This is a genomic window from Pseudomonas sp. CFBP 8771 (assembly GCF_014841695.1).
Lineage (GTDB): Bacteria > Pseudomonadota > Gammaproteobacteria > Pseudomonadales > Pseudomonadaceae > Aquipseudomonas > Aquipseudomonas baltica.
In genome coordinates, this window is the sequence record NZ_JACYUJ010000010.1 from 57672 (window position 1) to 104641 (window position 46970).

Consider the following 46970-nt stretch of genomic DNA (forward strand, 5'->3'; position numbering starts at 1 on the left):
ATGACGGGATCCGGACCGCTTTCGACTTCGTCCTCGTCGTCGCTGTTGGCTTCGTCGTCGTCGTCATCCTTGCCATCGGCCTTGTCGGCCGATTTCTCGACCGGCGGCGGTACCTCGGCCGGCGGCGCAATGCCTTCGTCCGGGTCGATGTAGCCGCTAAGCACGTCGGACAGACGGCCGCCCTCGGTGGTCACACGATCGTATTCGCTGAGGATGTGCTCGACCGTGCCGGGGAAGTGCGCAATTGCGCCCATCACTTCACGGATGCCCTCTTCGATACGTTTGGCGATTTCGATTTCGCCTTCACGCGTGAGCAGCTCGACCGTACCCATTTCGCGCATGTACATGCGCACCGGGTCGGTCGTGCGACCGATGTCGGTCTCGACCGCGGCCAACGCGGCAGCGGCCTCTTCGGCCGCCGCTTCGTCGGTATCGGCTTCGGCCAACAAAAGGGCATCCGCATCCGGAGCACTCTCGAATACGTTGATCCCCATGTCGTTGATCATGCGGATGATGTCTTCCACCTGCTCCGGATCTGAAATATCCTCGGGCAGGTGATCGTTGACCTCGGCGTAAGTCAGGTAACCCTGCTCACGACCACGGGTGATCAACTCTTTGATACGAGACTGCTGTTGCGCTTTTCCGGACATAACACCCTATCCACTGAAGGTCTTGGCGGGCAAAAAACAAGCCGAGGATTATACCCGAGCTAGGACCTCACGCGCCAGTTGAGGTCGGGGTTTGTGCGTGAACATTGCGGCTGAGTAGCTCGCGCAGTTGATTCTTTTCCTCTGCGCTCAGTTCACTCTGTCTTGATTTTCTGAGCAAATGCTCGAGACAACGCTCGCGTTGGCGAGCGGACAAGCTAGTTATAGTGTCGAAAAACTGTTGTTCAAGGTTATCGGCATCGATCAGCCATTCTTTCTCGGCCAGTGCTCGCAGCAGCTTGCCCTGTTCGGTGCCGTGCCATCGCGCGATCAACTGCAGAGAGCGTAGCTTAGGATTCTTCTGCAGGGCTTCGAGCAATGCCACCAGCAACTGCGCGTGTACCTGTTCTTCATCGGCAAAATGGCTGACGTCCTCGACCTTTTCCGCCAGTTGCGGGTAGTGCAGCAAGGTTCGCAGCGCGCTCAGGGTAGGCGGCTCGACGGTCACCGGCGTGCGCGGCTGCGGGCGCGGCTCGAAATCACGCTTGCCTTTGCCCTTCCAGGGCTTGCCTTCCCATTTCTTCCCGCCTGGCTTGGCCGATGTCCATTGTTGCTGTGGTTCGAAGGCCGGCGGCGCATGAAAGTCACTGAAGTCGGGCGAATAACCCGGCATCGAATCGTAATCGGCCAGCGGATCATGGCTGGGCATCGGTGTGGCAGGGGCGCTTTGCACCAGCTGGCTGACAGCCTCGCCGCTCAAGCCGGTGATCTGGCTCAGGCGGTTGCGCATCAACGTGCGCAGATTGGCGCCGGGCACCTTGTCGATCAGCGGCGCAGCCAGTGTCGCCATGTGCGCCTTGCCTTCGAGCGAGCGCGGATCGGCTTCTTCGGTCAACTGCTGGAAAAAATAGTCGGCCAGCGGCTGTGCGTGCTGGTTGATGCGGGCGCGGAAGGCGTCTGTTCCTTCAGAGCGCACCAGGGTATCCGGGTCTTCGCCTTCGGGCAGAAACAGGAATCGCGCCTTGCGCCCATCCTGCAGGCTCGGCAGTGCAGCTTCCAGTGCGCGCCAGGCGGCATTGCGGCCGGCCTGGTCGCCGTCGAAGCAGAACAGCACGCTGGGCACCACGCGGAACAAGCGCTTGAGATGTTCCTCGCTGGTGGCCGTGCCCAGGGTCGCGACGGCATTGCGCAGGCCTTGCTGGGCCAGGGCAATGACGTCCATGTAGCCTTCCACTACGATGATCTCGTCGAGGTTGCGGTTGTGCTTGCGTGCCTCGTACAGGCCGTACAGCTCCTGGCCCTTGTGGAACACCGGGGTTTCCGGCGAGTTCAGGTACTTGGGCTTGTCGTCACCGAGCACGCGGCCACCGAAGGCGATGACCCGTCCGCGGCTGTCGCGGATGGGGAACATCACGCGGTCGCGAAAACGGTCGTAACGCTTGCCCGAGTCGGCATTCTCCACCAGCAGGCCGGCGTCGATCATGGCTTTCTGTTGCAGGCTGTCGCTGCTCAGGTGCTTGAACAGGTTGTCCCAGCCGGGCGGGGCGAAGCCCAGGCCGAAATCGCGGGCGATCTCGCCGGACAGGCCCCGACCCTTGAGGTAGTCGACTGCCGCGCGACGTTGCGCATGCCCCTTGAGCGCCATGCGGTAGAACTGCGCGGCAGCTTCAAGCAAGGGGTACAACGGTGAGTCGGTGGGCTGGCGAGGCTTGCTGTTGCGCCCGCTGTCTTCGCGCGGCACTTCCATGCCGGCGGCCTTGGCCAGTTCCTCGACGGCCTGGGGGAAGTCCAGGTTGTCGTGGTCCATGATGAAGCCAAGGGCATTGCCGCCCGCGCCGCAGCCAAAACAGTAATAGAACTGCTTGTCGGGGCTGACGCTGAACGAGGGAGTCTTTTCCTTGTGGAACGGGCAGCAGGCGGTGTAGTTCTTGCCGGCTTTCTTCATTTGCAGGCGAGACTGCACGACATCGACGATATCGGTGCGGTTGAGCAGGTCGTCGATGAAGCCTTGGGGAATCAGCCCGGCCATGGCGTTCTCTTTATCAGCAGCCCAGGAGCGGAAGTGTACCCATTGGAAATCGGTCTGGCAGGTGTTGCAGCGCAGATTTCTGTATCGGAAACGTCTGTACGTTCAACGGAGCCCGGGGGCAGCAGTCGAAGCAGGGCGTTGCCAAAGGAATAAGTGTGCTCGTCTGCAGCCTTGCAAGGCTCGTCAGAATGACGCGCACGATCTGGCGATGAAACCAGTTCTGACGGTTGAGGCGGGGTACTGCTGCAACTGCCGGCAGCCCGGCTGTGGGCCGGGCAAGGCAGAAGCTTGCAACGAACGTCTGTGTATTAGTACAGACGAACGGCGCGGCGCTGTTCGCGCTGGACTTTCTTGGCGTGGCGTTTGACAGCGGCTGCTGCCTTGCGCTTACGCTCCGAAGTCGGCTTCTCGTAAAATTCGCGGCTACGAACTTCAGCCAGTACACCGGCTTTTTCGCAGGAGCGCTTGAAACGACGCAGAGCTACGTCGAAGGGTTCGTTCTCTTTAACTTTGACGGCTGGCATCCAGAGCTACCTTCATTCATTACCGGGGTCGACATCTCATGGCAAAATCGCGCATAAGTACGTCGGTTTTTAAGGGTTGCGGATGTTAACCCTTACCCGACAGGAATGCAAAGCCTCTGATCGAAAACCGCTGGTCGGTGCCTTGTTCGACGACTATCATGCGCGCCTTCGAATAGAGCTCCACAAGGCCTGGCCATGCTAGTACTGGGATTGGAAACGTCCTGCGACGAAACCGGTGTCGCATTATACGACAGCGAACGCGGCCTGCTGGCCGACGCGCTGTTCAGCCAGATCGACCTGCATCGCGCCTATGGCGGGGTCGTGCCCGAGCTTGCCTCGCGCGATCACGTCAAGCGCATGCTGCCGTTGATCCGCCAGGTCTTGGCCGAAGCCGACTGCGCGGCAACCGAGATCGACGCCATCGCCTACACGGCCGGCCCCGGCCTGGTCGGGGCGCTGCTGGTAGGTGCCTCGTGTGCGCAGGCGCTGGCGTTCGCCTGGGACATACCGGCCTTGGGCGTTCATCACATGGAAGGCCACCTGTTGGCGCCCATGCTGGAAGAGCAGCCGCCGCAGTTTCCGTTCGTCGCTCTGCTGGTGTCCGGCGGCCATACGCAATTGGTGCAGGTCGACGGCATCGGCCAGTATGCGTTGCTGGGCGAGACCCTGGACGATGCCGCCGGGGAAGCCTTCGACAAGACCGCCAAGCTGATCGGCCTGAATTACCCGGGTGGCCCGGAGATTGCCCGCCTGGCCAGGCAGGGTGTGGCGGGGCGCTTTACCTTCCCCCGACCGATGTGCGACCGCCCTGGCCTGGATTTCAGCTTCAGCGGCTTGAAGACCTTCGCTCTCAACACCTGGCAGCAGTGCCGCAGCGCCGGAGACGACGGCGATCAGACCCGCTGCGACATCTCCTTGGCCTTCGAGCAGGCAGTGGTCGATACCCTGACCTACAAATGCCGTCGCGCCTTGAAGCAGACCGGCCTCAAGCGCCTGGTGATCGCCGGCGGGGTGAGTGCCAACCAGTCGCTGCGCCAGGGCCTGGAAAAAATGCTGGGTGAACTGGGTGGCAATGTCTATTACGCCCGTCCGCAGTTCTGTACGGATAACGGCGCAATGATCGCCTATGCTGGTTGTCAGCGGCTGTTGGCCGGCCAGCAGGAAACCCTGGCGATCAGTGTCCAGGCGCGTTGGCCAATGGAGCAGTTGCCACCGCTCTGAATATGTTGGCCAGCCCGCTCAGAAGTGACGCTCGCGGCCGGCGAACAAATCGCGCAGGTTACCGCGGTGACGCCAGATCACCAGCACCGTCAGCACGCTCATGGGCAGCAGCGCCTCAGGGCGCTGCCAGGCCAGCAACGGCAGGGTCAGGGGCGTGGCGATCAGGGCCGCCAGCGAACTGGTGCGGGTGAGCCGAAAGGTCAGCGCCCAGGCAAGCATTGCCAGCAGCGCAGCGGGTGGGTACAGCCCCAGCAGCAGGCCTGCGGAGGTGGCCACGCCCTTGCCGCCCTTGAAGCGGAAATACAGCGGGAACAGGTGGCCGATCACCGCGCAGAGCCCGATCCAGGCTTGCTGCCCAAGTGTCATCCCGGCCCAGGCGGCGGCCAGCACCGGCAGCAAACCCTTGCACAAGTCGCCCAGCAGAGTGAGGATGGCGAGCTTTTTACCGGCCAGGCGCAGCATGTTGGTTGCCCCGGCGTTGCCCGAACCGCTCATTCGCGGGTCGGGAGTGCCCGTCGCGCGACTGAGCACGATAGCGAAGGACAGCGAGCCGAGCAGGTAGGCGCCAAGCGCCAGCAACCAGAACATGCTTACTATTTCCGGGTCTGGAAACCCTTGATTCTAACGGCGCCTGGCGCCCTTGTCGTGCTGCGGAGTGAAGTGCTTGGACAGAGTGTTTATCGAAGGTCTGGAGGTCGACACGGTGATCGGCGCCTACGATTGGGAGCGTGACATTCGTCAGTGCCTGCGTCTGGACCTGGTGTTCGCCTGGGACAACCGCCCGGCTGCGGCTGGCGACGACCTCACCCTGGCCCTCGACTATGCGACGGTGTCGCAGCGCGTCCAGGCATTTGCCGCGCAGGCTCGCTTCGAACTGGTCGAGACGTTCGCCGAACGTCTGGCCCAGCAGTTGATGAGCGAATTCGGCATTCCCTGGCTGCGGCTCAAGATCACCAAGCCGGGTGCCGTCGCGGCGGCGCAAGGTGTCGGTGTGGAGATCGAGCGCGGATGTCGCTGAATAGAATCTACCTGGGCCTGGGCAGCAACACCGACCGAGAACGCCATCTGTGTGCGGGGCTCGATGCGTTGGCGTCCTTGCTCGTGGACATGCGCTGTTCAGCGGTATTCGAAAGCCAGCCGGTAGGCATCAAGAGCGGCCCGTTCTTCAATCTGGTAGTAACCGGGCTGACCGACTTGCCGTTGACCGTACTGGATCGTCGGTTGAAGTTCATCGAAGCCGACAATGGCCGCTACGCCCCGGAGCGCAAAGGTCTGCCGTTGGATATCGATGTATTGCTGTACGGCGACCTGGTCGGCAACTTCGACGGACTGGTGCTGCCCCGTGCCGAAATTCTGAAAAATGCGTTTGTACTGTGGCCATTGGCATTGATTGCGCCAGAGTTGGTGCATCCGGGCGCAGGGGTGAGTCTTGACCAGCTTTGGCGCGAGTCGAACATCGACCAGGTGTTGGCCCCCGTTCCATTCGAATGGCGCGGGCAGCAATTGACTCCCGTCACGCTTTGAATCATCACCGTCTTCTTCACAAGCACAGCTCCCCACCTGTGGGAGCGAGTCTCTGCCCGCGAAGAGGCCCCCAAGGCCACCCTCAAACCCCCGCCTTATACGCCTTGAGTGCCTCCAACCGCGCCCGCTTCAACGCCTCCCCCAACGCCTGCCCCTTGAACCCCTGGGCAACCAGCGGCTGAACCGCCACCGCCCGCGCCACCTCGGCAGCACCTCGCATGTAATCCGCCTGCGGATATTCCCGCGCCTCGAACCCCAAGCGCCCCCGCGCGTCCATCTCGCACGCCATGATGAAATCCTCGAAGCGCCCGGGGCGACGGTACACATCGAAGCTCTGCAGCAGCTCCAGCAGCGTCGACGGCTTGAGCTCCAGGGCTCGATGGCCGTGCGTGTGATATTCACCCACCAACACCGCCAGCTCCTGACAATCCCTGGGCACCTTGAAGCGTTCGTTGACCGCCTTGATCAGTTTCACGCCCCGCTGCTCGTGGGCGATATGCCGCGGCCACTCGCTGGGGCGCGTGGTGCCCTTGCCCAGGTCGTGCAGCAGGCACGCCCAGCGCACGCTCAGTGGCTGGCCATGGCGCGCCGCCTGTTCAAGCACGCTCAGGGTATGCACGCCGGTGTCGATCTCTGGATGATGGGCCGGCGGCTGCGGCACGCCAAACAACGCGTCGACCTCAGGCAGCAGGTGCTCCAGCGCCCCGCAATCGCGCAGCACTTGAATGAACACCTGGGGATGAGCCTCCATCAATGCTCGGGAAATCTCCTTCCAGCTGCGTTCGGCGGTCAAGGCCTGCAGCTCGCCCGACTCGCTCAACTGACGCATGAGCTGCAGGGTCGGTTCGGCCACGCGAAAACCCAGTCCGGCATAGCGCGCGGCGAAACGTGCGACCCGCAGCACGCGCAAGGGGTCTTCGATGAACGCTGGGGACACGTGCCTGAGCAGGCGCTCGTTCAGGTCCTGCTGACCGCCGTACGGATCGATGATGCGGCCGTCGTCGTCCTCGGCCATGGCATTGATGGTCAGGTCGCGCCGCGACAGGTCCTGCTCCAGGGTCACGTCCGGGCTGGCGTGGAAGACGAACCCGCCATAGCCACGTCCGCTCTTGCGCTCGGTACGTGCCAGGGCATATTCCTCGCCGGTCTGCGGATGCAGGAACACCGGGAAATCACTGCCCACGGGGCGATAGCCGTCAGCGAGCATGCGTTCGGCGTCGGCACCGACCACCACGCGATCGATGTCCACGACCGGTATACCCAGCAAGCGGTCGCGCACCGCTCCACCCACTTCATAGATCTTCATTGCAACACCTCCGATGGCCCGGAAGGATAACACCAAGCCATCGGCGGTTTTGCGCACGCACCTGCCTCAGAGGTGGACGACGTTGAGGTCCATCCGCCCATGGCTGCCGTCCGCATGCTCGCTGCGCGGTGGCACGTGATGGGTCTTGACCAACTGATCGCCCTGCAGCGTATCCAGGTGGATATCGAACCCCCACAGGCGGTGCAGGTGCTTGAGCACCTCGTCGGTGGATTCTCCCAGTGGCTTGCGGTCATGTTGCTGATGACGCAGGGTCAGCGAGCGGTCACCGCGTCGATCGATGCTCCAGATCTGTACATTGGGCTCGCGGTTCCCCAGGTTGTACTGCGCCGCCAGGGTTTCGCGAATGGTGCGATAGCCGTTTTCATCGTGGATGGCTGGCACCAGTAACTCGTCCCGCTGATCGTCGTCCATGATGCTGAACAGCTTCAGGTCGCGAATGACCTTGGGCGACAGGTACTGCAGGATGAAGCTCTCGTCCTTGAAGCTGCTCATGGCGAACTTGATGGTGGACAGCCAGTCACTGCCGGCGATGTCGGGAAACCAGTGGCGATCTTCATCGTCCGGGTGCTCGCACATGCGGCGTATGTCGCGGTACATGGCAAAGCCCAGGGCATAGGGGTTGATGCCATTGTAGTAGGGGCTGTCGAAACCGGGCTGGAACACCACGCTGGTGTGCGACTGCAGAAACTCCATCATGAAGCCGTCGGTCACCAGGCCTTCGTCGTAGAGGTCGTTCATCAGAGTGTAGTGCCAGAACGTTGCCCAGCCTTCGTTCATCACCTGGGTCTGACGTTGCGGGTAGAAGTACTGGGCGATCTTGCGCACGATCCGTACGATCTCGCGCTGCCAGGGCTCGAGCAGCGGCGCATGCTTTTCGATGAAATACAGGATGTTCTCCTGCGGCTCGGCCGGGAAGCGGGCGTTGTCCTCCTCGCGGTTCTTGTCGGCACCCTTGGGAATGGTCCGCCACAGATCGTTGATCTGCCGCTGCAGGTGCTCTTCGCGATCGGCCTGGCGGCGACGCTCTTCTTCCGCGGAAATCGGATAGGGACGCTTGTAGCGGTCGACGCCGTAGTTCATCAGGGCGTGGCAGGAATCGAGCAGATCCTCCACGGCATCGATGCCATGACGTTCCTCGCACTTCATGATGTAGGACTTGGCGAACACCAGGTAATCGATGATCGAACTGGCGTCGGTCCAGGTGCGGAACAGGTAGTTGCCCTTGAAGAAGCTGTTGTGCCCATAGCAGGCATGGGCCACCACCAGCGCCTGCATGCAGATGGTGTTCTCTTCCATCAGGTAGGCGATGCACGGATCGGAGTTGATGACGATCTCGTAGGCCAGGCCCATCTGGCCGCGGGTGTAGGACTTCTCGGTGCTGAGAAAATGCTTGCCGTAGGACCAATGGTGATAGCCCAGGGGCATGCCCACCGAGGCGTACGCATCCATCATCTGCTCGGCAGTGATCACCTCGATCTGGTTGGGGTAGGTGTCCAGCGCATAGCGCTCGGCAATGCGGCTGATTTCCCGGTCGTAGGTCTGGATGAGCTCGAACGTCCATTCCGAGCCCGTGGAGATGGGTTGGCGCTTCTGCTCTCTGGCGGTCATGTCGCTAACCTGCGCTGGAAGAGTTCACGGAAGACCGGATAGATATCACCGGCCGACACCAGCTGCTGCTGGGCGAACGTATCGGCGAACGACTCGCTGATGCGCTCGTATTCGTACCACAGGGCCTGATGTTCGCGCGGCGTGATTTCCACATAGGTGTAGTACTGCACGAACGGCATGATCTGCTGGGTGAGGATTTCCCGGCAAATCGGTGAGTCGTCGTTCCAGTTGTCGCCGTCCGAGGCCTGGGCGGCATAGATGTTCCATTCGTTGGTTGGGTACCGCGCGGCCATGATCTCCTGCATCAGTTTCAGGGCGCTGGAAACGATGGTGCCGCCGGTCTCGCGCGAATAGAAGAACTCTTCCTCGTCGACTTCGCGGGCGCTGGTGTGATGGCGGATGAACACCACTTCGATCTTGTCGTAGTTACGCTTGAGAAACAGATACAGCAAGATGAAGAAGCGCTTGGCTATGTCCTTGGTGGCCTGGGTCATGGAACCGGACACGTCCATCAGGCAGAACATTACCGCCTTGGAACTGGGGTTGGGATGCTTGACCAGCAGGTTGTACTTGAGGTCGAAGGTGTCCAGAAAGGGCACGCGATGGATGCGCGCGCTGAGCTTTTCGATTTCGCCGATCAATGCCTGAATGTCACCGAAATTATCCGGTTCCTCGATCTTCAAACGCTCGAGTTCAAGCTTGGTCGCCTTGAGCTTGGCGCGGCTGCTGCCTGAAAGCGCTATGCGCCGCGCGTGGGCCGAGCGCAGGGTGCGGATGATGTTGATCCGCGAAGGGTTGCCCTCGTTGCTGATACCGGCACGCACCGTCTTGTAGGTGTCGGTACCACTGAGGTTGCGCTTCACCAGGTTGGGCAGTTCCAGGTCCTCGAACATGAATTCGAGAAATTCCTCCTGGGTGATCTGGAACACGAACTCGTCCATGCCCTCGCCGGAGTTGCCCGCCTTGCCAGGTCCCTTGCCGCCGCCTCCGCCCTGGGGGCGGGCGATGTGTTCGCCGGCGGTGAACTCCTTGTTGCCGGGGTGCACCACGGTCTGCTTGCCGCCGCGGCCGTGCTGCAACACCGGCTCGTCGATATCGCGGCCGGGAATGCTGATCTGCTCGCCATGTTCCATGTCTGTGATGGAACGACGGCCGACGGCATCTTCCACGGCCTTCTTGATGTGGTCACGGTAACGCCGCAGGAAACGCTGGCGGTTCACCGTACTCTTGTTCTTGCCATTGAGGCGTCGGTCGATCACATAGCTCATTAGGCCTCCGGGCAGCCGGGCTGCAAGCCACAAGTCGAGAGCAGCGAAAGGCCCGGGCATCGATGCCTGCCTGGGCCCGTCGCAGCCTGAAACCTACCGCGTGATCACTGCGACTTCCTGACCCGCAGATACCACTCGGACAGCAGACGGACCTGCTTGTCGGTATAGCCGCGCTCGACCATGCGAGTGACGAAGTCGTTGTGCTTCTGCTGGTCCTCCTTGCTGGCCTTGGCGTTGAAACTGATGACCGGCAACAAGTCCTCGGTGTTAGAGAACATTTTCTTCTCGATCACCACGCGCAGCTTCTCGTAGCTGAGCCAGGTCGGATTCTTGCCGTTGTTGTTGGCGCGGGCGCGCAGCACGAAGTTGACGATCTCGTTGCGGAAATCCTTCGGGTTGCTGATGCCGGCTGGCTTCTCGATCTTTTCCAGCTCTTCGTTGAGGGCCACGCGGTTGAGAATCTCGCCGGTTTCCGGGTCGCGGTACTCCTGATCCTGAATCCAGAAATCGGCGTACAGCACGTAGCGGTCGAAGATGTTCTGCCCGTACTCGCTGTACGACTCCAGGTACGCGGTCTGGATCTCCTTGCCGATGAACTCGATGTAGCGCGGTGCCAGGTATTCCTTGAGGAAGCGCAGGTACCGCTCGCGCACCTCGGCAGGGAATTGCTCCTGTTCGATCTGCTGCTCCAGTACATAAAGCAGGTGCACCGGGTTGGCGGCGATCTCGTGGGGGTCGAAGTTGAACACCTTGGAGAGAATCTTGAAGGCGAAGCGCGTCGACAGGCCATTCATGCCTTCATCCACGCCCGCAGTGTCGCGGTATTCCTGGATCGACTTGGCCTTGGGATCGGTGTCCTTGAGGTTCTCCCCGTCGTACACGCGCATCTTCGAATAGATGTTGGAGTTGTCCGGCTCCTTGAGCCGCGACAGCACGGTGAACTGCGCCAGCATCTTCAGGGTGTCGGGCGCGCAATGGGCCTTGGACAGCGAGCTGTTGAACAGCAGCTTGTCGTAGATCTTGATCTCGTCGCTGACACGCAGGCAGTACGGCACCTTGACGATGTAGATCCGGTCGATGAACGCCTCGTTGTTCTTGTTGTTGCGAAAGCTGTGCCACTCCGATTCGTTGGAGTGCGCCAGCAGGATGCCCGAATAGGGAATCGCGCCCAGCCCTTCGGTACTGTTGTAGTTACCCTCCTGGGTGGCGGTCAGCAGCGGATGGAGCACCTTGATCGGCGCCTTGAACATCTCGACGAATTCCATCAGGCCCTGGTTGGCCCGGCACAGGGCACCCGAGTAGCTGTAGGCATCGGCGTCGTTCTGTGGGTACTCCTCCAGCTTGCGGATGTCGACCTTGCCCACCAGCGCGGAAATGTCCTGGTTGTTCTCGTCGCCCGGCTCGGTCTTGGCCACGGCGATCTGGTTGAGAATGGAAGGGTAGAGCTTGACCACGCGGAACTGGCTGATGTCGCCGCCGAATTCGGCCAGGCGCTTGGTGGCCCAGGGCGACATGATGGTGCTCAGGTAGCGTTGCGGAATGCCGAAGTCTTCTTCAAGGATCGCGCCGTCCTCGGTGGCATTGAACAGCCCCAGGGGCGACTCGAACACCGGCGAACCCTTGATCGCGTAGAACGGCACCTTCTCGATCAGCTGCTTGAGCTTCTCGGCCAGCGAAGACTTGCCGCCGCCTACCGGGCCCAGCAGGTACAGGATCTGTTTCTTCTCTTCCAGGCCCTGCGCCGCATGGCGGAAGTACGACACGATCTGGTCGATGCATTCCTCCATGCCGTGGAAGTCTTCGAACGCTGGGTAGCGACGAATCACCTTGTTGGAGAAGATGCGCGACAGCCGGGAATTGGTCGACGTGTCGAGCAATTCGGGCTCCCCTATCGCCATCAGGATCCGCTCGGCGGCAGACGCGTAGGTCCTGCGGTCGGTTTTGCACAGCTCGAGGTACTCCTGTAACGAGAGCTCTTCCTGGCGTGTGGATTCGAAGCGTTGTTGGAAGTGGCTAAAGATACTCATGACGTCACCTCGCTCGATACGTGGAGCCGACGTCGGATCACTCAGTTGATGCTGGCGGTCACCCAAACCCCGTGGTGGCCGTATACCCCCCAGAACACCCTTGTAGCCTTGACCGATTGACCCGCGCGCCGGTGTACCGGCTCTCCCCTGTTATGGATGGCCTGAGCTTAAGGATAGTTGGTTATCGAAGATTTCAAGCGCGGATGCGCAATTAACTGCCGCCAGGGTCTGGCGACAATGCTGCGAAGGCCCGTGGGGCGCGGCGTCGGCGACGAAAAAAATTTCGTCGCGCGGGGCTTGCGAAGGATTATTCAGCCTGGCTGGTTTCGCCCGGAAAGGTGCTGCGCCACAGCTCGAAGCCGCCGTCCATGCTGTACACATCGGAAAAGCCCTGGCTGACCAGGTAGGCAGCGGCGCTCTGGCTGGAATTGCCGTGGTAGCAGACCACGACCAGCGGCTTGTCCAGATCGGCCGCCGTGATGAAACCGTGCAGCGAGTGGTTGTCCAGGTGCGTGGAATCGGTGATATGGCCAGCCGCGAAGGTTTGCGGGTCGCGGATATCCACCACCACGGCGCCCTGTTCGCGCAGGCTCTGGACGTCTTGCGGAGGGATGCGTTTGAATTCGGTCATGGACAGGCTCCTGGGCTGGTCGCCCATTCTAGCGTTTGTCGCTCGGGGGAGGGAAATCTGCCGCGGGGGTCGCTGCAGGCAAGTGCACATCGCCCTCATCGGTGCATTTGCAGGACAGGCGCTCGCCGCTGTCGACGTCGAGCAGCGTCATCGCACCGCCCCACACGCATCCGGTATCGAGCGCGAACACGCCCGGCTCCTCGCAACGCCCTTCCAGCGCCGCCCAATGGCCGAAGATGATCTTCAGGTCGCGCGTCTTGCGCTCCTTGTGGGCGAACCAGGGCGCGTAGCCGGGCAGCGCGGTGTCGGCGCCTTCCTTGCCCTTGAGGTCGAGCTTGCCGTCGGCGGTGCAGAAACGCATGCGGGTGAAGTAGTTGGTGATCACACGCAAGCGGGCAACGCCCTGCAACGCCTTGTCCCACTTGTTCGGCTCGTTGCCGTACATGCCGTCCAGAAACGGCTTGAACAGCTGGTCATCACGCAGCGCGGTCTCGACCTCGGCGGCCAGGCGCAGGGCCTTGCGCAGCGACCATTGTGGTGGAATCCCGGCATGCACCAGCACGGCATTGCGCTGTTCGTCGTGGTGCAGCAGCTTCTGCCGGCGCAGCCAGTCGAGCAACTGCGGGCCGTCGGGTGCGTCGAGGATTTCGCGCAAGGTATCGCCGCGCTTGAGCCGCTCGGCGTCGTTGGCCACCGCCAGCAGGTGCAGGTCGTGATTGCCCAGCACACACACCAGCGCGTCACGCATGCCATACAGGTAGCGCAGGGTTTCCAGCGAACTCGGCCCGCGGTTGACCAGGTCGCCCACCAGCCACAGTGTGTCCTTGGCAGGGTCGAAGGCGACCCGTTGCAGCAGGCACTTGAGTGGCTGCAGGCAGCCTTGCAAGTCACCGACTGCGTACACTGCCATCAGTGCAGGGCGCCTGGTACGGCGAGGCGAAACGGGGCGATAACGGCTTCGAACTGCTTGCCGTCTTCGGCCTGCATCTGATAGCTGCCCTGCATGTTGCCCACCGTGGTGGCCATCACCGTGCCGCTGGAATAGGTGTGGCTTTCACCGGCGGCGATCAGCGGTTGCTGGCCAATGACACCGGCGCCCCGGACTTCCTCAACCTTGCCATCGCCATCGGTGATCACCCAGTGGCGAGACAGCAGGCGAGCCGGTATCTGTCCGTTGTTGCTCACGGTAACGGTATAGGCAAAGGCAAAACGCTGCTGCTCGGGCTGTGATTGTTCTGCCAGGAAACGGGTCACGACGCTGACGTCGATCTGATAACGGGGATCGGACATGCAAAGGGCCTTGAAAACGAGAGCTAATGTAGCCGGCGTTGGCCGGTTCAGGGTCAGTCCGGGGCAACGCGGTGGCCTGTGGACCAATCGCTTGGTCCAGGTTAGAGGTCAGAGCGGGTCGCTTCGTTCGGCGAGTTGATCAGCCAGGCGCACGAAAGCCGCGAGGTCGAGCTGTTCGGGCCGCAGGCTGCCGTCGACGCCGGCCGCTTCGATCGCCTCGACGGGCAGCAGCGCCTTGAGCGTATTGCGCAAGGTCTTGCGCCGCTGGTTGAAGGCTTCGCGCACCACTCGCTCGAGCAGGCGGTGATCCTTGGCCGGGTGGGGCAGGATGGTGTGAGGTACCAGGCGCACGATGGCCGAATCGACCTTGGGCGGCGGATTGAACGCGCCCGGCCCGACGTTGAAGAGGTGCTCGACGCGGCAGTGGTACTGGACCATGATCGACAGCCGTCCCCAGTCGCCGCCACCAGGGCCTGCAGCCATGCGCTCGACCACTTCCTTCTGCAGCATGAAATGCATGTCGCAGATCAGGTGGGCGTTGTGCAGCAGGTGGAAGATCAGCGGGGTGGAGATGTTGTACGGCAGGTTGCCGACCACGCGCAGGGTGCCAGCCTCGGCGCCCAGACTGGTGAAGTCGAACTTCAATGCATCGCCCTGGTGCAGGCGGAAATTGCCCTTGCCGGCGAATTGCTGATTGAGGATCGGCACCAGGTCCTTGTCCAGTTCCACCACGTCCAGTTGCGCACCGCTGCCCAGCAGGCCTTCGGTAAGGGCGCCCTGGCCCGGCCCGATTTCCAGCAGGTGTTCACCGGGCTTGGCGTGGATGGAGCGAAGGATACGGTCGATCACGCCGGCATCGTGGAGAAAGTTCTGGCCAAAGCGCTTGCGCGCCCGGTGTTGGTAGTGCTCGGTCATTAAAATGTCTCGGCCATTCGATAGGCGGTGTCGAGGGCGACGCGCAGGCTGCCGGTATCGACCTTGCCGGTTCCGGCCAGGTCCAGGGCGGTGCCGTGGTCCACGGAGGTGCGGATGATCGGCAACCCCAGGGTCACGTTGACCGCGGCGCCAAAGCCTTTGTACTTGAGTACGGGCAGGCCCTGGTCGTGATACATCGCCAGCACCGCATCGCAATGCTGCAGGTATTTGGGAGTGAAGAGCGTATCGGCGGGCAGCGGCCCGCGCAGATCCATGCCTTCGGCGCGCAGACGCTCCAGGGTAGGCTCGATGATGTCGATTTCCTCGCGGCCCAGGTGGCCGCTTTCGCCAGCATGGGGGTTCAGACCGCAGACCAGGATGCGCGGTCGGGTCAGGCCGAACTTGCCCTGCAGGTCGGCGTGCAGAATGCGCGTGACCCGCTCCAGGCGCTCGACGGTGATCGCATCGGCCACCTCGCGCAGGGGCAGGTGAGTGGTCACCAGTGCGACGCGCAGATTGCCGGTTGCAAGCATCATCACCACCTGTTCGGTAGCGGTAAGGTCGGCGAGGAATTCGGTGTGTCCGGAGAACGCGATGCCACCGTCGTTGATGACACCCTTGTGCACCGGCGCGGTGATCATGCCCGCGAAAAGCCCGTCGAGGCAGCCCTGCGCTGCACGCGTCAAGGTCTGCAGCACGAACGCGGCGTTGGCGGTATTCAGCTGGCCGGTGAGTACCGGCGCGCCCAGAGGCGTGTCCCAGACGTACAGGCTGCCCGCTGGCGCAGGCTGGTCGGGGAGGGCGTCGGCATCGACTTCCAGCAGGCTGACGGCCAGCCCCAGCTGCGCGGCCCGCTTGGCGAGCAGGTCACGGCTGGTGATGGCGATCAGGGGGTGAGGCTGGGGTTGCGCGGCCAGCAGCAGGCACAGGTCTGGACCTATGCCCGCCGGCTCACCGGGCGTCAACGCGAAACGCTTGGGGGTCACTGCGCAGCCTGGTCGGCGCCAGGCAGCTTGATTTCGACGTAGGCTTCGTCGCGGATCTGGCGCATCCAGGTCTGCAGCTCTTCGTCATACTTGCGGTTGCGCAACACGGTCATTGCCTGCTGGTCGCGGGCCTGCTCGGTGTTGTCGGTCGCACGGCGCCCCAGCACCTGCAGCACATGCCAGCCGAACTGGGTCTGGAACGGACGCGAAACCGTTTCCACCGGCGTCGACGCCATGGTTTCGCGAAACTCAGGCACCAGCGACTGAGGGTTGACCCAGTTCAGATCGCCGCCGTTGAGCGCCGAGCCTGGATCTTCCGAGAAATTCTTCGCCAGGGTGGCGAAGTCCTCGCCGTTTTCGATGCGTTCGTACAGCTTGCGTGCCAGTTCTTCGGTCTGGGCCGGGCTGCGAATCTCGCTCGGCTTGAGCAGAATGTGACGTACGTGCACTTCGTCCACGGTCTGGGTGGCGCCACCGCGCTTGTCCAGCACCTTGAGGATGATGAAGCCTACGGGCGTGCGCACTGGCTGGGTGACATCGCCGACCGGCATGCTGCTGAGCATGCGGTCGAACGGTGCCGGCAGCTGAGCAGGCTTGCGCCAGCCCATGTCGCCGCCTTCCAGGGCGTTCTCGCTCGACGAGCTGGCAATCGCCAACTTGTTGAAGTCGGCACCCTGCTTGAGCTGGCGATAGATGTCCTCGGCCTTGCTCGCCGCTGCCTGGATAGCCGCCGAGCTGGCGCTTTCCGGGACCTGGATCTGGATGTTGGCCAGGTGCAGTTCTTCGGACAGCTGCATCTTGCCCAGGTCCGAGGCGAGGAAGTTCTTCACTTCCTGCTCGGATACCTGGATGCGCTCGGCCACGCGACGCTGGCGTACGCGGCTGATGATCATCTCGCGCTTCACCTGCTCGCGCGCATCGTCATACGACAGGCCGTCATGCGCCAGTGCGGCACGGAACTGCTCGGTCGACATGTTGTTGCGCTGGGCAATGGTGGCGATGGCGCCGTTGAGTTCTTCGTCGGTAATGCGAATGCCGGAACGTTCGCCGATCTGCAGCTGCAGATTCTCGACGATCAGGCGTTCCAGCACCTGCTGTTGCAGGACGCTCGCCGCAGGTACGCCACCGCCACGCTTGGCGATGGTTTGCTGCACTTCCTTGACGCGCTGGTCGAGCTGGCTTTGCATGACCACGTCGTTGTCGACGATGGCCACGACGCGGTCCAGCTGTTGCACCGCGGCGTGCGCCGTGGTGCCCAGCAGCATGGCGCCCAGCACGACTGGGCGCAGCAGATCACATAGCTTGGTCTTCACGTTCACGATAACCTTGAATGCCCTTGTCGAGGAAACCCTCGACCTTATTGCCTACCACGCCACCGAGGCCCTTCAGCACGATTTGCAGGAAGATGCCGTGGTCGCCTTTTTCGTTCTGCGGGGCGGCCTGGCTGTACTCGTCGTAGTCAACCCAGTAGCGGTTGATCAGACGCATCTTCCAGCAGCAGTTGTCGTATTCGAAACCACCAAAGGCTTCCAGCGTGCGATTGCGGTTGTAGTCGAACTGCCAGCGGCTGATGACGCTCCACTGCGGCACGATCGGCCACATGACCGAGAAGTCATGCTGCTGGATCTTGTAGTAGTCCTTCACGTAGTTCGGATCGCCCGGCTGACCGTAGTCGCCACCGAAGGTCCAGCGACCGGTCGCCGAATCGTAGTGCACGGTGTCGTCGCGGTAGCGGTAGCCCAGGTTGACCACCTTGTTCGGGTTGTCTTCAGGCTGGTAGTGGAACATCGCGCTGCCCGAACGGGTGCTGCGGCTGTCCGGATCCCAGTTGAAGTCCGAGCTGAAGCGCCAGTCGCGGTTGAAGCGATATTCGTATTCCAGGGCGTACGGCGAAACGTTGGCCTGGGCATCGTCGCGCGTCTTGAAATCGACGCCCGGCAGTTGCACTTCACGATCCTTGAAGTACACGGCCTGGCCGACGCTCACACGCTGACGCTCGAAACCGTTCTCCTCGATCCAGCGGCTGGTCACGCCCAGCGACAGCTTGTTCTCGTCGCCCACGCGGTCGGAACCGGTGAAGCGGTTTTCACGGAACAGCGAGCCGTAGCTGAAAGTGGTTTCCGACGTGTCGAACACCGGAATGTCGGTCTGGTCTTCCTCGGGAACATAGAGGTAGAACAGGCGCGGTTCCAGGGTCTGGCGGAAGTTGGTGCCGAACATCTGGGTGTCGCGGTCGAAGTACAGGCCGCTGTCGATGCTGGCGATCGGTACGCCGCGGTTCTGCGAGCTGCTGAAACGCTCGTCGGCCAGCAGGCTGCTCTTGCCTTGGCTGTCCAGATCCAGATCGTACTGGGTGTACATGTACTTGAGCGACGGACGCACGAAGCCCCAGTTCCAGTTCAGCGGCAGCGACACGCCCGGCTCCAGGTTCAGGCGGTTGCCGTTGGCACGCGCCAGGCCCTGAACGTTGTTGTCGATGCGGCGCTCGCCGAAACCGTCTTCGTTGATGAAGGTGCCGGTGCGCAGGTCACGCTCGAAACGCACGATCTCGCTGTTGTAGGTGAAGTCCAGACCGCCCGGATGGTAAGGCAGCGCACCGTTGAAGGTGATCTGCGGCATGCGGTTGTACGGGGTGATGTCGGCCACGGTCGCCAGCTTGTACGCCTGGGCGTTCAAGCGTGCGGTGTAGTTGTCACCGCGATAGGTCAGGGCACCCTGCTGGTTGATCCAGTCGGTGCGCTCGACGCCGATCTGGTCCGACTGCAGGTCCTGGAAGTAGTACGGATCGCTGATGTCGGTGTAGTCGACTTCAGTGGTCAGGCGCGAATCCAGGCCGCCCTTGTGCTGCCAGTTGACCATCCAGCGGGTCTTGTCGTAGTCGGACTGCTGGCTGCGATCGTCGTTTTCGTCGTTCAGGTACGCGCCGCCGAACTGGCCTTCGCTGGTCTTGGTCAGGTAGCGGAATTCGCCTTCCATCATCAAGCCACGCTTGGCCATGTAGCGCGGGTACAACGTGGCGTCGTAGTTCGGCGCCAGGTTGAAGTAGTACGGGGCAACCAGGGTGAAGCCGCTGTCGCTGTCGCTGGCGAAGGACGGCGGCAGGAAGCCGGACTGGCGACGGTCGTCGATCGGGAAGTAGATATACGGCGTGTAAAGCACCGGAATATCCTTCACGCGAAGGGTGACGTTGGTCGCCGTGCCGAAACCGGTGGCCGGGTTCAGCGTGATGTTGTTGCCCTTGAGCTGCCAGGCGTTGCTGTCCGGCTCGCAGGTGGTATAGGTACCGTCCTTGAGGCGGATGATCGCGTTCTCGGCGCGCTTGGCGTACAGCGCATTGCCGCGGATGCGCGACTTGTGCAGCACGTATTCGGCGTTGTCGACCTGGGCTTCACCGGTGTCGAGCTGGATCTGGGCGTGGTCGCCCACGACCAGCGCGCCGTTGTCGCGCAGCTTGACGTTGCCGTTGAGCTCGCCGCGGTTCTCGGCCTGGTGCAGGCTGGCCTCGTCGGCCTCGATCTGCATGCTGCCCTGGCGCATCACGACGTCACCGGCCAGCGAGGCGATCTGCTCCTCGGTCTGGTAGCGCGAAGCCTTGGCGCCGATGAAGGTCGGTGCCTCGCTCTTCGGCGTGTCGTCGTTCATGCCCGGACGCACCGGCTCGATGTACGCACCGGAGCAGTACGGCCCGGTCTCGGCCAGTTGGGCGGCGGTCAGCTTGCTGCGCGGCACCCAGTCGAGATGGCTGTAGTCGGGGCTGCGCGAGCTCAGGCCACGGCCCTTGCTCTGCGTGACCGCAACCGGCCCGACGGTTTTCTCTTCGCGTGAAGAGGCACCGCTGCTGCCGCTCGCCACTGCCGCGCCGTCGTGCACGGGGCGCGGCGGCAACTGCGCGGCGTTGGCCTTGGGGTTGCAGTCCCAGGCACCAGCAGCGGAGACTTGGCAGTCGAATTGCTCTGCAGCAAAAACGAACGGGGTGGCCATGGGTTGCATCACCAGCAAACCGCCAGTGACCAGCAACGGAAATTTTTTACGAAACGCGGGGGATTTCAATGCCATCTTATTAGTCCGGGCTTCCTGCGTGCCATCTTGCCCGCGGGGGGGCCGCACGCCTCTCGATGGTCTGAAAAAGATGCTGGATAATAAAGCATGACCCGCTTGACGGCTAGCGCCGTCGGAGACCCTTGCAATGCCTGATCAAGATGTACGCCTGCAACACCTCAAAACATGGCTCGACGAGCAGCTCGAGAAGCTCTTCCAGGCTCGCCAATGGGGCGCCGTACCCCCGGCCACGTTGACCGCGGCCAGTAGCGATGCAAGTTTTCGCCGATACTTTCGCTGGCAGGGCCAGGGTCGCAGTTTTATCGTCATGGATGCGCCGCCGCCCCAGGAAAACTGCGCGCCGTTCGTGAAAATCGACGAACTGCTGGCGAGCGCCGGCCTCAATGTGCCGCAGATTCATGCCCAGGACCTCGAGCGCGGCTTCCTGTTGTTGAGCGATCTGGGCCACCAGACCTACCTGGACGTGATCGATGCGGACAACGCCGACGCGCTGTTTGCCGATGCCATCGACGCGCTGCTGGCACTGCAGAAACTGCCGGCCAGCGGTGACCTGCCCAGCTACGACGTTGCGCTGTTGCAGCGCGAGCTCGAGCTGTTTCCGCAATGGTATGTCGGCAAGGCTTTGGGCAAGCAGCTCGACGCCGAGCAATCGGCAGCCTGGCAACGGGTGTGCACGCGCCTGATCGACAGCGCCCTGGCGCAGCCCAAGGTGCTGGTGCATCGCGACTACATGCCGCGCAACCTCATGCGCAGCGAGCCTAACCCGGGTGTGCTGGACTTTCAGGATGCGGTCTACGGCCCGGTCACCTACGACATCACCTGCCTGTTCAAGGACGCCTTCCTCAGCTGGCCCGAAGCGCGTGTGCAGGCGTGGCTGCAGCGCTACTGGGAACAGGCGGGCGAGCAGGGCGTGCCGGTGCAGCTGGACTTCGCCGAGTTCTGCCGTGCCAGTGATCTGATGGGCGTGCAGCGTCATCTGAAAGTGATCGGCATTTTTGCCCGTATCTGCCATCGTGATGGCAAACCCCGTTATCTGGCCGACGCGCCGCGTTTCTTCTCTTATATAGAGACGGTGCTGGCGCGGCGCCCCGAGCTGGCTGAGCTGGGTGAACTGTTCAAGAGCCTTGGAGTGTCCTCATGAAAGCCATGATCCTGGCGGCAGGCAAAGGCGAGCGCATGCGCCCGCTGACCCTGACCACGCCCAAGCCGTTGCTGGCCGCCGGCGGCAAGCGGTTGATCGAGTATCACCTGCTGGCTTTGGCCCAGGCCGGCTTTGCCGAGGTGGTGATCAATCACGCCTGGCTGGGCCAGCAGATCGAAGACTATCTGGGCGACGGTGCTCGCTACGGGGTGGCCATCGAGTATTCCCGCGAAACCGAGCCACTGGAAACCGGCGGTGGCATTCGCCACGCGTTGCCATTGCTCGGCGATGCACCGTTCGTGGTGGTCAACGGCGACATCTGGACCGACTACGACTTCAGTCGGTTGCGCGGTCCGTTGGCGGGCCACGCGCATCTGGTGCTGGTCGACAATCCGGCTCATCACCCCGAAGGCGACTTCAGCCTGGTCGAAGGCCAGGTGCGCGACCAGCCTGGCCTGACCTACAGCGGTATTGCCGTGCTCCATCCCGATCTGTTCGACGGCCATGGAGAGCCAGCCTTCAAGCTCGCACCGCTGCTGCGCCGCGCAATGGACGTGGGGCAGGTCACCGGCGAACACTATCAGGGCCAGTGGATCGACGTCGGCACTGCGCAACGCCTGACCGAACTCGACCGCCTGCTGGCCGAGCGAGGTTGATATGTTGTGGCCCGGAACGGTAGTCGGCGCGGCGGCAGGTTATGCCCTCGCCAGCATTCCAGGGGCGCTGCTGGGCATAGTGCTCGGTCAGGCGCTGGATCGACACCTCAGGTTGCAGACCTGGAGTGAATTGGTAGATAGGCTCAAGGGCAAATCGGTACTGCGTGACGAGCAACTGCTGTTTGTCCTGCTGGGGCGAGTGGCCAAGGCCGAAGGCCAGGTGCTGGCGGTGCATATCCAGCAGGCGCGGCGGGAAATGCGCTCGTTGAACCTCAACGAACAGGCGCGAAAACGGGCCATCGTTGCGTTCAATCGCGGCAAGGCGGGAGGCGATCAGCTGCGCAGTCACCTGCTGCGCCTCAAGCATCAACCCAACTCCGCCGAAGGCATGCTGCGTGCCTGTTGGCGGATGGTCTGGGCCGATGGCCAGGCCGGTACCGCCGAGCGCGAACTGGTAGTCACCTGGGGCAAGTGGCTGGGCTGGTCCTCGGCACGGGTGCAGGGGCTGGGGCAGGATTACGAGCCGCGCCACAGACCGGTGACCAAGCGAGGCGGCGCCTTCGAAGAAGCACTGCGCCTGCTGGGGGTTTCCTCGACCACCGAGCCCGACCAGATCAAGCGTGCCTATCGGCGTCTGCTCAGCCGCCACCATCCCGACAAACTGGTGGGCGGTGGTGCCACACCGGCGCAGATTCGGGAGGCCACCGACCGTACGCGCGAACTGCACAACGCCTACAGCCTGATCCGCGAGCGCCTGGACCTGCGCTGATGCGCAGGCCCGGCATCAACCGCGCAGTGGCTTACTGCGCATTCAAGGCACCCTTGACCCGCCGGAACAGCTGCTCGGCCTGCGCGGCCTTGTCCGGCAGCGACTTGAGCGAAACCTGCGAGTACACCGCCCCTTTCTGCCGCTTGCTGGCCTGCAAACGCCGTTGCGCGGCGTCAGCCGCTGCTTGACGATCGCTGTAGAAGACATCCGTGGTGGGCACCTTGAGCAGCGCGGCCAGTTCGTCGATCTGCTGCGGCGCATTGTCCGGTGTGCGGGTATCCACCAACACCAGCTTCTGCACGTGCGCCGGCTGCCGTTCGGCCATGTAGCGGGTCGCCCAGTAAGCGCCGCTGCCATGCCCCAACAGCACGATCCTGCGTGAGTTGTGTTGCTGGGCGAAAGCGATGCCGGCTTCGATGCGGGCAAAGATCCGCTCGGCATCCACCTGCATCGGGTCTTGCAGCTGCACTTCGGTGCTGGCCGTATCGGCGTCCTGAGCCGTGGCTTTTTCCACCCCGGCGCCGGCGTCCGGTGGCGTCGCCTGGGTGTCGGTGGTCACCGGCAATGGCGGTTTCTCGTTTGGCCTGGCCGAAGGCATCTGGCTGACCAGGTCCGGCAGGCTCAGGCTCAGGGTGTTGAACGCCGCATCCGGCAACTTGCGCCGCAACGGCCCCACGCCCTGAGGCCAGTCCGCCGTTTCCCCGGCCCCTGGCACGATGATCACTGTACCCTGCGCATCGGCGGTATTGGCCGGACGCCACAACGACAGGAACTCGTCGCTGCCGGCCTGCAATTGTTGCTGCTCGCTGGCGGGCAACTGACGTTCCAGTGCCTGGGCATCCTCGACGCTGCGCTCCGCCAGAGGCTGGCGGACTTCGGCCGTCTGCTTGGCTGGCGCGGCCTCTTCGGCCGCTGCAACACCGTGCAGGGGCACCAGCAATGCCAGGCAAACGGCTCTCAACTGAACAACTTTCATCGGTACTTCCCGCCCAAATGAATGACTCGCTTGTTCGATACCGGGCCGAGTGCACGCTGCCATCGATGCAACCTGACAGGCGATCCTTTTCTCGCGGATAATCCCGACACCGGTCGATATTCAAAGCCTATAGCTTAGTGCCATCCACGCAAAGGTCGTTCATACCGATATGTACCCACTGCTGCGTCGCCTTTCACTGCTGGGCGGGTTGTGCCTGCCGTTGCTCGTCCATGGCGCCGCCGCCGTGCCCGCCGTGAAGCTGCCGCTCGACGCTGCGCAGATCCAGTGGCTTGATGAGCATCGCACCTTGCGCGTCGGGCTGGTACTGCAGCAACCCTATGCGCAACTGGACCGTCGCCTGGGCCAGTTGTCCGGCGTCAACGTCGACCTGATGAACTGGCTGGCCAAGGCCATGCAGGTGGAGCTGATCTGGCGCAACTACGCCGACCAGCCGGCGCTGGAACAGGGTTTGCGCGCAGGCGAGGTGGACCTGGCGCCCGGTCTTGCGCAAACCCCTGCCGGATTGAAACTGTGGCAGTTTTCCGATCCCTACCTGCGCGTGCCGCAGTTGTTGGTAGGCGAGCGCAATGGCGAAGTCGCCATCGATCTCGAGACGCTTTCGGCCAATGACCGGGTCGCCGTGCGCATGCCAGGGGCGGTTGCCGACTATTTGCGCAACACCTACAGCCATCTCAATCTGCAAGGTGTGCCGCTGGAACGGCAGGCCCTGCAATTACTGCTTAGCCAGCAGGCACGTTATGCGGTGGTGGACGAGGCGCAGTTGGGCCGGCTGTCCCGCGAGGCCGAGTTCGACGAGCTGGTGGTGGTCGGCGACATAGGTTATCCACAGTTGCTGCGGGTGGCGACGCGGCGCGACTGGCCGCAGTTGGCGCATATCGTCACCGTGGCCTTGGAGTCCCTGCCCGCCAAGGACCTGGAGCGGCTGCACGAGCGGTGGTTGCAGCCACAGTACCCGCGCCTGAGCGAATCCCGAGGGTTCTGGCAGAACCTGTGCCTGCTGCTGGTGCTGATCGCCGTGGCCATCATCGCACTGCTGGTCTGGCAGCGCCGCCAGGTCCACGCGCTGGAACGGCAACTGCTGGCGGCTCGGGAAGACATTGCCCTGCGCGCGGCGAGCGAGGAAGCCCTGCGGGTCAACCAGTTCTCCATCGAGCAAAGCACGGTCGGCATACTCTGGGTGAACTGGGACAGCCATGTGCGCTACGCCAACCGCGCTGCCGAGCGCATGCTCGGCTACGGCACCGGCGCGGTGGTGGACAAGCCCTTGGCCGACTTCGAACCGGGCCTGAGCATGGACCGCTGGCTGAACCTGTGGCGGCTGGCCAGGGCCAGCGAACACACTGCGCAAACCTTCGAAACCCACTGCGTACGCGCCGACGGCAGCGTCCTGCCCACCGATGTCTCGCTGAGCTTCCTGCGCTTTCGCGAAGCCGAGTACCTGGTGGTCTACCTCACCGATGTGACCGAGCGACGGCGGGCGCTGGCTGCCCTGCAACACAGCGAGGCGCAACTGCGCGAGCTGTCGGCGCACCTGGAAACCGTGCGCGAGGAAGAAAAAGCGCGCATTGCCCGAGAAGTGCACGACGAACTGGGGCAGATCCTCACGGTACTGAAACTGGAAACCTCGATGTGCGAACTGGCCTACGCCGACCTCGATAGCGGGCTTCAGGAACGCCTCAACAGCATGAAGCGCTTGATTGCCCAGCTGTTCCAGCAGGTGCGCGACGTGGCCACCGCCTTGCGCCCGCCGATACTGGATGCCGGTATTGCCTCAGCCATCGAGTGGCAGGCGCATCGCTTCGAGGAGCGCACCCAGATTCCCTGCCTGGTCAGCGTTCCGGAACAGTTGCCGCCCCTGGACGACGCCAAGGCCGTGGGCCTCTTTCGCCTTCTGCAAGAGGCGCTGACCAATGTCATTCGCCACGCCCAGGCGCATACTGTGCAAATCGAGCTCAGCCAGGAAGGCAATGACCTGCGCCTGTCGATCACCGACGATGGCTGCGGCTTCGAACCTGCCGAAGTGAGCTCGCTGTCGTTCGGCCTGGTAGGCATGCGCGAGCGCGTACTGATGCTCGGTGGCCGGCTCGAACTGAGCAGCCAGCTGGGGGAGGGCACTGCCCTGACCGTCACCGTGCCGTTGAACTGAGCGCACCGTTGAATTGATTGCTGGAGGGTGACCCGTTGATCCGAGTGCTGGTGGCCGAAGACCACACCATCGTGCGTGAAGGCATCAAGCAATTGATCGCCCTGGCCAAGGACCTGGTGGTGGCAGGGGAGGCCGGCAATGGCGAGCAGTTGCTCGAGATCTTGCGCGTCACCCCTTGCGACGTGGTCCTGCTGGACATCTCCATGCCGGGCGTCAATGGGCTGGAGGCCATTCCGCGGATCCGCGCGCTGCCTCATCCGCCGGCCATTCTGGTGTTGTCCATGCACGACGAGGCGCAGATGGCCGCGCGTGCATTGAAAGTCGGCGCGGCAGGTTATGCCACCAAGGACAGCGACCCGGCGCTGCTGCTGACCGCTATCCGCCGAGTCGCCGCGGGCGGGCGCTACATCGACCCGGCCCTGGCCGACCGCATGGTCTTCGAGGTTGGGCTCACCGATGCCCGGCCGCGGCATGCCCTGCTGTCGGAGCGCGAGTTCTCGGTGTTCGAACGCCTGGCTCGCGGCGCCAACGTCAACGACATTGCCCAGCAGTTGGCCCTGAGCAGCAAAACCATCAGCACCCACAAGGCGCGCCTGATGCACAAGCTCAATGTGGCGTCGCTGGCCGACCTGGTGAAGTACGCGATGGAGCACAAGCTGGTCTGAAAACGACAGTGGCACCCGGGGTTCTGCCACGCAGCCGCTCTGGCACTTCTCGCCCATGCTCAGGGGCGACAGGCCTGTAGGGCAATCCCTACCCCGAATCTTCCAACTACCCCATGGCAATCTCTCCCAGCCCCCGATTTGCAAGGGTTGCGGCCTTCTCTAGGCTTGACCCCACGGCAGTCATTCAACAAAGGTGTGGGTATGAGCGAGGCAAGCGCAAGTACGGACGAGATACTGGTCAGCTTCCGTGGCGTGCAGAAAAGCTATGACGGTGAAAACCTCATCGTCAAGGACCTCAACCTGGACATCCGCAAGGGCGAGTTCCTTACGCTCCTCGGCCCCTCCGGCTCCGGCAAGACCACCAGCCTGATGATGCTGGCAGGCTTCGAAACCCCCACGGCGGGGGAAATCCAGCTGTCCGGACGCTCGATCAACCACGTGCCGCCGCACAAGCGTGACATCGGTATGGTGTTCCAGAACTACGCCCTGTTTCCGCACATGACCGTGGCGGAAAACCTGGCCTTCCCCCTGTCCGTGCGCGGCCTGAGCAAGACCGACATCAGCGAGCGGGTCAAACGGGTGCTCGGCATGGTCCAGCTCGATGCCTTTGCCCACCGCTATCCGGCGCAGCTGTCCGGCGGGCAGCAACAGCGTGTGGCCCTGGCCCGCGCCTTGGTTTTCGAGCCGCAACTGGTGCTCATGGACGAACCGCTGGGCGCCCTGGACAAACAGCTGCGCGAGCACATGCAGATGGAGATCAAGCACCTGCACCAGCGCCTGGGCGTCACCGTGGTGTACGTGACCCACGATCAGGGCGAGGCGCTGACCATGTCCGACCGCGTGGCCGTGTTCCATCAGGGCGAGATCCAGCAGATCGCCCCACCCCGCGCCCTCTACGAGGAGCCGAAGAACACCTTCGTCGCCAACTTCATCGGCGAAAACAACCGCATCAACGGACGTCTGCTCAGCCGCGAGGGCGAGCGCTGCATCGTCGAACTGCCACGGGGTGAAAAAATCGAGGCGCTGGCGATCAATGTCGGCCAGATAGGCGCACCGGTGACCCTGTCGATTCGGCCCGAACGGGTTCGCCTGAACGGCCACAGCGGCGAGTGCATCAACCGCTTCTCGGGGCGAGTCGCCGAATTCATCTACCTGGGCGATCACGTACGGGTGCGCCTGGAGGTGTGCGGCAAGACCGATTTCTTCGTCAAGCAGCCCATCGCCCAGCTCGACCCCGCATTGGCCGTGGGCGACGTGGTGCCCTTGGGCTGGCCATTGGAACACGCCCGCGCGCTGGACCCGCTGTTGGATCAATGAGGGCTTCACCGCTGAAGTCGCTGCAACCGTACCAAAACGATCAGAGGCGAACCATCGCCCCGCGCTTGACCCACCTGCACTTGGAGAGACGATTAAATGCTCAAGCACTTGAAATTGACCGGGCTGACGCTCGGCCTGTTCTGGGCCGGCCAGGCGTTGGCCGCTACCGACCTGACCGTGGTGTCTTTCGGCGGGGCCAACAAGGCCGCGCAGGTCAAGGCGTTCTACGAACCGTGGGAAAAGGCCGGCTCCGGCAAGATCGTCGCCGGTGAGTACAACGGCGAGATGGCCAAGGTCAAGGCCATGGTCGATACCAAGAGCGTGTCCTGGGACCTGGTGGAGGTGGAATCGCCCGAGTTGTCCCGCGGCTGCGACGAGGGCATGTTCGAAGAGCTCGATCCGGCGCTGTTCGGCAAGCAGGAAGACTTCGTCAAGGGTGCCATCCAGCCCTGCGGTGTAGGTTTCTTCGTCTGGTCCACAGTGCTGGCCTACAACACCGACAAACTCAAGACGGCGCCCACCGGTTGGACCGACTTCTGGAACACCAAGGAATTCCCGGGCAAGCGTGGCTTGCGCAAGGGTGCCAAGTACACCCTGGAATTCGCCCTGATGGCCGACGGCGTGGCGCCCAAAGACGTGTATTCGGTGCTCGCCACCAAGGCCGGCCAGGACCGCGCCTTCAAGAAACTCGATGAACTCAAGCCCAGCATCCAGTGGTGGGAGGCCGGTGCCCAGCCGCCGCAGTACCTGGCCTCCGGCGACGTGGTCATGAGCTCGGCCTACAACGGGCGCATCGCTGCCGTGCAGAAAGAGAGCAACCTGAAAGTGGTCTGGAACGGCGGCATCTATGACTTCGATGCCTGGGCCATTCCCAAGGGGGCGAAGAATGTCGAAGCCGCCAAGAAATTCATCGCCTGGTCGGTCGCGCCGCAGCAGCAGAAAACCTACTCGGAAAACATCGCCTACGGCCCGGCCAATACCCAGGCCGTGCCGCTGCTGAACAAGGACATTCTCAAGGACATGCCGACCACGCCGGAAAACATCGTCAATCAGGTGCAGATCGACGTGAGCTTCTGGGCCGACAACGGCGAGCAACTGGAACAGCGCTTCAATGCCTGGGCGGCCAAGTAACACGCGTCGCGGCAACGCTGTCATGGGCGCGCGTGCCGGGCGCGCCTTTTTAGACCTGAATGATTCGCGGAGTTGACCATGGCCGTCGCAGTGCCTCTCAAACAGGACGCCAGCCTCACCTTGAAACAGCGGCTGTCCCGGGCCGAACGGCGCAACCGCTGGAAAGCCCAGGCGTTGATTGCGCCGCTGGTGCTGTTCCTGCTGCTGGTGTTTCTGGTGCCCATCGCCGCGCTCCTGTACAAAAGCGTCGGCAACCCCGAAGTGGTCGAAGGCATGCCGCGCACCGTGGCGGCCGTGACCGCGTGGGACGGGAAGGGCCTGCCCGACGAACCGGTGTACCGGTCACTGGCCGAGGACCTCGCCGAGTCGCGCAAGAATCAAAGCCTGGGCGATCTGTCCAAGCGTCTGAACATGGAGCTGGCCGGCTACCGCAGCCTGCTGGCGAAAACCGCTCGTGCCCTGCCGTTCAAGACCGAACCGGCCTCCTACAAAGAGGCGCTGCAGGCACTCGACGAGCGCTGGGGTGACCCGGCCTACTGGCAGGCGATCCGCCGCAACACCAGCACCCTCACCCCGTTCTACCTGCTGGCGGCGGTCGATCACCGCATCGACGACCTCGGCGAGGTGGCGCCTGCCACGCCGGACCAGGCCATCTACCTGGACATCTTCGCCCGCACGTTCTGGATGGGGCTGGTAATCACCGCCATCTGCCTGGCGCTGGCCTATCCCTTGGCCTATCTGCTGGCCAACCTGCCGACCCGGCAGAGCAATCTGCTGATGATCCTGGTGCTGCTGCCCTTCTGGACGTCCATCCTGGTGCGTGTCGCCGCCTGGATCGTGCTGCTGCAATCGGGCGGTCTGATCAACAGCGCACTGATGGCCATGGGCATCATCGATAAACCGCTGGAGCTGGTGTTCAACCGCGCCGGGGTCTACATCTCCATGGTGCACATCCTGCTGCCGTTCATGATCCTGCCCATCTACAGCGTGATGAAAGGCATCTCGCCCACTTACATGCGTGCGGCCATTTCCCTGGGTTGCCATCCGTTCGCCAGCTTCTGGCGGGTGTACTTCCCGCAGACCTACGCCGGGGTTGGCGCCGGCTGCCTGCTGGTGTTCATCCTGGCCATCGGCTATTACATCACTCCGGCGCTGCTGGGCAGCCCCAACGACCAGATGGTCAGCTACTTCGTGGCCTTCTACACCAACACCAGCATCAACTGGGGAATGGCGACCGCGCTGGGCGGCCTGCTGCTTCTGGCCACCGTGGTGTTGTACCTGATCTATAGCTGGCTGGTCGGCGCCAGCCGCCTGCGCCTGAGCTGAGGAACACTGACATGACGAGCCCTTACCTGTCGCCCATCGAACGCCTGTGGTTCTACACCCTGCGCATCCTGTGCGGTTTGATTCTGCTGTTCCTGATCCTGCCGGTACTGGTGATCATTCCGCTGTCGTTCAACTCCGGCAGCTTTCTGGTGTATCCCCTGCAGGGCTTTTCGCTGCACTGGTACCAGGATTTCTTCGGTTCGGCAGAGTGGATGCGCGCGCTGCGCAACAGCGTGATCATCGCCCCGGCCGCCACGGTCGTCGCGATGATCTTCGGTACCCTGGCAGCAATCGGTCTGACCCGCGGCGACTTCCCTGGCAAGTCCCTGGTGATGGCCTTGGTCATTTCGCCGATGGTGGTACCGGTGGTGATCATCGGCGTGGCCAGTTATCTGTTCTTCGCGCCGCTGGGGATGGGCAACAGCTTTCTCTCGCTGATCGTGGTGCACGCGGTGCTGGGTGTACCGTTCGTGATCATCACGGTGTCGGCGACGTTGCAGGGTTTCAACCACAACCTGGTGCGGGCGGCGGCCAGCCTTGGCGCTTCGCCGCTGACCACGTTCCGTCGGGTGACCCTGCCGCTGATTGCACCGGGGGTGATTTCCGGCGCGCTGTTCGCCTTTGCCACCTCGTTCGATGAAGTGGTGGTGACCCTGTTCCTGGCCGGGCCGGAGCAGGCCACCTTGCCTCGGCAGATGTTCAGCGGCATCCGCGAGAACCTCAGCCCGACCATCGCCGCCGCCGCCACCCTGCTGATCGTCTTCTCGGTGTTGCTGCTGCTGGTACTGGAATGGCTGCGCGGCCGCGGCGAAAAGCTGCGCACCGCCGCCGTTTGACAGGGCTTGTTCGCCCGCTCATCCCAGCTGAGCTACAATGCGCGCCACCGTGATTCCAGCCTGAATAGGTGCGCCATGCAGCCCTTCGCAATTGCCCCGTCCATACTCTCCGCGGACTTCGCCCGCCTGGGCGAAGAAGTCGATAACGTACTCGCCGCTGGCGCCGATATCGTCCACTTCGACGTGATGGACAACCACTATGTCCCCAACCTCACCATCGGCCCGATGGTGTGTGCGGCGCTGCGCAAATACGGCGTCAGCGCGCCCATCGATGTCCATCTGATGGTCAGCCCGGTCGACCGCATCATCGGCGACTTCATCGAGGCAGGTGCCAGCTACATCACCTTCCACCCCGAGGCGACCCAGCACATCGACCGCTCGCTGCAATTGATCCGCGAGGGCGGCTGCAAGGCCGGTCTGGTATTCAACCCGGCCACACCGCTGAACCTGCTCGAATACGTCATGGACAAGGTCGACATGATCCTCCTGATGAGCGTCAACCCCGGCTTCGGCGGCCAGAAGTTCATTCCCGGTACGCTGAACAAGCTGCGCGAAGCCCGCGCCCTGATCGACGCCAGCGGCCGCGATATCCGCCTGGAGATCGACGGTGGCGTCAACGTCGCCAACATCCGCGAGATCGCCGCCGCCGGGGCCGACACTTTCGTTGCCGGCTCGGCCATCTTCAACGCGCCGGACTACCGCCATGTGATCGAGCAAATGCGCACGGAATTGACGCTGGCCCGTTCATGAGTGCCATGGAGCAGCTGTTTCCCGGCGGCCTGCCACGGCTGGTGATGTTCGACCTGGACGGCACGCTGGTGGACTCCGTACCCGATCTGGCCGCCGCCGTCGACACCATGCTGGCCCAGTTGGGGCGCGCGCCGGCGGGGCTCGAAGCTGTCCGCGAATGGGTTGGCAACGGTGCCCGCGTGCTGGTTCGCCGGGCGCTCGCGGGTGGCCTCGAGCACCAGCACGTGGGCGAGGCGGAAACCGCGCACGCCCTCGAGCTTTTCTCGGCGGCCTATGCGTCCAGCCATGCCTTGACCCAGGTCTACCCAGGCGTGCACGAAACACTGAAATGGCTGCACAAGAAACGCGTGAAGATGGCGCTGATCACCAACAAGCCGGAGCGCTTCGTCGCCCCCTTGCTGGACCAGATGGGCCTGGGCCGCTATTTCAAGTGGATCATTGGCGGCGACACGCTGCCCCAGCAGAAGCCCGATCCGGCTGCCCTGTTTTTCGTCATGAAAATGGCCAAGGTCAAGGCGCAGCATTCCTTGTTCGTCGGCGATTCACGCAGCGACGTGCAGGCGGCCAAGGCTGCCGGCGTGACCTGTATTGCGCTCAGCTACGGCTACAATCACGGGCGTCCGATCGCCGAGGAATCACCGGCGCTGGTGATCGACGATCTGCGCGCGCTGATGCCTGGTTGCTTCGATCCGGCCACTGGGATAACGTTGGCCAACGGCAACTCCCCCGCTCATAGAGATTCCATCGTGGTGGTCACTCGCAAACTCTGGATGAAAGTCATCAAGGCCCTGGCCCGCTGGCGTTGGCGCGCCTGACTTTTCCGTTCCAACGTTTGCCCACAGACCGTTCGACCCCTCCATCACGAGGCTGAATCATGACCCGCGAAGACTTCCTGCGCCTGGCTGCCGAAGGCTACAACCGCATTCCGATGGCCCACGAAACCCTGGCCGACTTCGACACACCCCTGTCCATCTACCTGAAGCTGGCCGACCAGCCCAATTCCTACCTGCTGGAATCGGTGCAGGGCGGCGAGAAGTGGGGCCGTTACTCGATCATCGGCCTGCCGTGCCGCACCGTCCTGCGCGTCCATGGCTACCACGCCAGCGTGACCTGCGACGGCGTCGAGATCGAAGCGTGCGAAGTCGAAGACCCGTTGGCCTTCGTCGAAGCTTTCAAGGCGCGCTACAACGTGCCGAGCATTGCCGGTCTGCCACGCTTCAACGGTGGCCTGGTCGGTTACTTCGGCTACGACTGCGTGCGCTACGTTGAAAAACGCCTGGGCCAGTGCCCCAACCCCGATCCGCTGGGGGTTCCGGACATCCTGCTGATGGTGTCCGACGCCGTGGTGGTGTTCGACAACCTGGCGGGCAAGATGCACGCCATCGTCCTCGCCGATCCCGCCCAGGCCGACGCGTACGAACAGGCCCGCAGCCAGCTCGACACCTTGATGGACCGACTGCGCCAGCCCATCGCCCCGCGCCGCGGTCTGGATTTCAACCGCCCGCAGGCCAGTGACCCGGTGTTTCGTTCAAGCTTTACCCAGTCCGACTACGAAGGCGCCGTCGACACCATCAAGGAGTACATCCTGGCGGGCGACGTCATGCAGGTGGTGCCGTCACAGCGCATGTCCATCGACTTCAAGGCCGCGCCGATCGACCTGTACCGCGCACTGCGCTGCTTCAACCCAACGCCCTACATGTACTTCTTCAATTTCGGCGACTTCCATGTGGTCGGCAGCTCACCCGAAGTACTGGTGCGTGTCGAGGACGACCTGATCACCGTACGCCCGATTGCCGGAACGCGCCCACGCGGTGCTACCGAAGAAGCCGACCATGCGCTTGAAGTCGACCTGCTGTCCGACGACAAGGAGATCGCCGAGCACTTGATGTTGATCGACCTGGGCCGCAACGACGTGGGCCGGGTATCGGAAGTCGGCTCGGTGAAGCTGACCGAAAAGATGGTCATCGAGCGTTACTCCAACGTGATGCATATCGTGTCCAACGTGACCGGCCACCTCAAGCAGGGCCTGACCGCGATGGACGCCCTGCGCGCCATTCTGCCGGCAGGCACCTTGTCCGGCGCGCCGAAGATCCGCGCCATGGAAATCATCGACGAGCTGGAGCCGGTCAAGCGCGGTGTCTACGGCGGCGCGGTCGGCTACTTCGCCTGGAACGGCAACATGGACACCGCGATCGCCATTCGTACCGCGGTCATCAAGAACGGTGAGCTGCACGTGCAGGCCGGCGGCGGCATCGTCGCCGACTCGGTGCCTGCGCTGGAATGGGAAGAGACGCTGAACAAGCGTCGCGCCATGTTCAAGGCCGTGGCCCTGGCCGAGCAGTCGTCAGACTGATTCCGGACCCGGCAAGCCAGTGTCCACCGGTTCCAGCGAGCAGGTGGTCCGTCAGCAGATTCGAGAGGTTAAGCACCATGTTGCTCATGATCGACAATTACGACTCCTTTACCTACAACGTCGTGCAGTACCTGGGCGAACTGGGCGCCGACGTCAAAGTCATCCGCAACGATGAACTCAGCATCGCCCAGATCGAAGCCTTGGCACCTGAGCGCATCGTCGTGTCGCCCGGTCCCTGCACTCCCAACGAAGCCGGTGTTTCCCTCGACGTGATCCGGCATTTTGCCGGCAAGCTACCGATCCTCGGCGTCTGCCTGGGCCACCAGTCCATCGGCCAGGCCTTCGGTGGCGACGTGGTCCGCGCCCGTCAGGTCATGCACGGCAAGACCAGCCCGATCACCCACACCGACCTGGGTGTGTTCGAAGGCCTCAATCACCCGCTGACCGTCACCCGCTACCACTCATTGGTGGTGAAGGCCCAGACCTTGCCCGAGTGCCTGGAGCTCACGGCCTGGACGACCCACGAAGACGGCACGGTGGACGAAATCATGGGCCTGCGGCACAAGACTCTGAATGTCGAAGGCGTGCAGTTCCACCCCGAATCGATCCTGACCGAGCAAGGCCACGAGCTGTTCGCCAACTTTCTCAAGCAGACCGGCGGCAGCCGCCAGGGCTAAGGAATACCCATGGATATCAAGAGCGCGCTGACCCGTATCGTCAGCCAGCTGGACCTCACCACCGAGGAAATGCGCGCGGTGATGCTCGACATCATGACCGGCCAGTGCAGCGAAGCGCAGATCGGCGCCTTCATGATGGGCATGCGCATGAAAAGCGAAACCATCGACGAGATCGTCGGCGCCGTGACGGCAATGCGCGAACTCGCCAGCAAGGTCGAACTGCGAACCCTGGACAAAGTGGTCGACATCGTCGGCACCGGTGGCGACGGCGCCAACATCTTCAACGTGTCCACCGCCTCGGCATTGGTCGTCGCGGCAGCCGGCTGCACGGTGGCCAAGCATGGCAACCGCGCGGTGTCCGGCAAGAGCGGCAGCGCCGACCTGCTCGAAGCTGCCGGGGTCTACCTCAACCTGGACGCACAGCAGGTCGCCCGCTGCATCGACAGCGTCGGCATCGGCTTCATGTTCGCCCAGGCCCATCACAGTGCCATGAAGCACGCGGCCATCCCGCGCCGCGACCTGGGCCTGCGGACCCTGTTCAACATGCTCGGCCCGCTGACCAACCCGGCCGGCGTCAAGCATCAGGTGGTGGGTGTGTTCACCCAGGCCTTGTGCCGACCGCTGGCCGAAGTGCTCGCGCGCCTAGGCAGCAAGCATGTACTGGTGGTGCATTCGCGCGATGGCCTGGACGAATTCAGCCTTGCCGCGCCGACCTTCGTTGCCGAGCTCAAGAATGGCGAGGTCAGCGAATATTGGGTCGAGCCCGAAGACCTCGGCATCAAGAGCCAGAGCTTGCATGGCCTGGTGGTCGACAGCCCGGCAGCCTCGCTCGAATTGATCCGCGACGCCTTGGGTCGGCGCAAGACCGAGCAGGGCGAGAAAGCGGCCGAAATGATCGTGCTCAACGCCGGCGCCGCGCTGTACGCTGCCGACGTGGCGAGCAGCCTGAAAGAGGGCGTGGCCATGGCTCACGATGCATTGCACACCGGGCTGGCCCGCGAAAAGCTCGAAGAACTGGGTGCCTTTACCGCGGTATTCAAGCAGGAGAACGAAGCATGAGCGTGCCCACCGTGCTGGAAAACATACTGGCGCGCAAGGCGCAGGAAGTGGCCGAACGGCGCGCGCGAGTCAGCCTCGCCGAGCTTGAGCGTCTTGCCACAGCAGCCGACGCACCGCGCGGGTTTGCCCAGGCCTTGATCACCCAGGCTGCTTCGAAGCGGCCAGCCGTGATCGCCGAGGTCAAGAAAGCTTCGCCAAGCAAGGGCGTCATCCGCGAACACTTCGTTCCGGCCGACATCGCCCGCAGCTACGAGAAGGGCGGGGCTACCTGCCTGTCGGTGCTGACCGACATCGACTTTTTCCAGGGCGCCGACCTGTACTTGCAACAGGCACGCGGCGCCTGCCAGCTGCCGGTGATCCGCAAGGACTTCATGATCGACCCCTATCAGGTGATCGAGGCACGGGCACTGGGCGCCGACTGTATCCTGCTGATCGTCTCGGCACTGCAGGATGCGCAAATGGCTGAACTTGCCGCCGTGGCCAAAGGGCTCGGCCTCGACGTGCTGGTCGAAGTGCACGACGGCGATGAGCTGGAGCGCGCGCTGAACACCTTGGACACACCGCTGGTCGGGGTCAACAACCGCAACCTGCACACCTTCGACGTCAGCCTGGAAACCACCCTGGATCTGCTTCCACGCATTCCACGTGATCGCCTGGTGATCACCGAGAGCGGAATTTTCAACCGCGCCGATGTCCAGTTGATGGAAATCAACGGGATCTACTCCTTCCTGGTCGGCGAAGCATTCATGCGCGCCGAAGATCCAGGCCTGGAGCTGCAGCGGTTGTTCTTCCCCTGATCCAACGGCCGCCTTGGCCTTCACCTCATGAGTCTCAGTCAATGCTTGTGCATTTGCCTACGGAACAGGGTTTGCGCGCCGAGCAGGATCTGCTCGGCGCTGTCTGCAAAGGCGAGCAAGCCTGGGGTTTGCTGTTCTGGTGCCCGACGGATCGCACGCTGGTGATGCCACGACGCATGAGCCGCCTCGATGGTTTCCAGGAGGCCAGCCTCGCCTCGGCCGCCAGCGGCTGGCCGGTGCTGCTGCGCGAAACCGGCGGCGAACCGGTGCCCCAGTCGTCATCCACCATCAACGTCGCGTTGGTGTATGTCGCTCCGCAGCCTGAGGGCGACCAGCACCGTATCGAAACGGCTTACCGCCGCCTGTGCCAGCCGTTGCTCGATGCCCTTGAACGGCTGGGTGGCAGTGCGTCGTTGGGGGAAATAGAAGGGGCTTTTTGCGATGGCCGTTTCAACGTCAATCTCGACGGCCGCAAATGGGTCGGCACGGCGCAGCGTTGGCGCCAGGGCTTGAGCGGCACACGTCCGGTGGTGTTGGTGCACGGGGCGATGCTGATGGATGACGAGCGTGAATCCATGGCAGCAGCGGTCAATCTGTTCAATCGGCAGTGTGGTCTGGAACAGCGGGTCAAGGCCGACAGCCATATCGCGCTGCATGAACGTCATCCCGCCCCTGACCTGATCGACGAACTGCACGCCGTCTATACGCGGATGCTGTCGGCGTTGGCCTGAACGCTGCCCGAGCGTCGAGGCTGCCTTGCGCTCAGCGCGTGCCGAACACCACCATGGTCTTGCCTTTGACATGGACCACGCTACGCTCCTCCAGGTCCTTGAGCACGCGACCGACCATCTCTCGTGAACAACCCACGATACGCCCGATTTCCTGCCGGGTAATCTTGATCTGCATGCCATCGGGGTGGGTCATGGCGTCGGGCTGCTTGCACAGGTCGAGCAGGCAGCGGGCAACCCGTCCGGTCACATCGAAGAACGCCAGGTCGCCGACCTTGCGCGTAGTGTCGCGCAGACGTTGCGCCATCTGTCCACCCACCGCGTAGAGCATCTCCGGCTCCTGCTGGGCCAATTCGCGAAACGCGGCATAGCTGATCTGCACCACTTCGCATTCGGTCTTGGCGCGTACCCATGCGTTGTGTGCCTGTGTGCCGCTTGCAGTCTGAAACAGGCCCAGCTCGCCGAAGAAATCGCCAACGTTGAGGTAGGCAATCACCAGCTCCCGACCTTCCTCCGCCTCGATCACCACCGTCGCCGAACCTTTGAGAATCAACGAAAGCGAGTCGTCACGCGCACCTGCGGCAATCAAGGTGGTCTTGGCGGCGAACCGATAACGCTGACCGTGTGCGAGCAGCTTCTCGAGGTTCTTGATCTTGTGCGCGGCAGCGGTCATGACTTGGTTCCGGAAAGGGCAATCTATCTGCATGAATCACGGCGATACGCCAGTACATTGGCGTCAGCTTATCAGACACACTCCAGAGTCACACGCCATTTAGAAGGCGAGGCAGGCGGTTCGGCCGATCCTGCCTCATCAATCGTTACAACTGCGCTGTGTTAAGCTCACCCGCTTTATGAACACGGGAGTCCGGAAAGATGAAGGCGCGTATTCAATGGGCCGGCGAGGCCATGTTTCTGGGCGAGTCAGGCAGCGGCCATGTCGTGGTCATGGACGGGCCTCCCGAAAGCGGCGGTCGCAACCTGGGCGTGCGCCCCATGGAAATGTTGCTGCTGGGCCTGGGCGGCTGCAGCAACTATGACGTGGTCAGCATTCTCAAGAAATCGCGGCAACCCATCGAAAGCTGCGAGGCCTTTCTGGAAGCCGAACGCGCCAGCGAAGACCCCAAGGTCTTCACCAAGATCCACCTGCATTTCGTGGTCAAGGGCCGCGGCTTGAAAGAGGCCCAGGTCAAGCGTGCGGTGGAACTCTCGGCAGAGAAGTATTGCTCGGCATCCATCATGCTGGGACGCGCCGGCGTCGAGATCACCCATGACTACGAGATCGTCGAGCTGGGATGAATGAAAAAGGGCGCTCACCGAGCGCCCTTTCTGCATGCCCCATGCGCATTCAGATGCGATAGGTGCTCTTGGTCATGACCTTGGCCAGCAAACTCATGCCAAAGCGTATCGGTGCCGGAAACCTGGCTCCGCCGGCGTCGAGCGCCGATTCGGCGTGGGCCTGCTCATCACTGCGCATCTGCGCCAGGATCGCCCGCGATTTCACGTCCTCGGCAGGCAGTTGCAGCAGATGCTCGTCGAGGTGCTTGACCACCTGGTGCTCGGTGGCTGCCACGAAGCCCAAGCTCACACGGTCACTGATAATCCCTGCGGCTGCACCGATACCGAACGACATCCCATAGAACAGCGGATTGAGCACACTGGTATGGCTGCCCAATTGACGAATGCGCTGCTCGCACCAGGCCAGGTGATCCACTTCCTCTTCTGCTGCATGCTCCATGGCCTTGCGCACCTGAGGCAGCTTCGCAGTCAGTGCCTGGCCTTGGTACAGTGCCTGCGCGCAGACCTCACCGGTGTGATTGATGCGCATCAGTCCGGCCACGTGCCGGCTCTGTTGCTTGTCCATCGTCACCTCGGGCTGGACGACGGCCGGCGACGGTCGCGACGGATGGCCGCTGAACGGCAGCAGGGTGCGCATGGCCGTGTCGGCCTGCAGCAACAATCGGTCAATCGGCGAGTAGTGACGCTGGGTAGCCATGGGCACCTCCGTTGAAATCTTGCCTGCATGTTGGCGCACGAGCGCGCAGCCCTGGGCTGCGGCTCGAATGAATGCCGGTCAGCCGGGCGGCCAGTTCATCTGGCGCTGCCCCAGCACATGCATGTGTATGTGGTAGACGGTCTGACCGCCCAGTTCGTTGCAGTTCATCACCACCCGGAAACCTTCTTCGCAACCCAGCTCCTTGGCCAGGCGCTGGGCGGTGAACAGAATGTGTCCTGCCAGGCCCTTGTCGTCTTCGGTCAGGTCGTTGAGCGTACGAATGGCCTTTTTCGGGATGACCAGGAAATGCACCGGAGCCTGGGGCGCAATATCGTGGAAGGCCAACACCTGGTCGTCCTCGTAGATGATCCTGGCCGGAATCTCCCGGTTGATGATCTTGGTAAACAGAGTATCCACAATGCATCTCCATGGCGGTCGAAGGGTCAGTGTACTGAGGCTTGCGTCCAGCGCCCAGTGTTGCCTGCTTCAATGCGGGGCATAGGCCTTGTTGATCCACCCGGCCAATCTCCGCGTCAGCCAGCGCGGGAACAGGCGTGGAGCCCTTGCCAGCCAGCCATTGCGCCGTCCGGGCACGATCACCGCGCGATCGCGGGCGAGCGCGCGCACGGTCTGCAAGGCGACCTGCTCGGCGTCCAGCACCAGCGAGCTGCCCGCCAGGCGCGGAATTCGCCGTTGGCTTGCGCGTACGGGGCCCGGGCACAGCACCGAGACCTTCACCCCGGTCTGCTTGAGTTCCTCGCGCAACCCTTCGGAAAAATGCAGGACATAGGCCTTGCTGGCCGCATAGCTGCTCATCCATGGGCCGGGTTGAAACGCGGCCAGCGAGGCTACATTGAGAATCTGCCCACCGCCCTGCACGGCCATGGCGTTGCCCAGGGCATGGCAGAGGCGGGTCAGGGCCAGAATGTTCAGTTCGATCAGGTCCTGTTCCTGGCTCCAGTCCTGAGCAAGAAAATGCCCATGGGAGCGCACGGCGGCACAGTTCACCAGCAGGTCGATCTGACGTTCGCTTTCCTCGAGCTCCAGCAGGAAACCAGATAGCCGCAATGGCTCGCCGAGGTCACAGGCACGAAACAGTACTTCCACACCAAAGCGCTGGGTCAGCTCAGCAGCGATGATTTCCAACGGGTCACGGTGGCGCGCCACCAGCAGCAGGCTGCGTCCGCGCCTGGCCAGGGCTTCGGCCATGGCCAGGCCCAGGCCTGCCGACGCGCCTGTGATCATGGCATAACGGGTCATCGAATTCTCCATACCCGCGCCAGGCAAGCTGGCGCGATTTCATATGGACAGTCTACAGGGCGCACCGGCTTTGAGCGCGTTGCTTGTGCGCAGGATCAGAATGGCTTGACCACCACCAGAATCACCACGGCCAGCAGCACCAGCACCGGAATTTCGTTGAACCAGCGGAAAAACACATGGCTGCGCTTGTTTTCGCCCCGCGCGAAACGCTTCATCTGCGCGCCGCATACGTGGTGATAGACGGTCAACAAGATGACCAGGGTCAGCTTGGCATGCATCCACCCCTGGCTCATCCAGCCCGGCGACAGCGCGATCAGCCAGATGCCGAAGATGAACGTGGCGATCATCGCCGGCGTCATGATCCCGCGGTACAGCTTGCGCTCCATGACGGCGAAGCGTTCGCGGCTGACTGTGTCCTCGCTCTGGGCGTGGTAGACGAACAGGCGCGGCAGGTAGAACAACCCGGCAAACCAGCAGACAACGCTGACGATGTGCAAGGCCTTGATCCATAGATAAAGCATTTCCAGTTATTCCCAGGTTCACGGTAGCGTCGATAGTAGAGTCTGCCAGCGCTCACGTCATCTCAACGGTTGTTACACAGACGCAGGCCCCCTATCATCGAAGGCTTTCCAGTCGCATCGTGAAGAGGGCAGTTTATGGTCAAGGTCGGTATCGTCGGCGGCACGGGTTATACCGGGGTCGAACTACTGCGTCTGCTGGCGCAGCATCCGCAGGCGCAGGTAGAGGTCATTACCTCCCGATCCGAGGCTGGCCTGCCCGTTGCCGACCTGTACCCCAACCTGCGAGGCCACTACGACGGCCTGGCGTTCAGCGTCCCTGACATCAAGACGTTGGGTGCTTGCGACGTGGTGTTCTTCGCCACGCCCCATGGCGTCGCCCATGCCCTGGCCGGTGAGCTGCTCGCGGCGGGAACCAGGATCATCGACCTGTCCGCCGACTTCCGTCTGCAGGATGCCGATGAATGGGCCAAATGGTACGGCCAGCCCCATGGTGCACCCGAGCTGCTGGTCGACGCTGTCTACGGCTTGCCCGAGGTCAACCGCGAGCAGATCCGTCAGGCGCGTCTGATCGCCGTGCCGGGTTGCTATCCCACGGCCACCCAGCTGGGTTTCCTGCCGCTGCTCGAGGCCGGCCTGGCCGACAACACGCGCCTGATCGCCGACTGCAAGTCGGGTGTCAGCGGCGCGGGTCGTGGCGCCAGCGTAGGCTCGTTGTTCTGCGAGGCAGGTGAAAGCATGAAGGCCTACGCAGTCAAGGGGCATCGCCATCTGCCTGAAATCACCCAGGGCTTGCGTCGCGCGGCTGGCGGCGAAGTGGGCCTGACCTTCGTTCCCCATCTCACTCCAATGATCCGTGGCATTCACTCCACGCTGTACGCCACCGTCGTCGACAAATCGGTCGATCTGCAGGCGTTGTACGAGGCGCGTTATGCCGACGAGCCGTTCGTCGATGTCATGCCGGCCGGCAGCCACCCCGAGACCCGCAGCGTACGCGGCGCCAATGTCTGCCGGATCGCCGTGCATCGCCCACAGGGCGGTGATCTGGTCGTCGTGCTTTCGGTCATCGACAACCTGGTCAAGGGGGCGTCGGGCCAGGCCGTACAGAACATGAACATCCTGTTCGGCCTGGACGAGCGCTTCGGTCTGTCTCACGCCGGCATGCTGCCCTGACGCTTGCCGCAGTGGTTTCCAGAGGCCCGCTTGCGGGCCTCTTTGCGTTTGCCACTGGCTAATTCTTGACCATTTTCGTAGGAGAAGCGGATAATGCTGCCATTGAGCATTATGACGGCGTACGCCGGGAGAACTTCTACATGAGCGTCGAATCCTTTACCCCCATGGCTTTGCAATTCACCCAAGGGGCCGCCATCAAGGTCAAGAACCTGGTCGACGAAGAGGGTAATGATCGCCTCAAGCTGCGCGTCTTCGTCACCGGTGGCGGCTGCTCGGGCTTCCAGTATGGCTTCACCTTCGATGAAGACGTTGCCGAAGACGACACCATCGTCGAGCGCGAAGGCGTCAGCCTGGTGGTCGATCCCATGAGCTTCCAGTACCTGGCCGGCGCGCAGGTGGATTACCAGGAAGGTCTGGAAGGTTCGCGGTTCGTCATCAACAACCCGAACGCCAGCACCACTTGCGGTTGCGGTCAGTCCTTCTCGATCTGATCCAGCGCCAACAAAAACGCCGCGCATCTGCGCGGCGTTTTCGTTTCAGGCGTCAGGCTTCAAGCCGGGTATATAGCGCCCAGTACTCGCAGGCCGCGTGCGCCAGTCACGCTCGGCCGATTGGCGGCTATGCCCTGCAGGCAGCAATCGGCCAGCCAGGCGAACGCCATTGCCTCGACCCAGTCCGGGTCGACACCGGCTTTCGCCGTACTGGCCACCTGAGTGTCTGGCAACAAGGCTTGCAGGCGCGTCATCAGCGTCTGGTTGTGCGCGCCGCCGCCACAGACCAGCAGCGCATGGGTGGTCGGCTGGGCGACACGCAGCGACTGTACGGTACTCTGCGCGGTCAGCTCGAGAAGCGTTGCCTGAACGTCGGCATCGGCGAGCGCGGGCCGCGCCTCCAGGTGTCGCTGCAGCCACCCCAGATTGAACACCTCGCGGCCCGTGCTTTTCGGTCCGCTGCCAGCGAAGAACGGGTCGCCCAGCAGCGCGCCGAGCAAATGCGGCTGTAGCGTGCCGGTTGCTGCCCAGGCGCCACCCTGGTCATAGTCCAGGCCGCGCTTGAGCTGAATCCAGGCATCCATCAGCACATTGCCAGGTCCGCAATCGAAACCGCTGACCGGCGTATTCCCGCCAATCAGGCTGAGGTTGCTGAAACCACCCACGTTGAGCACCGCACGCGCCTCGCCTTCGGCGCCGAACAGGGCCTCGTGGAAAGCCGGCACCAGGGGAGCACCTTGACCACCGGCTGCGACATCGCGGCGGCGAAAATCGCCTACCACAGTGATCTGGGTCAGTTCTGCCAGCAGGGCAGGGTTGCCAATCTGCACGGTGAAGCCACGGGCAGGCTCGTGGCGAACGGTCTGGCCGTGGCTGCCGATGGCACGGATGTCTGCAGGGGCCAGTTGCTGTGCGGTGAGCAAGGCCGATATGCCATCAGCCGCCAACGCGACCCACTGGTTTTCCGCCAGAGCGGCCCGGGCTATCTCATCCGGCCCGCTGGCGCACAGTTCCAGCAGTTGCTGGCGCAGCGCTTCGGGCATAGGCACGTAGTGTGTCGCGACCAGCCGAGTCGAGCGGTCCTGCTCGATCAGGGCAATGTCCAGCCCGTCCAGGCTGGTGCCGGACATTACCCCCAGGTAGTAAGTCATGACTCAGCGCTTGCTCGCCAACAGCGTCGTCCGCTCGGCGTCCATCTTCGCCATCAACGGCTGGCTCAGCTGGTTGAAACGCTGTTTTTCGGCCTTGGCAATCGGGTCGGCCATCGGCAGCTTCTGGCCCAGTGGGTCAACATGGACACCATTGACCTGGAACTCGTAGTGCAAGTGCGGGCCCGTGGACAAACCGGTGGTGCCGATGTAGCCGATGACCTGGCCTTGCTTGACGCTGCCGCCGGTCTTGATGCCCTTGGCAAAGCCCTGCATGTGCCCGTACAGCGTGGTGTAGCTGTTGCCGTGCTGGATGATCACGGTATTGCCGTAGCCACCGCGGCGGCCGGCCAGCGTTACCTTGCCATCACCGGCGGCTTTGATCGGCGTGCCCCGTGGCGCTGCATAATCGACACCCTTGTGCGCGCGAATCTTGTTCAGGATCGGATGCTTGCGGCCCATCGAGAAGCGCGAGCTGATGCGGGCAAAGTCCACCGGTGTACGAATGAACGCCTTGCGCATGCTGTTGCCATCGGCGGTGTAGTAGTTGCTGTTGCCTTGCTTGTTGGTGTACCGGACTGCGGTATAGGTCTTGCCGCGGTTGGTAAAGCGCGCGGCCAGGATGCCGCCAGTGCCGATCACCTTGCCGTTGAGCACACGCTGCTCGTAGACGATATCGAACTCATCGCCCTGGCGAATATCCTGAGCGAAGTCCACGTCGTAGCCGAAGATGCTGGCCATGTCCATGGTCTGGCTGTGGGACAGTCCAGCGCGCGCCGCAGATTGCGACAGGGAGTTCTTGATGACCCCGTGCGCATAGGCTTCACGCGTCACCGGCTTGCTGGTTTCACGCTCGAATGCGAAACCATTGCCGGCCTTGGTCAGGCGGATGGTGTCCAGCTCGCTGACTTTGCTGTGCAGGCCCAGCAGATCGCCTTCCGGCGACAGCTCGAACTCCAGCAGTTGCCCACGCTTGAGCTGGGTGAACTGCTTGGCCTTCTTGTCAGTGCCTACCACTTGGGCGGCGGTGGAAGCTGGCAGACCAACCTTTTCGAACAGCGTGGAGAGCGTGTCGCCCTTGGCCACAACGACTTGACGGTGCGAAGGCTCTTTCTTGACCGCTGCGACGTCCTTGGCGACAGTCGCTTCCTTGCTCGCAGCTACCTGAGGAGTAGCCGGCGCAGCTGGCTGTGCAGCCTGCTCGGTGTCTGTCGAATCGCTGGTCTCGATCTGGGCGAATGGCGCGGGAGCAGCCTGCTCGGCGATCGGGGCTACCGGAGTGTCCTGTTCGGCGTCCTTGAGCTGTTCTGCGGGAGCCGGCATTTCCAGGCTCATGGTGGTGCGCTTTGCTTCCACATCACTGGAGGGGAATACCAGCAAGGCAAGGCTGAGGAGGGCGGCTATGCCGCTGGCAGCCACAAGGTGGCTCTTCGGATAAAGCGGCGGCGCTTTAGGCGGTTGCTTGGTCATAGGTGATTTTTTGACTTTTGAAGATGGAAAGATGAGATGAATGACATGATGAAGATGAAATAACTGTATAAAATATAACCAAAACCCCTCTAAAGCAAGCTCGCAGACGTTTGCTTGGCGCCAATGAGTCACATCTGTGCTCGCGCCTTGTATTTGACCCGTGATCTTGTATGGTTGAGCCCTTTGAATCCGAGCGTTGTAGGACCTATATGAAGTCTGTTGAAGAGCAGCTGGCGCTGATCAAGCGCGGCACTGAAGAGGTGCTGGTCGAATCCGAACTGGTCGAGAAGCTCAAGCGCGGTCAGCCGCTGCGTATCAAGGCAGGCTTCGACCCCACCGCTCCGGATCTGCACCTGGGTCACACGGTGCTGATCAACAAGCTTCGGCAGTTCCAGGAGCTGGGTCACCAGGTCATCTTCCTTATAGGTGACTTCACAGGCTCCATCGGTGATCCCAGTGGCAAGAGCGCCACGCGCCCGCCCTTGACCCGTGAGCAGGTGCTCGAGAATGCCGAAACCTACAAGGCCCAGGTGTTCAAGATCCTTGACCCGGCCAAAACCGAGGTGGCGTTCAACTCCACCTGGATGGACGTCCTCAGCCCGGCCGATTTCATTCGCCTGGCTTCGCAGTACACCGTGGCGCGCATGCTCGAGCGTGACGACTTCAGCAAGCGCTACACCAGCAACCAGCCGATCGCCATCCACGAGTTCCTCTATCCACTGGTTCAGGGTTATGACTCCGTCGCCCTGCGCGCAGACGTCGAGCTGGGCGGTACCGACCAGAAATTCAACTTGTTGATGGGGCGCGAGTTGCAGCGCGCCTATGGTCAGGAAGCTCAGTGCATCGTCACCCTGCCGTTGCTGGAAGGCCTGGACGGCGTGAAGAAGATGTCCAAGTCGCTGGGTAACTACGTCGGCATCCAGGAAGCGCCCGGCATCATGTACAGCAAGCTGGTCTCCATCCCGGATGCGTTGATGTGGCGTTACTTCGAACTGCTCAGCTTCCGCAGCATGGACGAGATCGAAGCGTTCAAGGCTGACGTGGAGGCCGGCGCCAATCCTCGTGACATCAAGATCAAGCTCGCCGAAGAAATCGTCGCGCGATTCCATGGCGAGGAAGCCGCCCAAAGCGCGCACAAGGCTGCGGGCAATCGCATGAAGGAGGGCGAGTTGCCGGAGGATCTGCCGGAGATGGATATCGCAGGCGCTGAAGATATGCCCATCGCCGCCATCCTTAATAAAGCAGGGATGGTCAAGAACGCCGCGGGCGCTCGCGATCTACTTAATGCCGGAAGTGTTCGTGTAGATGGCGTCGTGGTAGACCGGACATTCGTCTTCACGCTGGGTGCGACCCATATAGTGCAGGCTGGGAAGAAGGCTTTTGCCCGCATTACGCTAAAAAACGAATAATCCAAAACAAGGGCTTGACGGCGAATTTGAAGTGTCTATAATTCGCCCCACTTCCGGCGCAGCCGAAACGATAAACTCCTTGTTAATCAATGAGTTGGCCGTTT

46 protein-coding genes (1 of these 46 only partly in view) are annotated in these 46970 nt (G+C 62.6%); 23 read left to right on the forward strand and 23 right to left on the reverse strand.

The annotated features are described in order from the left end of the window. The 3 genes from rpoD to rpsU form a co-directional block, all read right to left on the reverse strand. On the reverse strand, positions 1 to 650 hold the 5' end (the start) of the coding sequence (gene rpoD, locus IFT80_RS20560) for an RNA polymerase sigma factor RpoD (RefSeq protein ID WP_122477129.1). The gene continues 1195 nt to the left of window position 1, outside the view; only the first 650 of its 1845 coding nucleotides appear in the window; the start codon lies at positions 648 to 650; the stop codon falls past the left edge of the window. 67 nt (positions 651 to 717) lie between these two features. After that, positions 718 to 2676, reverse strand: coding sequence for a DNA primase (gene dnaG / locus IFT80_RS20565; protein WP_192138210.1), 1959 nt, complete (start codon positions 2674 to 2676; stop codon positions 718 to 720). A gap of 308 nt (positions 2677 to 2984) precedes the next feature. Next, positions 2985 to 3200: a 30S ribosomal protein S21 gene (rpsU, locus tag IFT80_RS20570; protein WP_002551877.1), complete on the reverse strand. Its 216-nt coding sequence runs from the start codon at positions 3198 to 3200 to the stop codon at positions 2985 to 2987. Positions 3201 to 3395: 195 nt separating this feature from the next. Here rpsU and tsaD point away from each other — a divergent pair, with 195 nt between their 5' ends. Next, positions 3396 to 4421: a tRNA (adenosine(37)-N6)-threonylcarbamoyltransferase complex transferase subunit TsaD gene (gene tsaD, locus IFT80_RS20575; protein ID WP_192138211.1), complete on the forward strand. Its 1026-nt coding sequence runs from the start codon at positions 3396 to 3398 to the stop codon at positions 4419 to 4421. A gap of 18 nt (positions 4422 to 4439) precedes the next feature. On the opposite strand, the gene plsY is transcribed toward tsaD, so the two are convergent. Next, positions 4440 to 5009, reverse strand: a complete 570-nt coding sequence (gene plsY, locus IFT80_RS20580; RefSeq protein WP_192060048.1) for a glycerol-3-phosphate 1-O-acyltransferase PlsY — start codon at positions 5007 to 5009, stop codon at positions 4440 to 4442. A 76-nt stretch (positions 5010 to 5085) separates the two neighbouring features. Here plsY and folB point away from each other — a divergent pair, with 76 nt between their 5' ends. Next, complete coding sequence (folB, locus tag IFT80_RS20585; RefSeq protein WP_192104472.1) at positions 5086 to 5439, forward strand: dihydroneopterin aldolase; 354 nt, start codon at positions 5086 to 5088, stop codon at positions 5437 to 5439. Continuing rightward, positions 5430 to 5945 carry a 2-amino-4-hydroxy-6-hydroxymethyldihydropteridine diphosphokinase gene (folK, locus tag IFT80_RS20590; RefSeq protein WP_192138212.1) on the forward strand — a complete coding sequence of 172 codons (516 nt, stop codon included), beginning with the start codon at positions 5430 to 5432 and terminating at the stop codon, positions 5943 to 5945. Before folB ends, folK begins: the two co-directional genes overlap by 10 nt. Positions 5946 to 6027: 82 nt before the next feature. On the opposite strand, the gene IFT80_RS20595 is transcribed toward folK, so the two are convergent. The 11 genes from IFT80_RS20595 to IFT80_RS20645 all read right to left on the reverse strand — a co-directional run bounded on the left by IFT80_RS20595 (position 6028) and on the right by IFT80_RS20645 (position 20053). After that, complete coding sequence (locus tag IFT80_RS20595) at positions 6028 to 7251, reverse strand: multifunctional CCA addition/repair protein (RefSeq protein ID WP_192138213.1); 1224 nt, start codon at positions 7249 to 7251, stop codon at positions 6028 to 6030. A 66-nt stretch (positions 7252 to 7317) separates the two neighbouring features. Beyond that, the gene (locus IFT80_RS20600) at positions 7318 to 8880 is read right to left on the reverse strand and encodes a SpoVR family protein (protein ID WP_122477140.1); all 1563 of its coding nucleotides are present in this window, start codon (positions 8878 to 8880) and stop codon (positions 7318 to 7320) included. After that, positions 8877 to 10148, reverse strand: a complete 1272-nt coding sequence (locus tag IFT80_RS20605; RefSeq protein WP_192138215.1) for a YeaH/YhbH family protein — start codon at positions 10146 to 10148, stop codon at positions 8877 to 8879. Before IFT80_RS20605 ends, IFT80_RS20600 begins: the two co-directional genes overlap by 4 nt. A gap of 104 nt (positions 10149 to 10252) precedes the next feature. Further along, positions 10253 to 12175, reverse strand: a complete 1923-nt coding sequence (locus tag IFT80_RS20610; protein WP_192138217.1) for a PrkA family serine protein kinase — start codon at positions 12173 to 12175, stop codon at positions 10253 to 10255. 307 nt (positions 12176 to 12482) lie between these two features. Further along, positions 12483 to 12806: a thiosulfate sulfurtransferase GlpE gene (gene glpE / locus IFT80_RS20615; RefSeq protein ID WP_122477145.1), complete on the reverse strand. Its 324-nt coding sequence runs from the start codon at positions 12804 to 12806 to the stop codon at positions 12483 to 12485. Positions 12807 to 12834: 28 nt separating this feature from the next. Further along, positions 12835 to 13716: a symmetrical bis(5'-nucleosyl)-tetraphosphatase gene (locus IFT80_RS20620; RefSeq protein ID WP_192138219.1), complete on the reverse strand. Its 882-nt coding sequence runs from the start codon at positions 13714 to 13716 to the stop codon at positions 12835 to 12837. After that, positions 13716 to 14096 (reverse strand): Co2+/Mg2+ efflux protein ApaG, encoded by a 381-nt coding sequence (gene apaG / locus IFT80_RS20625; protein WP_122477148.1) that lies wholly within the window; start codon positions 14094 to 14096, stop codon positions 13716 to 13718. Before apaG ends, IFT80_RS20620 begins: the two co-directional genes overlap by 1 nt. A gap of 108 nt (positions 14097 to 14204) precedes the next feature. Next, on the reverse strand, positions 14205 to 15011 hold the full coding sequence (gene rsmA / locus IFT80_RS20630) for a 16S rRNA (adenine(1518)-N(6)/adenine(1519)-N(6))-dimethyltransferase RsmA (protein WP_192138221.1): 807 nt from the start codon (positions 15009 to 15011) through the stop codon (positions 14205 to 14207). Further along, positions 15011 to 15997: a 4-hydroxythreonine-4-phosphate dehydrogenase PdxA gene (gene pdxA / locus IFT80_RS20635; protein WP_192138223.1), complete on the reverse strand. Its 987-nt coding sequence runs from the start codon at positions 15995 to 15997 to the stop codon at positions 15011 to 15013. Before pdxA ends, rsmA begins: the two co-directional genes overlap by 1 nt. After that, entirely contained in the window at positions 15994 to 17310 is a 1317-nt protein-coding gene (gene surA / locus IFT80_RS20640) for a peptidylprolyl isomerase SurA (RefSeq protein WP_122477153.1), read from the reverse strand. The genes pdxA and surA overlap by 4 nt, the downstream gene beginning before the upstream one ends. After that, entirely contained in the window at positions 17291 to 20053 is a 2763-nt protein-coding gene (locus IFT80_RS20645) for an LPS-assembly protein LptD (protein ID WP_192138226.1), read from the reverse strand. The genes surA and IFT80_RS20645 overlap by 20 nt, the downstream gene beginning before the upstream one ends. Positions 20054 to 20183: 130 nt before the next feature. On the opposite strand from IFT80_RS20645, the gene IFT80_RS20650 reads away from it, so the two are divergent. Genes IFT80_RS20650 through IFT80_RS20660 form a run of 3 tightly spaced genes read left to right on the forward strand, consistent with a single transcriptional unit; the run spans position 20184 to position 22622 of the window. Further along, complete coding sequence (locus tag IFT80_RS20650) at positions 20184 to 21197, forward strand: aminoglycoside phosphotransferase family protein (RefSeq protein ID WP_192060032.1); 1014 nt, start codon at positions 20184 to 20186, stop codon at positions 21195 to 21197. Beyond that, positions 21194 to 21853, forward strand: coding sequence for an N-acetylmuramate alpha-1-phosphate uridylyltransferase MurU (gene murU, locus IFT80_RS20655; RefSeq protein ID WP_192104462.1), 660 nt, complete (start codon positions 21194 to 21196; stop codon positions 21851 to 21853). Before IFT80_RS20650 ends, murU begins: the two co-directional genes overlap by 4 nt. A gap of 1 nt (position 21854) precedes the next feature. Next, entirely contained in the window at positions 21855 to 22622 is a 768-nt protein-coding gene (locus IFT80_RS20660; protein WP_192138228.1) for a DnaJ domain-containing protein, read from the forward strand. A 31-nt stretch (positions 22623 to 22653) separates the two neighbouring features. On the opposite strand, the gene IFT80_RS20665 is transcribed toward IFT80_RS20660, so the two are convergent. Next, a complete protein-coding gene (locus IFT80_RS20665) occupies positions 22654 to 23598 on the reverse strand; it encodes an alpha/beta hydrolase family protein (RefSeq protein ID WP_192138230.1) in 945 nt (314 codons plus the stop codon). A gap of 169 nt (positions 23599 to 23767) precedes the next feature. Between IFT80_RS20665 and IFT80_RS20670 the strand changes: the two genes are divergently transcribed. From IFT80_RS20670 to IFT80_RS20730, 13 genes are all read left to right on the forward strand, one after another. Beyond that, on the forward strand, positions 23768 to 25765 hold the full coding sequence (locus IFT80_RS20670; RefSeq protein WP_192138232.1) for a sensor histidine kinase: 1998 nt from the start codon (positions 23768 to 23770) through the stop codon (positions 25763 to 25765). Positions 25766 to 25800: 35 nt separating this feature from the next. Further along, a complete protein-coding gene (locus IFT80_RS20675; protein ID WP_185795322.1) occupies positions 25801 to 26430 on the forward strand; it encodes a response regulator in 630 nt (209 codons plus the stop codon). 201 nt (positions 26431 to 26631) lie between these two features. After that, entirely contained in the window at positions 26632 to 27747 is a 1116-nt protein-coding gene (locus IFT80_RS20680; RefSeq protein WP_122477165.1) for an ABC transporter ATP-binding protein, read from the forward strand. A 96-nt stretch (positions 27748 to 27843) separates the two neighbouring features. Continuing rightward, complete coding sequence (locus tag IFT80_RS20685) at positions 27844 to 28878, forward strand: ABC transporter substrate-binding protein (protein ID WP_192138234.1); 1035 nt, start codon at positions 27844 to 27846, stop codon at positions 28876 to 28878. A 78-nt stretch (positions 28879 to 28956) separates the two neighbouring features. Next, positions 28957 to 30204 (forward strand): ABC transporter permease, encoded by a 1248-nt coding sequence (locus tag IFT80_RS20690; RefSeq protein ID WP_122477205.1) that lies wholly within the window; start codon positions 28957 to 28959, stop codon positions 30202 to 30204. Between the two features lie 11 nt (positions 30205 to 30215). Further along, complete coding sequence (locus IFT80_RS20695) at positions 30216 to 31040, forward strand: ABC transporter permease (RefSeq protein ID WP_122477168.1); 825 nt, start codon at positions 30216 to 30218, stop codon at positions 31038 to 31040. A 75-nt stretch (positions 31041 to 31115) separates the two neighbouring features. Then, complete coding sequence (gene rpe, locus IFT80_RS20700) at positions 31116 to 31790, forward strand: ribulose-phosphate 3-epimerase (RefSeq protein ID WP_122477170.1); 675 nt, start codon at positions 31116 to 31118, stop codon at positions 31788 to 31790. Next, on the forward strand, positions 31787 to 32605 hold the full coding sequence (locus IFT80_RS20705; RefSeq protein ID WP_192138236.1) for a phosphoglycolate phosphatase: 819 nt from the start codon (positions 31787 to 31789) through the stop codon (positions 32603 to 32605). Before rpe ends, IFT80_RS20705 begins: the two co-directional genes overlap by 4 nt. Before the next feature lie 59 nt (positions 32606 to 32664). Then, positions 32665 to 34143, forward strand: coding sequence for an anthranilate synthase component I (gene trpE, locus IFT80_RS20710; protein ID WP_192138238.1), 1479 nt, complete (start codon positions 32665 to 32667; stop codon positions 34141 to 34143). 77 nt (positions 34144 to 34220) lie between these two features. Next, entirely contained in the window at positions 34221 to 34820 is a 600-nt protein-coding gene (locus tag IFT80_RS20715; protein ID WP_122477174.1) for an aminodeoxychorismate/anthranilate synthase component II, read from the forward strand. Positions 34821 to 34829: 9 nt separating this feature from the next. After that, positions 34830 to 35879 (forward strand): anthranilate phosphoribosyltransferase, encoded by a 1050-nt coding sequence (gene trpD / locus IFT80_RS20720; protein WP_122477175.1) that lies wholly within the window; start codon positions 34830 to 34832, stop codon positions 35877 to 35879. Continuing rightward, positions 35876 to 36676 (forward strand): indole-3-glycerol phosphate synthase TrpC, encoded by an 801-nt coding sequence (gene trpC / locus IFT80_RS20725; RefSeq protein WP_192138240.1) that lies wholly within the window; start codon positions 35876 to 35878, stop codon positions 36674 to 36676. The genes trpD and trpC overlap by 4 nt, the downstream gene beginning before the upstream one ends. Positions 36677 to 36717: 41 nt before the next feature. Continuing rightward, on the forward strand, positions 36718 to 37407 hold the full coding sequence (locus IFT80_RS20730; RefSeq protein ID WP_192138242.1) for a lipoate--protein ligase family protein: 690 nt from the start codon (positions 36718 to 36720) through the stop codon (positions 37405 to 37407). Positions 37408 to 37438: 31 nt separating this feature from the next. On the opposite strand, the gene crp is transcribed toward IFT80_RS20730, so the two are convergent. Beyond that, positions 37439 to 38077 carry a cAMP-activated global transcriptional regulator CRP gene (crp, locus tag IFT80_RS20735; protein WP_122714955.1) on the reverse strand — a complete coding sequence of 213 codons (639 nt, stop codon included), beginning with the start codon at positions 38075 to 38077 and terminating at the stop codon, positions 37439 to 37441. A gap of 200 nt (positions 38078 to 38277) precedes the next feature. Here crp and IFT80_RS20740 point away from each other — a divergent pair, with 200 nt between their 5' ends. Beyond that, complete coding sequence (locus IFT80_RS20740; protein ID WP_122477181.1) at positions 38278 to 38700, forward strand: OsmC family protein; 423 nt, start codon at positions 38278 to 38280, stop codon at positions 38698 to 38700. A 49-nt stretch (positions 38701 to 38749) separates the two neighbouring features. On the opposite strand, the gene coq7 is transcribed toward IFT80_RS20740, so the two are convergent. The 4 genes from coq7 to hemJ form a co-directional block, all read right to left on the reverse strand. Next, positions 38750 to 39397 carry a 2-polyprenyl-3-methyl-6-methoxy-1,4-benzoquinone monooxygenase gene (gene coq7, locus IFT80_RS20745; protein ID WP_122714957.1) on the reverse strand — a complete coding sequence of 216 codons (648 nt, stop codon included), beginning with the start codon at positions 39395 to 39397 and terminating at the stop codon, positions 38750 to 38752. 78 nt (positions 39398 to 39475) lie between these two features. After that, entirely contained in the window at positions 39476 to 39814 is a 339-nt protein-coding gene (locus IFT80_RS20750; RefSeq protein ID WP_043192498.1) for a histidine triad nucleotide-binding protein, read from the reverse strand. A 69-nt stretch (positions 39815 to 39883) separates the two neighbouring features. Further along, on the reverse strand, positions 39884 to 40657 hold the full coding sequence (locus tag IFT80_RS20755; protein WP_185795316.1) for an SDR family NAD(P)-dependent oxidoreductase: 774 nt from the start codon (positions 40655 to 40657) through the stop codon (positions 39884 to 39886). Between the two features lie 95 nt (positions 40658 to 40752). Then, positions 40753 to 41178, reverse strand: coding sequence for a protoporphyrinogen oxidase HemJ (gene hemJ / locus IFT80_RS20760; RefSeq protein WP_192138244.1), 426 nt, complete (start codon positions 41176 to 41178; stop codon positions 40753 to 40755). A 135-nt stretch (positions 41179 to 41313) separates the two neighbouring features. On the opposite strand from hemJ, the gene argC reads away from it, so the two are divergent. Both argC and erpA read left to right on the forward strand, forming a co-directional pair. Then, positions 41314 to 42348, forward strand: a complete 1035-nt coding sequence (gene argC / locus IFT80_RS20765; RefSeq protein WP_192138246.1) for an N-acetyl-gamma-glutamyl-phosphate reductase — start codon at positions 41314 to 41316, stop codon at positions 42346 to 42348. Positions 42349 to 42488: 140 nt separating this feature from the next. Next, the gene (gene erpA, locus IFT80_RS20770; RefSeq protein WP_122477191.1) at positions 42489 to 42839 is read left to right on the forward strand and encodes an iron-sulfur cluster insertion protein ErpA; all 351 of its coding nucleotides are present in this window, start codon (positions 42489 to 42491) and stop codon (positions 42837 to 42839) included. A gap of 59 nt (positions 42840 to 42898) precedes the next feature. Here erpA and IFT80_RS20775 read toward each other — a convergent pair whose 3' ends face one another. Beyond that, complete coding sequence (locus IFT80_RS20775) at positions 42899 to 43990, reverse strand: anhydro-N-acetylmuramic acid kinase (RefSeq protein WP_192138248.1); 1092 nt, start codon at positions 43988 to 43990, stop codon at positions 42899 to 42901. 3 nt (positions 43991 to 43993) lie between these two features. Then, positions 43994 to 45457 carry a peptidoglycan DD-metalloendopeptidase family protein gene (locus IFT80_RS20780; RefSeq protein ID WP_192138250.1) on the reverse strand — a complete coding sequence of 488 codons (1464 nt, stop codon included), beginning with the start codon at positions 45455 to 45457 and terminating at the stop codon, positions 43994 to 43996. A gap of 209 nt (positions 45458 to 45666) precedes the next feature. Here IFT80_RS20780 and tyrS point away from each other — a divergent pair, with 209 nt between their 5' ends. Then, positions 45667 to 46866, forward strand: coding sequence for a tyrosine--tRNA ligase (gene tyrS, locus IFT80_RS20785; RefSeq protein ID WP_185795312.1), 1200 nt, complete (start codon positions 45667 to 45669; stop codon positions 46864 to 46866). The last annotated feature ends 104 nt before the right edge of the window (positions 46867 to 46970 follow it).

Excerpts from the sequence above, each read along its gene's own strand:
- dnaG (WP_192138210.1), bottom strand. The coding sequence starts at position 2,676 with ATGGCCGGGCTGATTCCCCAAGGCTTCATCGACGACCTGCTCAACCGC.
- rpsU (WP_002551877.1), bottom strand. The coding sequence starts at position 3,200 with ATGCCAGCCGTCAAAGTTAAAGAGAACGAACCCTTCGACGTAGCTCTG.
- tsaD (WP_192138211.1), top strand. The coding sequence starts at position 3,396 with ATGCTAGTACTGGGATTGGAAACGTCCTGCGACGAAACCGGTGTCGCA.
- plsY (WP_192060048.1), bottom strand. The coding sequence starts at position 5,009 with ATGTTCTGGTTGCTGGCGCTTGGCGCCTACCTGCTCGGCTCGCTGTCC.
- folK (WP_192138212.1), top strand. The coding sequence starts at position 5,430 with ATGTCGCTGAATAGAATCTACCTGGGCCTGGGCAGCAACACCGACCGA.
- IFT80_RS20595 (WP_192138213.1), bottom strand. The coding sequence starts at position 7,251 with ATGAAGATCTATGAAGTGGGTGGAGCGGTGCGCGACCGCTTGCTGGGT.
- IFT80_RS20600 (WP_122477140.1), bottom strand. The coding sequence starts at position 8,880 with ATGACCGCCAGAGAGCAGAAGCGCCAACCCATCTCCACGGGCTCGGAA.
- IFT80_RS20605 (WP_192138215.1), bottom strand. The coding sequence starts at position 10,148 with ATGAGCTATGTGATCGACCGACGCCTCAATGGCAAGAACAAGAGTACG.
- IFT80_RS20610 (WP_192138217.1), bottom strand. The coding sequence starts at position 12,175 with ATGAGTATCTTTAGCCACTTCCAACAACGCTTCGAATCCACACGCCAG.
- glpE (WP_122477145.1), bottom strand. The coding sequence starts at position 12,806 with ATGACCGAATTCAAACGCATCCCTCCGCAAGACGTCCAGAGCCTGCGC.
- IFT80_RS20620 (WP_192138219.1), bottom strand. The coding sequence starts at position 13,716 with ATGGCAGTGTACGCAGTCGGTGACTTGCAAGGCTGCCTGCAGCCACTC.
- apaG (WP_122477148.1), bottom strand. The coding sequence starts at position 14,096 with ATGTCCGATCCCCGTTATCAGATCGACGTCAGCGTCGTGACCCGTTTC.
- rsmA (WP_192138221.1), bottom strand. The coding sequence starts at position 15,011 with ATGACCGAGCACTACCAACACCGGGCGCGCAAGCGCTTTGGCCAGAAC.
- IFT80_RS20645 (WP_192138226.1), bottom strand. The coding sequence starts at position 20,053 with ATGGCATTGAAATCCCCCGCGTTTCGTAAAAAATTTCCGTTGCTGGTC.
- IFT80_RS20650 (WP_192060032.1), top strand. The coding sequence starts at position 20,184 with ATGCCTGATCAAGATGTACGCCTGCAACACCTCAAAACATGGCTCGAC.
- murU (WP_192104462.1), top strand. The coding sequence starts at position 21,194 with ATGAAAGCCATGATCCTGGCGGCAGGCAAAGGCGAGCGCATGCGCCCG.
- IFT80_RS20660 (WP_192138228.1), top strand. The coding sequence starts at position 21,855 with ATGTTGTGGCCCGGAACGGTAGTCGGCGCGGCGGCAGGTTATGCCCTC.
- IFT80_RS20665 (WP_192138230.1), bottom strand. The coding sequence starts at position 23,598 with ATGAAAGTTGTTCAGTTGAGAGCCGTTTGCCTGGCATTGCTGGTGCCC.
- IFT80_RS20670 (WP_192138232.1), top strand. The coding sequence starts at position 23,768 with ATGTACCCACTGCTGCGTCGCCTTTCACTGCTGGGCGGGTTGTGCCTG.
- IFT80_RS20680 (WP_122477165.1), top strand. The coding sequence starts at position 26,632 with ATGAGCGAGGCAAGCGCAAGTACGGACGAGATACTGGTCAGCTTCCGT.
- IFT80_RS20685 (WP_192138234.1), top strand. The coding sequence starts at position 27,844 with ATGCTCAAGCACTTGAAATTGACCGGGCTGACGCTCGGCCTGTTCTGG.
- IFT80_RS20690 (WP_122477205.1), top strand. The coding sequence starts at position 28,957 with ATGGCCGTCGCAGTGCCTCTCAAACAGGACGCCAGCCTCACCTTGAAA.
- IFT80_RS20695 (WP_122477168.1), top strand. The coding sequence starts at position 30,216 with ATGACGAGCCCTTACCTGTCGCCCATCGAACGCCTGTGGTTCTACACC.
- rpe (WP_122477170.1), top strand. The coding sequence starts at position 31,116 with ATGCAGCCCTTCGCAATTGCCCCGTCCATACTCTCCGCGGACTTCGCC.
- IFT80_RS20705 (WP_192138236.1), top strand. The coding sequence starts at position 31,787 with ATGAGTGCCATGGAGCAGCTGTTTCCCGGCGGCCTGCCACGGCTGGTG.
- trpE (WP_192138238.1), top strand. The coding sequence starts at position 32,665 with ATGACCCGCGAAGACTTCCTGCGCCTGGCTGCCGAAGGCTACAACCGC.
- IFT80_RS20715 (WP_122477174.1), top strand. The coding sequence starts at position 34,221 with ATGTTGCTCATGATCGACAATTACGACTCCTTTACCTACAACGTCGTG.
- trpD (WP_122477175.1), top strand. The coding sequence starts at position 34,830 with ATGGATATCAAGAGCGCGCTGACCCGTATCGTCAGCCAGCTGGACCTC.
- trpC (WP_192138240.1), top strand. The coding sequence starts at position 35,876 with ATGAGCGTGCCCACCGTGCTGGAAAACATACTGGCGCGCAAGGCGCAG.
- IFT80_RS20730 (WP_192138242.1), top strand. The coding sequence starts at position 36,718 with ATGCTTGTGCATTTGCCTACGGAACAGGGTTTGCGCGCCGAGCAGGAT.
- crp (WP_122714955.1), bottom strand. The coding sequence starts at position 38,077 with ATGACCGCTGCCGCGCACAAGATCAAGAACCTCGAGAAGCTGCTCGCA.
- IFT80_RS20740 (WP_122477181.1), top strand. The coding sequence starts at position 38,278 with ATGAAGGCGCGTATTCAATGGGCCGGCGAGGCCATGTTTCTGGGCGAG.
- coq7 (WP_122714957.1), bottom strand. The coding sequence starts at position 39,397 with ATGGCTACCCAGCGTCACTACTCGCCGATTGACCGATTGTTGCTGCAG.
- IFT80_RS20755 (WP_185795316.1), bottom strand. The coding sequence starts at position 40,657 with ATGACCCGTTATGCCATGATCACAGGCGCGTCGGCAGGCCTGGGCCTG.
- hemJ (WP_192138244.1), bottom strand. The coding sequence starts at position 41,178 with ATGCTTTATCTATGGATCAAGGCCTTGCACATCGTCAGCGTTGTCTGC.
- argC (WP_192138246.1), top strand. The coding sequence starts at position 41,314 with ATGGTCAAGGTCGGTATCGTCGGCGGCACGGGTTATACCGGGGTCGAA.
- erpA (WP_122477191.1), top strand. The coding sequence starts at position 42,489 with ATGAGCGTCGAATCCTTTACCCCCATGGCTTTGCAATTCACCCAAGGG.
- IFT80_RS20775 (WP_192138248.1), bottom strand. The coding sequence starts at position 43,990 with ATGACTTACTACCTGGGGGTAATGTCCGGCACCAGCCTGGACGGGCTG.
- IFT80_RS20780 (WP_192138250.1), bottom strand. The coding sequence starts at position 45,457 with ATGACCAAGCAACCGCCTAAAGCGCCGCCGCTTTATCCGAAGAGCCAC.
- tyrS (WP_185795312.1), top strand. The coding sequence starts at position 45,667 with ATGAAGTCTGTTGAAGAGCAGCTGGCGCTGATCAAGCGCGGCACTGAA.